The sequence below is a fragment of the Leptotrichia rugosa genome (assembly GCF_041200005.1).
Classification (GTDB): domain Bacteria; phylum Fusobacteriota; class Fusobacteriia; order Fusobacteriales; family Leptotrichiaceae; genus Leptotrichia; species Leptotrichia rugosa.
Genome location: NZ_CP165644.1, coordinates 519,042 through 575,084, shown reverse-complemented (window position 1 = coordinate 575,084; position 56,043 = coordinate 519,042). Strand labels below are relative to the sequence as shown.

General features: G+C 29.3%; 76 protein-coding genes and 1 pseudogene (2 of these 77 running past the window's edge). 56 read left to right on the top strand and 21 right to left on the bottom strand.

Annotated elements, in window-relative coordinates; all coding sequences use genetic code 11:
• From AB8B22_RS02975 to dinD, 44 genes are all read left to right on the top strand, one after another.
• Positions 1 to 225, top strand: partial view of a hypothetical protein gene (locus AB8B22_RS02975; RefSeq protein WP_369711605.1) — the 3' portion only. 18 nt of this gene lie to the left of the window's left edge; 225 of the gene's 243 nt are visible here — the last part of the coding sequence; the start codon falls outside the window, past its left edge; its stop codon occupies positions 223 to 225.
• Positions 222 to 584, top strand: a complete 363-nt coding sequence (locus AB8B22_RS02970; RefSeq protein WP_314081122.1) for a hypothetical protein — start codon at positions 222 to 224, stop codon at positions 582 to 584. The genes AB8B22_RS02975 and AB8B22_RS02970 overlap by 4 nt, the downstream gene beginning before the upstream one ends.
• Before the next feature lie 14 nt (positions 585 to 598).
• Complete coding sequence (locus AB8B22_RS02965) at positions 599 to 1,075, top strand: hypothetical protein (protein WP_369711604.1); 477 nt, start codon at positions 599 to 601, stop codon at positions 1,073 to 1,075.
• Positions 1,076 to 1,129: 54 nt separating this feature from the next.
• Positions 1,130 to 1,744 carry a Rha family transcriptional regulator gene (locus AB8B22_RS02960; RefSeq protein WP_369711603.1) on the top strand — a complete coding sequence of 205 codons (615 nt, stop codon included), beginning with the start codon at positions 1,130 to 1,132 and terminating at the stop codon, positions 1,742 to 1,744.
• Positions 1,745 to 1,913: 169 nt separating this feature from the next.
• A complete protein-coding gene (locus AB8B22_RS02955; RefSeq protein WP_094079841.1) occupies positions 1,914 to 2,405 on the top strand; it encodes a Panacea domain-containing protein in 492 nt (163 codons plus the stop codon).
• Positions 2,405 to 2,785, top strand: coding sequence for a hypothetical protein (locus AB8B22_RS02950; protein ID WP_369711602.1), 381 nt, complete (start codon positions 2,405 to 2,407; stop codon positions 2,783 to 2,785). Before AB8B22_RS02955 ends, AB8B22_RS02950 begins: the two co-directional genes overlap by 1 nt.
• 58 nt (positions 2,786 to 2,843) lie before the next feature.
• Positions 2,844 to 3,002: a hypothetical protein gene (locus AB8B22_RS02945; RefSeq protein ID WP_369711601.1), complete on the top strand. Its 159-nt coding sequence runs from the start codon at positions 2,844 to 2,846 to the stop codon at positions 3,000 to 3,002.
• Positions 2,987 to 3,769, top strand: coding sequence for a putative HNHc nuclease (locus AB8B22_RS02940; protein WP_369711600.1), 783 nt, complete (start codon positions 2,987 to 2,989; stop codon positions 3,767 to 3,769). Before AB8B22_RS02945 ends, AB8B22_RS02940 begins: the two co-directional genes overlap by 16 nt.
• On the top strand, positions 3,769 to 3,969 hold the full coding sequence (locus AB8B22_RS02935; protein WP_314394866.1) for a hypothetical protein: 201 nt from the start codon (positions 3,769 to 3,771) through the stop codon (positions 3,967 to 3,969). The genes AB8B22_RS02940 and AB8B22_RS02935 overlap by 1 nt, the downstream gene beginning before the upstream one ends.
• Before the next feature lie 3 nt (positions 3,970 to 3,972).
• Complete coding sequence (locus AB8B22_RS02930) at positions 3,973 to 4,221, top strand: DUF3850 domain-containing protein (protein ID WP_369711599.1); 249 nt, start codon at positions 3,973 to 3,975, stop codon at positions 4,219 to 4,221.
• Between the two features lie 286 nt (positions 4,222 to 4,507).
• On the top strand, positions 4,508 to 4,801 hold the full coding sequence (locus tag AB8B22_RS02925; protein WP_369711598.1) for a hypothetical protein: 294 nt from the start codon (positions 4,508 to 4,510) through the stop codon (positions 4,799 to 4,801).
• Positions 4,802 to 4,877: 76 nt separating this feature from the next.
• A complete protein-coding gene (locus AB8B22_RS02920; protein ID WP_369711597.1) occupies positions 4,878 to 5,765 on the top strand; it encodes a hypothetical protein in 888 nt (295 codons plus the stop codon).
• Positions 5,766 to 5,824: 59 nt separating this feature from the next.
• Complete coding sequence (locus AB8B22_RS02915; protein ID WP_369711596.1) at positions 5,825 to 6,352, top strand: hypothetical protein; 528 nt, start codon at positions 5,825 to 5,827, stop codon at positions 6,350 to 6,352.
• A gap of 213 nt (positions 6,353 to 6,565) precedes the next feature.
• The gene (locus AB8B22_RS02910; protein WP_021746832.1) at positions 6,566 to 7,006 is read left to right on the top strand and encodes a terminase small subunit; all 441 of its coding nucleotides are present in this window, start codon (positions 6,566 to 6,568) and stop codon (positions 7,004 to 7,006) included.
• Positions 6,996 to 8,267, top strand: a complete 1,272-nt coding sequence (locus tag AB8B22_RS02905) for a PBSX family phage terminase large subunit (RefSeq protein ID WP_369711595.1) — start codon at positions 6,996 to 6,998, stop codon at positions 8,265 to 8,267. The genes AB8B22_RS02910 and AB8B22_RS02905 overlap by 11 nt, the downstream gene beginning before the upstream one ends.
• The gene (locus AB8B22_RS02900; RefSeq protein ID WP_369711594.1) at positions 8,267 to 9,604 is read left to right on the top strand and encodes a phage portal protein; all 1,338 of its coding nucleotides are present in this window, start codon (positions 8,267 to 8,269) and stop codon (positions 9,602 to 9,604) included. Before AB8B22_RS02905 ends, AB8B22_RS02900 begins: the two co-directional genes overlap by 1 nt.
• Positions 9,591 to 11,105 carry a minor capsid protein gene (locus tag AB8B22_RS02895; protein WP_369711593.1) on the top strand — a complete coding sequence of 505 codons (1,515 nt, stop codon included), beginning with the start codon at positions 9,591 to 9,593 and terminating at the stop codon, positions 11,103 to 11,105. Before AB8B22_RS02900 ends, AB8B22_RS02895 begins: the two co-directional genes overlap by 14 nt.
• Entirely contained in the window at positions 11,086 to 11,325 is a 240-nt protein-coding gene (locus AB8B22_RS02890) for a hypothetical protein (RefSeq protein WP_369711592.1), read from the top strand. The genes AB8B22_RS02895 and AB8B22_RS02890 overlap by 20 nt, the downstream gene beginning before the upstream one ends.
• A 90-nt stretch (positions 11,326 to 11,415) precedes the next feature.
• The gene (locus AB8B22_RS02885; RefSeq protein WP_369711591.1) at positions 11,416 to 11,904 is read left to right on the top strand and encodes a capsid assembly scaffolding protein Gp46 family protein; all 489 of its coding nucleotides are present in this window, start codon (positions 11,416 to 11,418) and stop codon (positions 11,902 to 11,904) included.
• Between the two features lie 20 nt (positions 11,905 to 11,924).
• Positions 11,925 to 12,758: a hypothetical protein gene (locus tag AB8B22_RS02880; protein WP_369711590.1), complete on the top strand. Its 834-nt coding sequence runs from the start codon at positions 11,925 to 11,927 to the stop codon at positions 12,756 to 12,758.
• A 55-nt stretch (positions 12,759 to 12,813) separates the two neighbouring features.
• Positions 12,814 to 13,128: a hypothetical protein gene (locus tag AB8B22_RS02875; RefSeq protein WP_211616567.1), complete on the top strand. Its 315-nt coding sequence runs from the start codon at positions 12,814 to 12,816 to the stop codon at positions 13,126 to 13,128.
• A gap of 12 nt (positions 13,129 to 13,140) precedes the next feature.
• The gene (locus AB8B22_RS02870) at positions 13,141 to 13,491 is read left to right on the top strand and encodes a hypothetical protein (protein WP_369711589.1); all 351 of its coding nucleotides are present in this window, start codon (positions 13,141 to 13,143) and stop codon (positions 13,489 to 13,491) included.
• Positions 13,481 to 13,855, top strand: coding sequence for an HK97 gp10 family phage protein (locus AB8B22_RS02865; protein ID WP_369711588.1), 375 nt, complete (start codon positions 13,481 to 13,483; stop codon positions 13,853 to 13,855). The genes AB8B22_RS02870 and AB8B22_RS02865 overlap by 11 nt, the downstream gene beginning before the upstream one ends.
• Positions 13,855 to 14,283 carry a phage tail terminator family protein gene (locus AB8B22_RS02860; RefSeq protein ID WP_369711587.1) on the top strand — a complete coding sequence of 143 codons (429 nt, stop codon included), beginning with the start codon at positions 13,855 to 13,857 and terminating at the stop codon, positions 14,281 to 14,283. Before AB8B22_RS02865 ends, AB8B22_RS02860 begins: the two co-directional genes overlap by 1 nt.
• A 12-nt stretch (positions 14,284 to 14,295) precedes the next feature.
• A complete protein-coding gene (locus tag AB8B22_RS02855) occupies positions 14,296 to 15,372 on the top strand; it encodes a phage tail sheath protein (RefSeq protein ID WP_369711586.1) in 1,077 nt (358 codons plus the stop codon).
• Positions 15,373 to 15,390: 18 nt separating this feature from the next.
• Positions 15,391 to 15,828: a phage tail tube protein gene (locus AB8B22_RS02850; RefSeq protein ID WP_146964819.1), complete on the top strand. Its 438-nt coding sequence runs from the start codon at positions 15,391 to 15,393 to the stop codon at positions 15,826 to 15,828.
• Between the two features lie 17 nt (positions 15,829 to 15,845).
• On the top strand, positions 15,846 to 16,217 hold the full coding sequence (locus AB8B22_RS02845; protein WP_369711585.1) for a regulator: 372 nt from the start codon (positions 15,846 to 15,848) through the stop codon (positions 16,215 to 16,217).
• 129 nt (positions 16,218 to 16,346) lie between these two features.
• On the top strand, positions 16,347 to 18,479 hold the full coding sequence (locus AB8B22_RS02840) for a phage tail tape measure protein (protein WP_369711584.1): 2,133 nt from the start codon (positions 16,347 to 16,349) through the stop codon (positions 18,477 to 18,479).
• 22 nt (positions 18,480 to 18,501) lie between these two features.
• Complete coding sequence (locus tag AB8B22_RS02835; protein ID WP_369711582.1) at positions 18,502 to 19,059, top strand: phage baseplate protein; 558 nt, start codon at positions 18,502 to 18,504, stop codon at positions 19,057 to 19,059.
• Between the two features lie 17 nt (positions 19,060 to 19,076).
• The gene (locus tag AB8B22_RS02830) at positions 19,077 to 20,102 is read left to right on the top strand and encodes an XkdQ/YqbQ family protein (RefSeq protein WP_369711581.1); all 1,026 of its coding nucleotides are present in this window, start codon (positions 19,077 to 19,079) and stop codon (positions 20,100 to 20,102) included.
• Positions 20,102 to 20,539: a DUF2577 family protein gene (locus tag AB8B22_RS02825; protein WP_369711580.1), complete on the top strand. Its 438-nt coding sequence runs from the start codon at positions 20,102 to 20,104 to the stop codon at positions 20,537 to 20,539. Before AB8B22_RS02830 ends, AB8B22_RS02825 begins: the two co-directional genes overlap by 1 nt.
• A gap of 2 nt (positions 20,540 to 20,541) precedes the next feature.
• On the top strand, positions 20,542 to 20,973 hold the full coding sequence (locus AB8B22_RS02820) for a DUF2634 domain-containing protein (protein ID WP_369711579.1): 432 nt from the start codon (positions 20,542 to 20,544) through the stop codon (positions 20,971 to 20,973).
• On the top strand, positions 20,966 to 22,030 hold the full coding sequence (locus AB8B22_RS02815; protein WP_369711578.1) for a baseplate J/gp47 family protein: 1,065 nt from the start codon (positions 20,966 to 20,968) through the stop codon (positions 22,028 to 22,030). The genes AB8B22_RS02820 and AB8B22_RS02815 overlap by 8 nt, the downstream gene beginning before the upstream one ends.
• Positions 22,020 to 22,568 carry a putative phage tail protein gene (locus tag AB8B22_RS02810; RefSeq protein WP_369711577.1) on the top strand — a complete coding sequence of 183 codons (549 nt, stop codon included), beginning with the start codon at positions 22,020 to 22,022 and terminating at the stop codon, positions 22,566 to 22,568. The genes AB8B22_RS02815 and AB8B22_RS02810 overlap by 11 nt, the downstream gene beginning before the upstream one ends.
• Positions 22,569 to 22,584: 16 nt before the next feature.
• Positions 22,585 to 23,289 (top strand): hypothetical protein, encoded by a 705-nt coding sequence (locus AB8B22_RS02805; RefSeq protein ID WP_369711576.1) that lies wholly within the window; start codon positions 22,585 to 22,587, stop codon positions 23,287 to 23,289.
• 68 nt (positions 23,290 to 23,357) lie between these two features.
• Positions 23,358 to 24,086: a hypothetical protein gene (locus AB8B22_RS02800; RefSeq protein WP_369711575.1), complete on the top strand. Its 729-nt coding sequence runs from the start codon at positions 23,358 to 23,360 to the stop codon at positions 24,084 to 24,086.
• A gap of 16 nt (positions 24,087 to 24,102) precedes the next feature.
• Positions 24,103 to 24,228 carry a hypothetical protein gene (locus AB8B22_RS02795; RefSeq protein WP_369711573.1) on the top strand — a complete coding sequence of 42 codons (126 nt, stop codon included), beginning with the start codon at positions 24,103 to 24,105 and terminating at the stop codon, positions 24,226 to 24,228.
• Entirely contained in the window at positions 24,229 to 24,747 is a 519-nt protein-coding gene (locus AB8B22_RS02790; RefSeq protein ID WP_369711572.1) for a glycoside hydrolase family 108 protein, read from the top strand. It begins immediately after the preceding gene.
• Between the two features lie 132 nt (positions 24,748 to 24,879).
• The gene (locus AB8B22_RS02785) at positions 24,880 to 25,143 is read left to right on the top strand and encodes a DUF6275 family protein (RefSeq protein WP_369711571.1); all 264 of its coding nucleotides are present in this window, start codon (positions 24,880 to 24,882) and stop codon (positions 25,141 to 25,143) included.
• A 12-nt stretch (positions 25,144 to 25,155) separates the two neighbouring features.
• Entirely contained in the window at positions 25,156 to 25,473 is a 318-nt protein-coding gene (locus AB8B22_RS02780) for a hypothetical protein (RefSeq protein WP_369711570.1), read from the top strand.
• A gap of 12 nt (positions 25,474 to 25,485) precedes the next feature.
• On the top strand, positions 25,486 to 25,857 hold the full coding sequence (locus tag AB8B22_RS02775) for a hypothetical protein (protein WP_369711569.1): 372 nt from the start codon (positions 25,486 to 25,488) through the stop codon (positions 25,855 to 25,857).
• Positions 25,811 to 26,158: a hypothetical protein gene (locus AB8B22_RS02770; protein WP_369711568.1), complete on the top strand. Its 348-nt coding sequence runs from the start codon at positions 25,811 to 25,813 to the stop codon at positions 26,156 to 26,158. Before AB8B22_RS02775 ends, AB8B22_RS02770 begins: the two co-directional genes overlap by 47 nt.
• 116 nt (positions 26,159 to 26,274) lie before the next feature.
• Positions 26,275 to 26,703, top strand: a complete 429-nt coding sequence (locus AB8B22_RS02765) for a helix-turn-helix domain-containing protein (RefSeq protein WP_369711567.1) — start codon at positions 26,275 to 26,277, stop codon at positions 26,701 to 26,703.
• Positions 26,704 to 26,765: 62 nt separating this feature from the next.
• The gene (gene dinD / locus AB8B22_RS02760) at positions 26,766 to 27,599 is read left to right on the top strand and encodes a DNA damage-inducible protein D (protein ID WP_369711566.1); all 834 of its coding nucleotides are present in this window, start codon (positions 26,766 to 26,768) and stop codon (positions 27,597 to 27,599) included.
• A 40-nt stretch (positions 27,600 to 27,639) separates the two neighbouring features.
• Here the strand turns inward: dinD and AB8B22_RS02755 are convergent, their stop codons facing one another.
• The 11 genes and pseudogenes from AB8B22_RS02755 to AB8B22_RS02705 all read right to left on the bottom strand — a co-directional run bounded on the left by AB8B22_RS02755 (position 27,640) and on the right by AB8B22_RS02705 (position 40,333).
• On the bottom strand, positions 27,640 to 27,789 hold the full coding sequence (locus AB8B22_RS02755) for a hypothetical protein (RefSeq protein ID WP_369711565.1): 150 nt from the start codon (positions 27,787 to 27,789) through the stop codon (positions 27,640 to 27,642).
• A gap of 423 nt (positions 27,790 to 28,212) precedes the next feature.
• Entirely contained in the window at positions 28,213 to 29,574 is a 1,362-nt protein-coding gene (glmM, locus tag AB8B22_RS02750) for a phosphoglucosamine mutase (protein ID WP_094079070.1), read from the bottom strand.
• A gap of 53 nt (positions 29,575 to 29,627) precedes the next feature.
• A complete protein-coding gene (locus tag AB8B22_RS02745) occupies positions 29,628 to 31,217 on the bottom strand; it encodes a sensor histidine kinase (protein WP_369711563.1) in 1,590 nt (529 codons plus the stop codon).
• Between the two features lie 11 nt (positions 31,218 to 31,228).
• Entirely contained in the window at positions 31,229 to 31,909 is a 681-nt protein-coding gene (locus tag AB8B22_RS02740; protein ID WP_094079072.1) for a response regulator transcription factor, read from the bottom strand.
• Positions 31,910 to 32,137: 228 nt separating this feature from the next.
• Positions 32,138 to 33,401: pseudogene (locus AB8B22_RS02735) on the bottom strand (peptidase U32 family protein).
• Between the two features lie 44 nt (positions 33,402 to 33,445).
• Positions 33,446 to 34,888, bottom strand: coding sequence for a replicative DNA helicase (dnaB, locus tag AB8B22_RS02730; RefSeq protein WP_094079074.1), 1,443 nt, complete (start codon positions 34,886 to 34,888; stop codon positions 33,446 to 33,448).
• A 24-nt stretch (positions 34,889 to 34,912) separates the two neighbouring features.
• Positions 34,913 to 35,365 (bottom strand): 50S ribosomal protein L9, encoded by a 453-nt coding sequence (gene rplI / locus AB8B22_RS02725; RefSeq protein WP_314082661.1) that lies wholly within the window; start codon positions 35,363 to 35,365, stop codon positions 34,913 to 34,915.
• A 41-nt stretch (positions 35,366 to 35,406) separates the two neighbouring features.
• Positions 35,407 to 36,972, bottom strand: coding sequence for a DNA polymerase III subunit gamma/tau (dnaX, locus tag AB8B22_RS02720; RefSeq protein WP_369711917.1), 1,566 nt, complete (start codon positions 36,970 to 36,972; stop codon positions 35,407 to 35,409).
• Between the two features lie 163 nt (positions 36,973 to 37,135).
• On the bottom strand, positions 37,136 to 37,777 hold the full coding sequence (tpx, locus tag AB8B22_RS02715) for a thiol peroxidase (protein WP_369711561.1): 642 nt from the start codon (positions 37,775 to 37,777) through the stop codon (positions 37,136 to 37,138).
• Positions 37,778 to 38,359: 582 nt separating this feature from the next.
• A complete protein-coding gene (locus tag AB8B22_RS02710; RefSeq protein ID WP_369711560.1) occupies positions 38,360 to 39,043 on the bottom strand; it encodes a DUF6320 domain-containing protein in 684 nt (227 codons plus the stop codon).
• A 24-nt stretch (positions 39,044 to 39,067) separates the two neighbouring features.
• On the bottom strand, positions 39,068 to 40,333 hold the full coding sequence (locus tag AB8B22_RS02705; RefSeq protein ID WP_369711559.1) for an alcohol acetyltransferase: 1,266 nt from the start codon (positions 40,331 to 40,333) through the stop codon (positions 39,068 to 39,070).
• Between the two features lie 254 nt (positions 40,334 to 40,587).
• Here AB8B22_RS02705 and AB8B22_RS02700 point away from each other — a divergent pair, with 254 nt between their 5' ends.
• From AB8B22_RS02700 to AB8B22_RS02655, 10 genes are all read left to right on the top strand, one after another.
• On the top strand, positions 40,588 to 40,827 hold the full coding sequence (locus AB8B22_RS02700; protein ID WP_369711558.1) for a hypothetical protein: 240 nt from the start codon (positions 40,588 to 40,590) through the stop codon (positions 40,825 to 40,827).
• A 192-nt stretch (positions 40,828 to 41,019) separates the two neighbouring features.
• Positions 41,020 to 41,508, top strand: coding sequence for a hypothetical protein (locus AB8B22_RS02695; RefSeq protein WP_369711557.1), 489 nt, complete (start codon positions 41,020 to 41,022; stop codon positions 41,506 to 41,508).
• Positions 41,505 to 42,314 (top strand): hypothetical protein, encoded by an 810-nt coding sequence (locus AB8B22_RS02690; RefSeq protein ID WP_369711556.1) that lies wholly within the window; start codon positions 41,505 to 41,507, stop codon positions 42,312 to 42,314. The genes AB8B22_RS02695 and AB8B22_RS02690 overlap by 4 nt, the downstream gene beginning before the upstream one ends.
• Before the next feature lie 290 nt (positions 42,315 to 42,604).
• On the top strand, positions 42,605 to 42,937 hold the full coding sequence (locus AB8B22_RS02685; RefSeq protein WP_369711555.1) for a hypothetical protein: 333 nt from the start codon (positions 42,605 to 42,607) through the stop codon (positions 42,935 to 42,937).
• Between the two features lie 173 nt (positions 42,938 to 43,110).
• Positions 43,111 to 43,455 (top strand): hypothetical protein, encoded by a 345-nt coding sequence (locus AB8B22_RS02680; protein WP_369711554.1) that lies wholly within the window; start codon positions 43,111 to 43,113, stop codon positions 43,453 to 43,455.
• Between the two features lie 112 nt (positions 43,456 to 43,567).
• A complete protein-coding gene (locus AB8B22_RS02675; protein WP_369711553.1) occupies positions 43,568 to 43,891 on the top strand; it encodes a hypothetical protein in 324 nt (107 codons plus the stop codon).
• Between the two features lie 18 nt (positions 43,892 to 43,909).
• On the top strand, positions 43,910 to 44,314 hold the full coding sequence (locus tag AB8B22_RS02670; RefSeq protein WP_369711552.1) for a hypothetical protein: 405 nt from the start codon (positions 43,910 to 43,912) through the stop codon (positions 44,312 to 44,314).
• 366 nt (positions 44,315 to 44,680) lie between these two features.
• A complete protein-coding gene (locus AB8B22_RS02665; RefSeq protein WP_369711551.1) occupies positions 44,681 to 44,881 on the top strand; it encodes a hypothetical protein in 201 nt (66 codons plus the stop codon).
• Between the two features lie 24 nt (positions 44,882 to 44,905).
• Positions 44,906 to 45,310, top strand: a complete 405-nt coding sequence (locus AB8B22_RS02660; protein WP_369711550.1) for a hypothetical protein — start codon at positions 44,906 to 44,908, stop codon at positions 45,308 to 45,310.
• Positions 45,311 to 45,402: 92 nt separating this feature from the next.
• Entirely contained in the window at positions 45,403 to 45,789 is a 387-nt protein-coding gene (locus AB8B22_RS02655) for an Imm49 family immunity protein (protein ID WP_369711549.1), read from the top strand.
• Here AB8B22_RS02655 and AB8B22_RS02650 read toward each other — a convergent pair.
• Positions 45,784 to 45,924 carry a hypothetical protein gene (locus tag AB8B22_RS02650; protein WP_369711548.1) on the bottom strand — a complete coding sequence of 47 codons (141 nt, stop codon included), beginning with the start codon at positions 45,922 to 45,924 and terminating at the stop codon, positions 45,784 to 45,786. The genes AB8B22_RS02655 and AB8B22_RS02650 overlap by 6 nt on opposite strands.
• 246 nt (positions 45,925 to 46,170) lie before the next feature.
• On the opposite strand from AB8B22_RS02650, the gene rlmB reads away from it, so the two are divergent.
• Positions 46,171 to 46,869, top strand: a complete 699-nt coding sequence (gene rlmB / locus AB8B22_RS02645; RefSeq protein WP_369711547.1) for a 23S rRNA (guanosine(2251)-2'-O)-methyltransferase RlmB — start codon at positions 46,171 to 46,173, stop codon at positions 46,867 to 46,869.
• Between the two features lie 31 nt (positions 46,870 to 46,900).
• The gene (putP, locus tag AB8B22_RS02640) at positions 46,901 to 48,334 is read left to right on the top strand and encodes a sodium/proline symporter PutP (protein WP_094080730.1); all 1,434 of its coding nucleotides are present in this window, start codon (positions 46,901 to 46,903) and stop codon (positions 48,332 to 48,334) included.
• A 129-nt stretch (positions 48,335 to 48,463) separates the two neighbouring features.
• Here the strand turns inward: putP and AB8B22_RS02635 are convergent, their stop codons facing one another.
• The 9 genes from AB8B22_RS02635 to AB8B22_RS02595 form a co-directional block, all read right to left on the bottom strand.
• Positions 48,464 to 49,141 carry a dTMP kinase gene (locus AB8B22_RS02635; protein ID WP_094079087.1) on the bottom strand — a complete coding sequence of 226 codons (678 nt, stop codon included), beginning with the start codon at positions 49,139 to 49,141 and terminating at the stop codon, positions 48,464 to 48,466.
• Positions 49,142 to 49,285: 144 nt separating this feature from the next.
• Positions 49,286 to 50,257: a glycoside hydrolase family 10 protein gene (locus AB8B22_RS02630; RefSeq protein ID WP_369711546.1), complete on the bottom strand. Its 972-nt coding sequence runs from the start codon at positions 50,255 to 50,257 to the stop codon at positions 49,286 to 49,288.
• Positions 50,258 to 50,310: 53 nt separating this feature from the next.
• Positions 50,311 to 50,514 (bottom strand): hypothetical protein, encoded by a 204-nt coding sequence (locus tag AB8B22_RS02625; protein WP_369711545.1) that lies wholly within the window; start codon positions 50,512 to 50,514, stop codon positions 50,311 to 50,313.
• Positions 50,515 to 50,602: 88 nt separating this feature from the next.
• The gene (locus AB8B22_RS02620) at positions 50,603 to 51,334 is read right to left on the bottom strand and encodes an endonuclease/exonuclease/phosphatase family protein (RefSeq protein ID WP_094079089.1); all 732 of its coding nucleotides are present in this window, start codon (positions 51,332 to 51,334) and stop codon (positions 50,603 to 50,605) included.
• A 25-nt stretch (positions 51,335 to 51,359) separates the two neighbouring features.
• Positions 51,360 to 52,022, bottom strand: a complete 663-nt coding sequence (locus AB8B22_RS02615) for an O-methyltransferase (protein ID WP_094079090.1) — start codon at positions 52,020 to 52,022, stop codon at positions 51,360 to 51,362.
• A 19-nt stretch (positions 52,023 to 52,041) separates the two neighbouring features.
• Entirely contained in the window at positions 52,042 to 53,061 is a 1,020-nt protein-coding gene (locus AB8B22_RS02610) for a type II secretion system F family protein (RefSeq protein ID WP_369711544.1), read from the bottom strand.
• Between the two features lie 49 nt (positions 53,062 to 53,110).
• Positions 53,111 to 53,992, bottom strand: a complete 882-nt coding sequence (locus AB8B22_RS02605) for an ROK family protein (RefSeq protein WP_094079092.1) — start codon at positions 53,990 to 53,992, stop codon at positions 53,111 to 53,113.
• Positions 53,993 to 54,080: 88 nt separating this feature from the next.
• Positions 54,081 to 55,073 (bottom strand): D-glycero-beta-D-manno-heptose-7-phosphate kinase, encoded by a 993-nt coding sequence (gene rfaE1 / locus AB8B22_RS02600; RefSeq protein WP_094079093.1) that lies wholly within the window; start codon positions 55,071 to 55,073, stop codon positions 54,081 to 54,083.
• A gap of 128 nt (positions 55,074 to 55,201) precedes the next feature.
• Positions 55,202 to 56,043, bottom strand: the 3' portion of a protein-coding gene (locus AB8B22_RS02595) for a type II secretion system protein GspD (RefSeq protein WP_094079094.1). It continues 361 nt past the right edge of the window; 842 of the gene's 1,203 nt are visible here — the last part of the coding sequence; its start codon lies off the right edge, out of view; its stop codon occupies positions 55,202 to 55,204.

The following is a 56,043-nucleotide window of genomic DNA, read 5'->3' as shown; positions in this document are numbered from 1 at the left end:
TGTGGAAGCGGTTGCTTCTATCAGAACATAACAGGTGGAATTTCTGAGGTTTTAGAAATGGATAAAGATGGAGAAGTGCTTGATGAAATCAACGATGTGGAATATGGCGATTTTTCGTGTGCGAAATGTGACAATTCGAGTCCGGAAATACAAGAAATAGCTTATTGGGAGGAGACAGATGGAGAAGAAATAAGAGTAGAGAACAGGAGAGAAAAACAAGAATGAGAATTTTTATATCTGGAAATGTGCCGAGTTCCAAAAACAGCAAACGCTGGACAGGAAAAAGGCTGATAAATTCAGAAACCGTAATGAAATACAAGAAAAATACGGCTGATGAATGGTGGCAAAAAGGAATAAAATTCAGGGAAATGTTAAAAGGCAAAGAAAAGCCTTACAAAATCGGATTTTATTTTATAAGAAACAGTAAAAGGGCATTTGATTATGTGAATGTTGCACAGCTTCCGTTGGACTTAATGCAGGAAAATGAATGGATAGAGAACGACAACATGGAAAATATTGTTCCTGTATTTTTAGGTTATGAAGTTGACAAGGAAAATGCAGGGTTGAGAATAGAAATTTTATAGGAGGAAATAAAAAAATGACAAACGCAGAAATATTAGATTTAAGAAAAATGGATATAAGATATTTAGAAAAAATGAAAAAACTTGTTAAGGAGTTCTATGTGGCTTTTAGGCAGGAAAAGTACCTAAACAAGGAAGTATATAGAGCAACAAGCATTGAACGGATTAAACTAAGAAATAAATTATTTGATGAAGAACTAAAGGAATTTTTGGAGGCTGAAACAGATGTAGAGAAATTAGATGCTATTTGTGATATGTATTACATAGCGATAGGCACAACACTTGAGCTAGGGTCATACGGGAATCAATTTTATGTAATTGATTATTACAAACAAAGAACTTGGTTTAATGATGAACTAATTATGGAAGCGTTCGAGGAAGTTCACAAAAGCAATATGTCGAAACTTGAAAATGGAAAAGCAATTTTCAGGGAAGATGGAAAAATATTGAAAGGTAAAAATTATTTTAGACCAAATCTGGAAAATTTTTTTTAATAACTTATGTATACACAAGTTAAAGTGCATAAGAAAAAATTAGGAGGAATATTAATGAATGAATTAATGAACATAGAAAGCAGAAACACATTGACAAGTTTGGAAGTGGCACAAATAGTAGGAAAAGAACATAAAAATATTTTAGCTGATATTAGAGATGAAATCGGTAAATTAGGAGAGGAAAGAGGTCGGCTAATTTTTCAGCCAACCACCTATATAGATAATTTTAACAGAAGTCAACCAATGTTTCTTTTGAATTACAAAGGAGTGCTGCAACTTGGGGCAAGATATAATGCTGAAACAAGATTTAGACTTATTGAAAAGATTGAACAACTTCAAAAACCAATGACAATAGAAGATATGATCATATTGCAGGCAAATGAAATGAAGAGTGTTAAACATAGAATTGACGTTGTAGAAAACAAAGTTGACAATGAGATAAGAATAGACCATACGGAACAAAGAAAATTGCAGAAAACAATAGCAACAAGAGTTTATCAAAGACTAGATGTGATAGATGCTGACAGAAATTTAATGTTTCCAGCAATTTACAGAGATTTAAAGGACAGGTTTGGAGTTGCAAGTTATCGTGATATTAAGAGAAAGGACTTAACTGAAGCATTAGCATATGTGCAGAACTGGATAGAAAAAGCAGAATTGAGAAATTGAAATAGAATAAATTGATTGGATTAATAAAAGGACAATGACAACTGAATAATAACTGTGATTTGTAATATTTTACTTTACAATGTCAAAAAAACTCTAAATTTTTGTTGCACTTTCGCTACTTTTAAGATATAATTTAATTGTCAAATGATAACAAGAGGAGGGTGGCAATATGGAAAAAATAATAAATGTTGCTCAATATATTTTTAATGAATATAAAAGAGTGACAGGAGAAATTATTGATGAAATGAAATTGCAAAAATTATTGTATTTTTCACAAAGAGAAACATTTGCTATTTTAAATGAGCCTCTTTTTGATGAAGTGTTTGAAGGCTGGAAGTATGGACCTGTATCAAGAGAGGTACGGACTTCTTATACAACGGACGGAATAAATTATGAAACAGAAGACATAAAAAGTGAAAGTAAATACATAATAAATAATGTAATTCAGGAATACGGAGCATTAGCATCGTGGAAATTAAGTGCATTAACACACAAAGAAACTTCTTGGATGAATTCTCGAAAGGGACTTAAAAAGGAAGAAAACGGAAGGATTAAAATCCAAACCGAAGATATAAGAGAAGATGCAAAGAAAGTAAGACCTTATGACTATATGTGGGATATGTACTATGATGAATTTGATGACTATGAAGCGGTGGTTTGATGGTAGGAAAAATAGTCAGATGTTTAACTCAATACTACGATACAAGATTACATAGAAATTCAATCAAATCAAGACCTGCTTTAGTATTAAGAAGTCCTGAAAATGATGATTATGTAGTTCTTCCTATTTCAACTATTCCAAACAGAATAAATGTAAATCCAGTATATGATATAGAAATAGATCCGTCAAAATTTCCCAAAATAAACTTGACTAGATTATCGTATATTAGGACACATAGAATGGTTTCAATACCAATGCAACAGATAGATACAAGTGTTATAATAGGAGATTTGAAATCAGATTACGAAGAACTATTTTTAGAAATAGCGGAAAAAGTAGAGCAGTTTCATAATGAAATTATGGAAGGATTATTAGAATAGCAATTAAAAACAGGAATCACAGTTATTAATTTAGCTGTGATTTTTTTATGGAGGGAAAATGGATGAGAATATATACAAAAAAGTAAAAGACAAACTTTTGAACGGAATTGAGATAAGCGAAAATGATTTAAGATATATAAAACTGAATGCCAATCGGTTCAAGAATATTAAATTTATTAAGAAAAGGAAGGCTAAGAGAAAATGTCTAAGAGAATGAGCAGGGAAAACCAAAAACTAATTTACTGGTTTATAGACTGCTACGCCTATCATTTGAAAGGAGTAGATATAAATTGGCAGACTAGCAAGCAAAAGCCTGCCATTTCTGATTATTTTTTATACAAGGCAAAGGAGGACTTAAAGAAACTTTACATCAGGCACAGTGGCAAGAATATAAAGGGATATGAGCCTTTCAGAAATATGGAGAGTAAGCTGAAAGACAGAATCGGAGATATAATTGACAAGAATTACACGAAAGAAAGTAAAATCAATATAATCACGAACGATTTAATGGATTTTGTAACTGACGAGATTCAAATGTTGTTTATCAAATTGAATGATACTTTTAGCTTGGCACTTAAATTAATGAGTAATACCGAAGCTGTGACATTTACCAATTTCCTGTTTGACTATTTTTTGCAGAATGATATAGCAATGTGGGAAGAAATGCAAACACTATATAAACAGCAGAATGAAGAAAAATATATTTATGCAAAATTAAAATATAAACGTTGTGCAGTATGCAATAGAACTCCAGTTGACTTTGAACATTGGCAGTCGGCTGGAAGCTTGGGAGGTTATGCGAATGATAGAGGACAGGGAAGATATATTTCGCTTTGTAGACAACACCATACCGAAAAGCACGATATTGGAGTGGAAGCATTTGAAAGAAAGTATGATGCGAGAGGTATTTGTTTGGGCGATGAACAGATAAAGGAATTGAAAAAGATTTACAAAAATCATTTTAAGGCATTTAAGGAGGAATAATGAGCAAATATAAATTAGGTTTTTCAATCGGCGATAGTTATTGCGGAGAAAATGCCGAGATTGATTTAATAGACGACTACGGCTATACAGAGGAAGAAGCGAAAGAAATAATAAATGATGATGACAAACAGTATGAATTATTTAGAGAATGGAGAAATGAGAATATAAATCAATCTTACTGGGTAGTGAAGGAGGAGTAGAATATGAAAACACATGATTTAAAAATAGAAAGAAAATATTTTGACGATGTTATAACAGAGAGAAAAAGATTTGAAGTGAGGAAAAACGACAGGGATTATCAAGTAAATGACATTTTATCTTTAAATGAGTATGATAAAGATAAACAAATATATACTGGTAGACATATCTCTGCTAAAGTATTATACATTTTGGATGACAATACTTTTTTGAAAGAAGGGTATGTTGTTCTTTCTATATCTGTTATAAAATAATAAAGTTCAGTCGTAAAAAGTCGATTGGATTAGAAAATTGCTGATGTCAGCAAAATGGTATTAAGAACGTTTGGACGGTGTAGGGAAAACAATAGAAATTAGGAGGATTTGAAAATGTCAAAAAAAATTAATAAGGATAGTGTTTTGCTTTATAATTACATTTATAGGTGTTGCACAAATTGAACGAACTAAAGATCTTTTAGAACTAGCTAAATTAGTTGTGAGTTTTGCATTCGGTATGTGGGTATCGAAACGGATTTAAAATAATTTAAGAAAGGAAATTGTAATGAAGAAATTATTATTAGGAATTGCAATTTTAGGATTATTAGGAAGTTGTAATAATAAAAAATTGATTTCAGATTGTAAAAATTATAAAGTTGCAGATAAATACGAAAGAAAAGAAACTTTTATAATAAATCAATATGCTGGGGAAATAAATGGTAGTCCCTTGTATATTCCAGTACCACAAACATCTGTATATTATTATATAACTTTTGAAAATAGCAACACTTATTCAATCGGACAATCAAAATATAGATTAGTGAATGTTGGAGAAAAAATTAAAGAATGTAAATTTTAGAAAAAATTGGACAATGGCAGTTGAATATTTTTGGTTTTGTGGTATAATATACGTTATATTATACTAGGAGAAATTTATGGAAAAACGTTTTAAATTTGAATATAATAAAGAAAAATATATTTATGATTGCTATTATTTTGAATGGATAAAAAAACTTTTTGCATACATATCAGTTATAAATGATGCAATTGAAACTGAAGAAGATGAAGATTTTAAAAATTTTTTAAAAAATATTCGGAGTACATTCGCGAAATTTTTATATTATATGACAAAAGAAGAGATGGCACAATCAAACGAGAACAAATTATTAATACCTTTGAGTATAGCAGTGTTTCAAAAAGAGAATTACAGCGAAATAAAAAGTGCTTGTTTAAGTAGGTACATAGGTAGTTTGAGCTCTAATCATTTTAACGAATTGTTTACAAGTTTTTTATATGATTTTTTTATTAATTTTTGGTCAGACTTTGAAAATACGATAACTTTGTTGTGCACCGCAATTGATGAAAAAATAAGAAACGAACTAAAAGAAAGTAATTGGAAAAAAATAGAAAAAATATTAAAAGAAAGTTTGAATGATTTTGAAAATTCTGAACAAATTTTATTAGAAATATCAAAAAATAAGGAAAAGTTTACGAAAAAACAATTTGTATCGTTTTCTGATAAAATAAATTATATTTTCAAAACAATAAAATTAGATTATGACAAAAATAGAAATATAAAAAATGATAAAAAAGTTTTAGATTTTGGAAGTAAAATGCGGAATACAATACATAATAACGGTAAAAACAAGGGAAAAAATATTGAATTAAAGATAAAAGCTAAAAAAATAATTCTTGAACAAAACAAAGAACCTTACTACGAAAACTTTAAAGATATTTTTTATCTTATAGACGAAATAATAGACATATGCGCAACAATTATAAAAACGTTCAAAAAACAAAGAAAATCAACAAAGACCAAATAAAACTGGTCTTTTTTTGTGCAAATGTTAAAATTTAGATTTAGAAAGGAAAACAAAAATAAATGAACGAAAAAGACATAGACAGAATAGCAGATAAAATAATAGAAAAAATGAAAACTGACAGAGAAATAAAAACAGAGAAACAATTAACACCATTTCAAAAGACAGAAAAACTGTTATCAGAATTATCTTTATTGAAAGGTGCTATTGATTCTAAAAATATGCTTATAGAGGATTTGAAGAAAGAGGGAATATCAATTCATAAAAAGGAAACAGGTGTTAATGTACAGACTAGTAAGGTGTATCTATCTGAACTAGAAAAGGTTGAAAATAGGATTGAAAAATTACAGGAAGAAATTGCAAGAATAGAAAATGTGATTAGTATGGTTGAAAGAGCATTAGGTACAATTAGGAATAATAAATATTACGATATAATAGAAATGAAATATTTTGATGATTTAACATTTGAGCATATATCTGAAAAATTAAATATAAGCGTTATAACTGCAAAGAGATATAAAAATAAAATGATTAGACAGTTGCAACTAGTTATATTTTCAGATGATGTAATAAAAAATATATTAAATTGAAAAATGATACTTTTTTGATATTGTATATAATTTTTAATATGTTATAATATGTCAAGATGTAAGAGTATGAGTTAAGTACTTGTAATTGAATCCTTGATTTTATATAAGGACAAGACAGTTTAAAAGCTGTCTTTTTTAATAAATACTTTTTTGTATATCGCCTTGTGATTCGGCAGCCGCTTAGGATTGCAAGGTATTTTTATTTTTGAGGAGGTGGTAGCATTGAAATTAAATGCAAGGCAGAAGTCTTTTTGTGAGTTTTATGTAGCTAGTGGAAATGCTACTGAATCTGCAATAAAGGCTGGGTATAAAGAAAAGTATGCGGGTGTAAATGCTGATAAATTACTAAAAAATACTAATGTCTCTAAATATATAAAAAAGATAATGGAAGAACATGCAAATAATAGAATAGCTAAAGCTGAAGAGATACTGGAGTTCTTAACTGCAACTCTAAGAGGAGAAGTAACTGAAGAAGTAGTAGTGGGAGGATTTGGGAAATCAGCAACAGAAAAAATAATTAAAAATGTAGATTTAAGAGATAGGTTAAAAGCAGCGGAACTACTTGGTAAACGATATAGATTGTTTACTGATAAAGTTGAAGTTGAAGGAGTTGTGCCTGTTATGATTGTAGGTGAGAGCGAACTTGAAGAGTAGAAAAGTGAATCTGCCAGAACTGGTTGGAAAAGGATATAGAGATTTTTGGAACTTCAAGGGAAGGTACAAGGTCGTAAAAGGATCAAGGGCAAGTAAGAAAAGTAAGACAACGGCATTATGGATAGTCTACAATATGATGAAATATAGAAATGCAAATACTCTTGTTGTACGTAAGGTATACAGGACTTTGAAAGACAGTTGCTATTCAGATTTAAAATGGGCAATACATAGATTACAGGTTCAAGACTATTGGGAGTTAAAAGAAAGTCCACTTGAAATAACATATAAACCTACTGGACAAAAGATTTTATTTAGAGGTTTCGATGATCCGTTGAAAATTACATCTATTTCAGTTTCAGTTGGACAATTATGTTTTTGTTGGGTAGAGGAAGCATATGAGTTGACAGATGAAGTAGCGTTTAATATGCTAGATGAAAGTATAAGAGGTATAGTTGAAGAACCATTATTTAAACAAATAATCATTAGCTTCAATCCTTGGAATGAAAGGCACTGGCTTAAAGCTAGATTTTTTGATAGAAAAGATAAAAATATTTTAGCTCTTACAACTAATTACCTGTGCAATGAGTGGCTTGACGAATCTGATAAAAAGCTATTTGAAGATATGAAAAAAAATAACCCTCGTAGATATCAAGTTGCCGGCTTAGGCGAGTGGGGAGTAACTGATGGACTTGTCTATGAAAATTGGAGAGAGTTAGAATTTGATTGGAGAGAAATTTTAAATAAAAGGCAAAAAGCAAAAGCAGTATTTGGATTAGATTTTGGGTACACGAATGATCCTGCTGCTTTTTTTTGTGGAATATTGGACCGAGAACAAAAAGAAATTTATGTTTTTGATGAAATATATCAAAAGGGAATGCAAAATAGAGCTATTTACAACAATATAGAAAAACTCGGATTTAGGAAAGAAATAATAGTTGCAGATAGTGCGGAACCAAAAAGTATAGAGCATTTAAGAAGTTTAGGGCTTATGAGAATTAAAGCCTCAAGAAAAGGTAAAGATAGTATAAATGCTGGCATACAATTTATTCAGGATTTTAAAATATTTATTCATCCGAGATGTAATAATTTTCTTACGGAAATAAGTAATTATAGCTGGGATAAAGATAAATTTGACAAAACAATTAATAAACCGATAGATGATTTTAATCATTTAATGGATGCCATGAGATATGCACTTGAGGATTATATGAGAAATAATCGGATGAAGACAATTAATAAAAATATATTGGGGGTGAGATAATGGAGATAAAAATCTTGGAAAAAGCATTGTGGGATTTTTTAGTGAATGATTTAGCGCGGCTACAAAAACTGGAAGATTATTATGTTGGTAGGCATAAAATATTGGAAAAACCTAATAGGTTGAAGGAGAAACCAGATAGTAAACTTATTCACAATTTTCCAGGATATATAACTACGATAGCAACAGCTTACTTCATTGGTAAAAATATTACTTATAAGTTGTTGGAAGACAATTTGGCTAATGAGTACGAGATTGTTGGAAAATATTTAGCTACGGAGGAAGAACAGCAGTGTAATTATGAACATGTTGAAAACTGTTCAATTTTTGGGCGGTCGTATGAGTTATGGTATAAAAATATAGATAATACGATAAATTTTAAAACACTAGATCCTCGAGATGTTTTTGTTATTAGAGATAATACGATAGATAAAAATATTAAATATGCAGTTCGGTGGAATAAAGAAAAAAATGAAAACAATGAGTATGATTATATTTTGGAGATTTATGATGATAAAACTGTAACTGTTAATACATTTACTTCTGTTATGGATTACAAAGGAATAATACTAACTCCACAGGGGCAAGGCGAAATTAGATTACACGGATTTAACAAAGTACCAATTATTGAATTTGCGAACAATAAAAGGAAACTTGGGGATTTTGAAAAAGTAATAACATTGATTGACGGATATAATGAAGCAGTGTCAACTTCATTAGACGATATGAAAGATTTTACAGACGCAATCCTAGTATTGACAAATATGCAAGGAACTGATGAAGAAGATATAGAGAGCTTGAAGAAAAACAAAGTGATGTTATTGGGAGAAAATGGAGAAGCTAACTGGCTAGTAAAAAATGTAAACGATACATATTCTCAAAATAATAAAAATAGGCTAAACCAGGATATTCATAAATTTTCCTTTATTCCTGATATGCAAGACGAAAATTTTGCTGGAAATAGTTCAGGTGTAGCATTAGGCTACAAACTGCTAGCACTAGAACAACTGGCTGCACAAAAAGAAATGTACTTTAAAAAAGCATTAAACGAAAGATTAGAGTTAGTTATTGATTATTTTGGATTATCATTGAAACCATTAGATATTCAAAAAATTTTCACGAGAAATACTCCTGAAAATTTGCTTGAACTTTCAACTGCAATAACAAATTTACAAAATATCGTATCACATGAAAGTTTAATTTCCCTACTACCTTTTGTTGAAGATACTGAAGCAGAATTGAAAAAGATTGAAAAAGAAAATCAAATTGAGCAACCATTGGAATATAAGGGATTAATAGATGAACAGATGGACAGGAAAAAAATAGATGAAAAAGAATAATAAAGAATATTGGGAAAAAAGGCAACTTGCACGAGAAGAGTTATCGTTTAATAAAGGTACAAAAGCATACGAAGAATATGTAAAAATACTTAGTAAGAGCAAAAAAGAGATAGAGAATAAAATAGCCCAATTATACGCTAAATATCAGCAAGAAGTAACAAAACTAGGTATTGATAAGATTCAGGCTAATAAACTGCTTCGTGGTACTGAGTATAAAGAATGGCGATACGATATAGGAAAATATGTAGAGGAAATTGAGAAGTTGAAAAAAAGTAATCCTGTTGAGTTCAGGAAAATGTCAGTTGAACTTGAAACATTGGCATATAGAAGCCGTATCAGTCGACTGGACAGTTTAAAAGCAGGTGTTGACTATGAACTTATACAGGCAGGGGAGAAAATAAAAGGTAAAGTGACAGATACATTGGCTGATGTTTACGAAAATACTTATACATCATTCGTTGAGGATTTGAATTTTAAAAAAGGTGTAATTAGTAGTAGTACAATAAAAATGGCATTGGAGCAAGAATGGAGTGGGGCTAATTATTCAAGTAGAATATGGAGTAACATTGATAATTTAGCGAAAGCGATAAAGAATGAAGTGATTGTTGGGCTGAATAAAGGTATTAACTATAGAACTATGTCGCAAAATATAGCTAAGAAGTTTGATACAAGTTATAAAAATGCTGAAAGGCTAGTAAGAACTGAAACTGCCCATATACAAAACCAAGCAACGCTTATGGGGTATAAAGATTCTGGAGTTGTTAAGTATGAGTTTTTAGCAGTACTTGATAGTAGAACAAGCCATATTTGTGCTAGTCTTAATGGTGAGATATTTAAAACAGAAAATGCTATGGAAGGAGAAAATTATCCGCCAATGCACCCTCGGTGTAGAAGTACAACTGTTCCTTATGAGTATTCCGATGTTTTTTCTGATGAACCTGAAAAAGAAGAGTTGAAAAATGATGATAATGAGGGTACAATTAATAATAATGGTACTGTTTTTGTTGAAGGTGGTAGATACAGAAATATAGGAAATATTAATGCAACGGAGTATAAAGATGAACCGCTAGAATTGTTGCGAAAGTATGAACAAAAAATCGTTAAGAAGAGCAAAGAAAATGCGTTAGTAATAGCTAAAAATGGAGATATTTATATTTTGAAAGGAGATGAAAATTCGATACCAAGTCATAAGATGACTAAAATTAATTTTGAAGACGCTTTATATACTCACAACCATCCTAAAAATAGTAATCATGAGTGGGGATTCAGCAATGATGATTTTAGTTCATTTACTAATTTAAAATTAAAATATTTAGCAGCAATTGACGAAAAGTACATTCATGAGTTATCAAAAGATATGTTTGAAATGAAAAATATACTGTCAGAACTAAATAAGTCACCAGATAAAATGACTTATGAAAGATGGATAGTAATAAATCAGTATAAAAAAGCAAAAGAAAAAGGATTAAGGTATAAGAGAAATGAAATTAACAAAAGATAATGAAGTGTATAAAAGTTTTAAGAAGTTAAAGGAAATAGAAGAAAAAGCTGATAATGCTGAAAATAGCAAAGAAAAAATATATTGGCGTGGGGAATATTTGAAAAAGGACAGAGAATTTTTTGAACAATTAAAACGCTCTGAGTTTAAAAAAGAGAAAGCTTTGACTATTTTGGAAAAATTGGATGAATTATATTTGAGCGAAAAAAAATCAAAAGAGTAGTTTAACGACTGCTCTTTTTATTTGTCGTACTGATGGACGTTAAACATCTGGATAGAAAATAGTCGACAGACTTTAAATGGGAGGATAATTATGTCAGAAAATACATTTACACAGGAACAAGTAGATGAAATGATTAAAGAAAGGATTGCAAGAGAGAGAAAAAAGTTTGAAAGTGAGAAAAAAGAATTGGAGAGAAAGCACGGAGAGACGATTGAAGAGTATGAAACAAGAATCAATAATGCTAATCTTACTGCAGAAGAGAAGTATAATAAAAGTATTGCTGAACTTCAAAAACAACTCGATACTTCAAATACGGAACTTGCAACATTGAAAACTAATGAGATGAAAAAGGCTATATTAGGGAAATACAAAATCCCTGATAGTTTTTTAGGTAGCATTACTGGAAATACTCAAGAAGAGATTGAAGATAGTGTGAAATCTTTTTCTGAGAATTTATCTAGTTATCTTAAAACACAAAGCGGAGGAACACCAAACTCTTTAAATGGTGGAAGTGAAGGAGAAAAAGATAAAAAAGACATAGGACTTGAAGCATTTGATAAGGCTTTTAGTTCTTTTTAATTTAAAGGAGATGATAGAATATGGCAATGATTTACACTGAATTATTTGCAGATAAAATTGATGAAAGATTTACAAGTGAAGCGGTATCACAGAAAATAGTAAATAATGATTACAGCTTTGTAGGAGCTAAAACTGTAAAAGTGACTTCGATTAATACAGTTGATAATAGGGACTATAACAGAAATACAGGTTATGGAAATGCGGACATTTTACAAAATTCAATCCAAGAATTGACATTAACAAAAGATAGAGCTTTTAAAATGCTTTTGGATAAAATGGACGAAGATGAGACAAAAATTAAAGCTGGAGAAGTGTTGGCGAGACAATTGAGAGAAAGAGTAATTCCTGAGATTGAGAAATACAGATTTGAAACAATTCTTAAATCTTGTGATACAAATTCACAGACAGTGACAGGGCTTACAGCTAGCAATGCTTATGCTAAATTCTTGGAAGCACAAGAAAAATTAAATGATGAGGATGTGCCGCAAAACAGAATTGCTTATGTTATACCTGAGTTTTTGACCAAACTAAAAAAGGATGATAACTTCATTAAAGCTTCAGATATTGGACAAAATATAGCAATAAATGGATTGGTAGGAATGGTTGACGGAGTACCAATCGTAAGAGTTACTAAAAAATGGATGGAAGCTAAAACTGGAACACCAGCAACTACTAAAAAATATGCTTGTTTAGTTGGACATAATTCAGCAACAGTAGCCCCAGTGAAATTGGCTGAATACAGAGTGGTTACAGATTCTGAAAATTATTCAGGAACTTTATTTTTAGGTAGATTTTACTACGATTGTTTTGTGTTGAATAATAAGGCAAAAGGTTTGGTTGCAATTGAAGCTTAGAGGAGAAAGTGTGGTTAAATACCATACTTTTTTTTATTTTTAAGAGGTAGTAGAAATGGTTGAATTAATTAATGAAATTTATGAAAAAATAAAAATTATTTCTGATGTAACACCAAATGAAGCAAAGACTAAATTTGCTATTGAGAGCATTGTTCAAGACAGTATTAACTATATGAACCGAGAAGACTTCCCAAGAGAATTGATAACTCCTATAACAAAATATATTTTTAAATATAATTTTGATAAAAATAGAAATATAAAATCTATGAAAAGTGGAGATAGGCAAGTTGAATTTGTAACTGAGTTAAATGATGATGTGGAATTTAGAAAAAGTTTGAATCGTTTTAGGAAACTTGGGGTTATAAAATAAAGGTGGTATGCGATGTTTGAAGATTTTTTTGATACCGATGTGATAGAAGAAGTTAGAAGAAATACAAAAACAAAGACTGAATTTGGTTTGACAGTTCAGGGTTGGGAAGTCGTTTATACAAATGTTAAGTGCCAGTTGAGTGCTGGAATTTTAAGAGCTACTGAGACTGGAGTTATAAACAGTTCTAAAAATTCATATAAGATATTTGTTAGTAATGATGTACAAATAAAGCAGAATGATATTTTGATAGTAAATAAAGGTGGAATAAAATATAAATTTAAAGCTAATAAACCTATAAAGTACACTGATTTTTTGGAACATCAGGAAATATCGGTAGAGGAAGTGGAAAAAAATGAAACTTAGCGGTGACTGGGAAAAACTGGCAAAGAAATTAGAAAATTTAGCCACTGATACTCCACAAAAAGTTGGAATAACACTTAAACAAGTTGCTGAGGAAACAATAAAAGAAGTAAAAGAAGAAACACCTGTGGATACTGGTCAATTAAGAATGGGTTGGCATAGGGAAAATGGTGGAAGTTTCAAACAGATGGTTTATAACAATGTGGAGTATGTAAACCACGTTGAATATGGACATAGAGCAGTGTATTTTGGTAAAGATACAGGTGAAGTAGTACCTGGTGTGTTTATGTTAAAGAAAACAATAGAAAAATTAGAACCTATATTTAAAGATGAAATAGGGTCAACAATAAAAGCGGAGTTTGAATAATGGAATTTATGGATTTTATAAAAGCCCTGAGCAAAAAAATATACGATTTTACAGATAAAGAAGTTGGAATTGATAATATAAATGCTTTGACTAGACCGTGCTATTATATTCAAGTGATTGATTACAAAAATGAGTTTTTTGCAAATTATAAAAAGCGGATATTTATTAGCGTAGATATTATGTATATTCCTGAAAATGATGAAAATAATACAACTGAAGTTTATAAGGCACTTGATGAATTGGATAATATGTTTGAAACTAAAGGCAATAAGATTTTAAAAGTTAAAGATAGAAATCTAACTTTGAAAAATGAGCGTACAAAAGTAGTCGATGGATTAGGTCACTATATGTTTGATTTAGACTTATTTGATATGTATGGAGTTCCTTTTAACTATAAAACAATGAAAAATTTAAAAGTAAAAAATTAGGAGAGTGATAAAATGGCGATAGTCGGACAAATTAATGCGAGTCCAAGCATTAGTATTGCATTTAAAACGTTGGCAACGACAGCTATTCAAAGAAGTGAAAGAGGTACTGTTTGTTTGATTTTACAAGATACGAAAGCTACCCAAAAATGGTACACTTTTAAAACTATAGCCGATGTTGAAACTGAAAAATGGGATAAAGATAGTATTAAATATATTAATTTAGCTATGCATTATGGAGCATTTAAGATATTAGTCAGAGTTATACAAAGTGGAGAAGATACAAGCAAAGTATTAAAGGATTTAGAAATGCGAAAGTTCAACTGGTTAGCTTATCCGAAAGCATCAGAAACAGAAGACCAGACGGTTGTAAATTGGGTAAAACAGCAATTCGGAAATACTGGTGCAATTGGTAAAACTGTAAAATATGTGTCAAGTTTTGCGGATAAGACAGACCACGTGGCTATTGTGGAACTTGCGAACGGTGGAACATACAAGTCTATTTATGGGGATTTTGCAGCTCAAGAGTATACCGTGGCAATAGCTGGGCTTATTGCGGGAATGCCGTTAAATCGTAGTGCGGATAATTACACTATGAGTGATTTAAAATCTGTTGAAGACTATGAACCTAAACTTGGTAAATTTAGTTTATACAACGATGAAGAAGTGGTTAAAGTGAATTATGGAGTTAATTCTAAAACCACATTTGACAGTACTTGGAAAAAAGATACAAGAAAAATTAAAGTTGTTGAAGGTATGTGCTTTATTGTCGATGATATAAGAGATACTTTTAAAAATTATTGGCTTGGAAAATACATAAATGATTATGACAATAAAATGAATTTCTGCTCAAATATAACTAAAGTGTATTTCAAAGAGATGTCACCAAATGTATTAAATGGGGATTATGACAACAAAGTAGAAATTGATATTGAAGCACATAAAAAAGTAATAATTGCAGATGGGCTGGAAGTAAACAGTATGATGGATTTGGAAATTTTACAATATCCAACTGGTGAGGATGTTTATTTAACTGGTGACGTAAGGTTTGTAGACACTATGGCTTCACTTAGCTTAACAATGGCAATGTAATGAAAAGGAGTTGATAAAATGTCGGAAAATATAAGAGGAAATAGAACAATAACAGGGGCTTATGGAGAGTTATGGCTTGATAATGAAAAAGTAGCGGAATTAAAATCTGTAGAAGCTAAAATTACAGCGGAAAGAAAAGATGTACAGCTGGGAATTTCTGTTGACAGTAAAATAACAGGATTGAAAGGTGAAGGAACTATCAAAGTTTTTAAAGTTTATACTCGTGGGAAAAAAATACTTGAAAATTGGGTAAAAGGAAAAGATGTGAGAAGCAGAATAGTCACATCTATAAAAGATCCTGATAGTTTACGTGGACAAGAAGAACGAGTGTCGATTGATAATGTTTGGTTAAATTCGATTGAACTTGCAAAATTTGAAAGAGGAGAAATTGTGGAAGAAGAAATTCCTTTTGGATTTACTCCTAGCGATGTTAGATATGAAAATGCGATAAGATAAGAAAAGGTAGGTACGAAATGAAAAATATAACAGTGGAAATGTTGTTGGAAAACAGTAAAAAAATAGGAAAAAGAGACATAGTAAAGGTTAAAGTTGAAGAATTGAATGGAGCTATTTTAGAATTAGAAGTATTGAACAGAATGGAAATACTGGATATTTTATCCAGTAATACTCAAGACAAAGATAGTGAATTGATTTATACTGCAGGGAAAATATTCAAAGATGAAAAATTGATTACTAAATTGGGTTGCCAAATGAATCCGATAGAAGTTGTGCCGAAAGTGCTAAGTCAATCTACCATAGTAAATATTTCGGAATTACTTATGAAAAAGGCTGGCTGGAATGAAAAATTTACTGTTGAAGAGGTAGTTGATGAGATAAAAAACTAATCAAGGGCGACTGGAAAGCAAAAACGGTCGCTCACTATTTAAATTGTGGACATAGTTTGCAAAGTCTAAGGGAATTAAGTAATTCGGAGTTGTTATTTATGTTTTTTATGATTGGAGGTGGATTAGAAAATGAGTGAATATAAATTAAGTGCATTGCTTGAATTGAAAGATAAGTTTACTGATGTAGCAAAAAAGGCTGGAAGTTCATTAGGAACATTAAAAGATAAAGTTGGTGGAGCATCTAATGGAATAAAGGGCGGATTTACAGGAATGTTGGAAAACGTAGGAAATGGAATAATATCACTACAAAAAAAGAGTAAAAGTGTATCTGATAAATTAAAAAACGAATTTAACGGAGTAAAAGGGGCAATGGCAGCTGTCGGAGTAGGTATTGGAGCAGGTGCAGCAGTCAGCGCATTAAAATCTTCTGTTGAAGCCTATGCAAATTTGGAAGACCAAGTCAGAAGAAATAAGGCTATAATGGGGGCTACAGTACAACAAGAAAAGCAACTTATGCAACAAACAAGAGATTTGGGTAGATCAACTAAATTTACAGCCCAAGAAGTAGCTGAAGCACAAATGTATCAAGCTATGGCTGGTATGAAAACAAATGAAGTATTGGAAATGACACCTAAACTTTTAAAAATGTCAATTGCGGCTGGAAGTGATTTCGCTCAAACTTCTGATATAGTCACAGATAACCTGACAGCTTTTGGTATGTCGTTAAAAGATTCTGACAGACTTATGGATGTAATGGTTGCGACAAGTAATAATGCAAATACCAATGTACAAATGTTAGGAGAGGCTTATAAATATGTTGCAGCAACTTCAAGAAATTTTGAGAGTTTTGAAGATGTAAATATCTTATTAGGAGTACTTGCGGATAACGGAATTAAGTCTGGTCAAGCTGGGCGTAATTTAGCAGGGATTTACAGAAGATTGGCTAATCCATCGAAACAAGTGGGAAATGCTTTAGAAGACTTAAATATTCAACTTTATGACCAACAAGGACATTTTAGAGGGTTAAAAGCGTTATCTGATGATTTAAAAATTGCGACAGCTGGTCTTACACAGGAAGAAAGAAATAGATATTTGACAATGATTGCTGGTGGAGAAGGTATGAAAATACTGGCTTCTATTATGGGAACAACAGAAGAAAACTATAACAAAGTCGCCAATGCTGTAAGAAATTCTAGTGGAGCAACGGATAAATTTGCTAATGATATGAGTAATACAACAGCTAACAAAATAGCACAATTTAAATCAGCGATAGATGATTTGAAAATATCGTTAGGAGAAGCATTCGCTCCAATAGCGACTAAGTGGATGGAAGACTTTATGAAAAGAGTTGAAGAATGGCAAAAAAGCGGGGCATTAGATCCTGAAAAATTAAAAGGGCAAGCTGAACAATTAACAAAAGGTGCAGAAATAGGAATGCGAGGAATTATAGGAGCCAAAGGTGCAATTTGGGGAGCTCAATTAGGAACAGCAATTGGGGGACCAGTAGGAACAGCGGTAGGTGCTGCAATTGGTGGAGCTATTGGGTATTTTTCGCCAGACATAGTAAAAAAACTCATAGAACCGAAAGACCCAAAAAAAGAAAAAGAAAAACAAGAAGCTATAGCTAGAGCTTTTACTCCTGGAGCAAGTCAATCTGGTTATAATTCTGGCGATGGAAAGTTCCATTATATGGGGTATTCTGGTGTTAAAGTGCTTTCGATGGCAGAAGCACAAAAAGAAGAAGCATCGAGAATTGCAAGACAAAAAGAATATGATAGACGTTCCGCAGAAGCTTTGCAGAAAGTCGTGTTTGATATGAAATCCTTTGCAACGAAATTTGCACCAAAATATGGAATGCAACAACAAAATCAACCTGTTATTCAACAGGATAAAACATCACAACTGGCTGGTTTGATTTCACAACTTGTGGCAAAACAACAAAATACGAATCCAATGCAACCATTTGACACAAGTGCTATAACAAATGCTATTAGTACTGGATTAAGTCCTTTGAATAGTTTGCCTAGTCAGTTGAATTCCAGTTTGGCTACAATGCAACCACCAGTTCCACAACCAGTGTCAATAGAACAGGTTATAAATCATCAAGCTAATGCACAGATAGCAGCACAATTGTCAAATATAACAATAAATGATACAGCAAAAATTGAAAGTATCGCTAGGCAAATAGCTCAAAGTGTTAGCCAAAATACATATAATACTATGATGTCGAACTTACAGGCACAAATTCAAGCGTCAAAATAGGTTGAGAAAAGGGGGCTTAGTTATGAGAACAATATTTATGTTGCTACACGATACAGACCCATTTGTTTTTGTGATACCACCATCAGATTTTAAAATTACGAGTAGCCAAAATAATGATGTGGTAAAAATATTAGATATTGGGGAAGTAGCATTGATGGGAGAGAAAAACATAAAAAAAGTAAATTTTTCTACGTTTTTACCATCCAAAAAATCTAAATTTTTTAATTATTTACTCAATTCTCACTCTCCAATGGCTGGAATAAAAAAGCTGGAAAAATATAAAGATGATAAAGAAATTTTAACTTTGACAAGTGCTAATTATAATATTTATTTAAAGTGCTATATTAAACAACTAGAATATGAAATAGTTGAAAAAACTGGAGACATTGATATTACAATTGATTTGATAGAAGCTAGGGAACAGACAACAATGATTGACGATGTTAATGCACTTTATGAGAGGTATACTGGAAAAACTTCACCGATAAAAGAGTATCAATTGGTAGAGAGATTTGAGGATTTGAAGAGTGAAATAAAAGGTAAAGTACAAGATAAAATTAAAAGTTTGATAAAATCTTAGAAAAGGAAATTAAAAAAATGCTAAAGATTGTTATAAACGATAAAGAACATATAAAAAAATTTGAAAGAATTGTTTGGAAGGGTGGAATACACGGAACTTCACGAACATTGGAAGTAACATATTTAGATGATACTCAAATTGCTAAATTAGGAGACAAAGTTGAATTTTATGTCGATGATGACAAATTATTTATTGGTAAAGTTTTTTCTGTGGAAGTTGTCGGAGAAAGTAAAGTTAAAACTTTTAGATGTTTTGATAACTCCATATATCTTAATAAAAACTTTTTTGTGAAAAATTTTAATAAGAAAAAGCCATCGCAAATATTAAAAGAAATTTGCGGAGAGTTAAAGCTGGAAGTTGGGAACATACCTGAAGACAAAGTGGATTGCACTTATCCAGCAGTTAATAAGAGTGGGTATCAAATAATTTTGAATGCTTATACGATTCAGCATAGAAAAGATAAAAAAATATATTCTATTGTTAGTAACGATGGAAAAATAGAAGTTGTAGAGCAAGGGAGTTTGGCAGATGTCATGCTAAACTCTGGGCAAGATATAAAAAGTTCTAAGTATGGTGAAGATCTTGAACAAATGGTGAATCAAATTGTTATTTATAAAACTGAAAAAGAAAAACAACAAATAGTAGATAAAGTAGAAAATAAAGAAGACAAGGAAAAATACGGATTATTTCAAAAAGTAATGCAGTATGATAAGGATAGGGATAATATCAGCAATGCTAAAGAGATGTTGAAAAGTGTTGAAAAAACAGGAAATATCACTTGTCTTGGTAATGTTTTGATACAAAGCGGTTATTCAATAGGGATACACGAACCACATACAAACCTTGTTGGCAGTTTTTTAGTAAAAAATGATACGCATACTTGGGAAAATGATATGTATTATTGTGATATAGAATTAACTTTTGAAAATATAATGGACAAATCCGAATTTGAAGAAAAACCAAAATCGAAAAAATCAAAAAGTAAAAAGAGTAAGAAAAATAAGAAGAGTGAGAAAAGTAAGAAAAAGGCAGGTGCTAAATAATGAGTATGTTTGAAATACTTAACGATATGATTGACAATGGAGTGCAACAGCAATCAAACAATTTTATAAGAGCTAGTGTAACTAGTCCACCGCCTGAATTAAAAATAAAATTTGATAATGTGGAAATACCTTCAGAACAGATTTACTGCTCTAATTTTTTATTACCGCATTATCGCAGAACTTATAAAATAGATGGTGTTATTGATGAAATAACTATTGATACCACAACTCAAACGGCAATAGGAAACGGACCCGCTTCACACGCCCACGACCATTCAACAATTAAAGGTTCCGGAACTTACAAAAGTAGCAAGGATATATGGTTTGAAGACACTTTAAAAGTTGGAGATGAAGTGCTAGTTTTGGTGCTGGGGATAAATTATGTGGTGGTTAGTAAAATAGTGAAAATGCCAAGTGGTGCAATAGAAGGGGTGTAGATATGGATTTTGAAGAATTGTTTTTGAATCAAAGCACAGAAAAAGAAAAAAAAGAATTACCCCTTTTTAAAGAATATGCAATTGATTTTAATACATTAGAACCATTGAAAAACGGCGATAGACTTGTTGAATTGACTGGAAATGAGGCACTCAAGGTATGGATATTTAAAGCACTTAAAACTAAAAGAAATTTTTACGAAATACATTCGGATAGTTATGGAAATGATTTAGATGTACATATTGGTACGGTTTATCAGGAAAGTATAAAAAACGCTTTGATTATTTCAGAAATTAAAGATTGTTTGCTTGTTAATCCGTATATTTTGGACTGCTACAATTTTAAATTAGATTATAATAGTGGCGACAATCATTTGAAAGTATCTTTTAATATATTAACCGTTTATGGAGAAAGTGAGGTGCTGCATAGTGAATAAAATAGAAGCAAGGAATAAGTTTTTATCTAATTTGGAAAATAAATTTTCTAAAATAGAAGGAACATTTAATTTTGACATTGCGAGTGCTTACGGAATAGAAGCTGAAGCAATATATAGATTGCTAGAATTTTGGGTTAAGCAAACTTTTATTGATACCGCAACAGAAGATGAATTTATAGATTATCATGCGATGCTTTTCGGAGTGACGAGAAAGCAGGGAACCAAGGCAAGAGGAGAAATATTAATAACCGGGAAAGCTGACACTACAATATCTGCAGGGTCAATAGTATTGAAAACGGACAGCACAAAATACAAGCTGCTTTATGATACGACTGTAGCTTTTAATGGAAAAGCAGTTGCGGAAGTGGAGTGTTTGCAAACAGGAGAGGTTGGAAACTGTGCTATAGGTGAGATAGTAAATTTTGAAATAGCTAACGCCGACATCTTTACAGTGACTAATGAAAAAGCTTTTACAAATGGTTATGAAAAGGAGCCTAATGACAGTTTAATATCCAGGGCGAAGGAAAGAATATTAAAACCGGCGCATAGCGGTAATATATATGATTATGAAAAATGGGCAAAAGAAATAGACGGAGTAGGTAGAGTGTTAGTTGAACCACTATGGAACGGAAACGGAACAGTAAGAGTCAGAATTTCTAACTACAATAATAACTTAGCTGATAATGATCTGATACAGAAGGTAAAAAGAAAGATAGAACAGATTGACGGCAGACCAATTGGAGCCAATGTTACAGTAACAAGTTTCGATGGTAAGAATATTGCTATATCTGTAAGCGTTATTTTAAGTCCAGGAATAAAGTTAAATACCGTATCGGATCTAATCAGTTCAAAAATAAAGCAGATGATAAAAGATAATTCGGCACTATACGCTTTAAACAGCAAGGAAATTTTGTCAATTAACAGAATTGAAAAAATAGTTTTATCTATTAACGGAGTTGAAGACTGCAAAGTCCTGATAAACAATGACAGCAGAAACATAACTGTAGATAGCAATGAAATATTAATAGTGACTGGGGTTGTTATCAATGAACAGTAAAATAAAAGTAATCTCCAAAGTTGCAAGAAATAGCTTACAGGTTGATTTAATAAAAAGTTTAACAATAGAGGCTCAAAAAATAAAAAATGATATTGAGAAATACAAGGAGTTTATTTTTTTAAACTTTTTTAATGAAGATCAGATTTTGAAATATGAAAAGTTTATGAATTTGCAAATAGACTTAAATTTAAGTTTGCAAGACAGACGAGATAGAATTTTGTTTCGTTTGCTATCAAAACAAATATTTTCTCCTGAAAATCTAAAAGAACAAGCTAAAGTATTTACAAACGGAGAAATTGAAATAACAGAAGTGTTTAACGAGTATTATTTTGTTATTAGATTTACAAGCATTTATGGAGTACCACCAAATTTAGATAATTTTATCAATTTTATTGAATTAAATAAACCAGCTCACTTAGGTTATAAAATTGTTTACAGTTATATGACTTGGAATGAGTTCGACAGGTATAATAAAACTTGGAACGCTTGGGATTTACTAAACCATAATTGGGAAGATAGAGAAAAATATAAAGAATAAAAGGAAGTGATTTAATGTGCCAGCAATAAATAAAACAAGTTTAGGACTTAATCAATGGCTTGGGAATGAATATCCGAAGAGAATTGATTTTGTTGAAGACAATAAAATAATAGATGATGAATTAATTAAGAGGGTAAAATATACAGATGTAGCAACAGACACAACAGCAGGAATTGTTAAATTCGGCACAGAAGCAGGAAATGCAATAAATTCAGAAACTTGGAAACAAGCAATAGGGCAATCTTTAGGTGGATATGTAAGTAAAGTCGAAAACAAAGAAGCTGGGAAATGGTACATAAATGATTTAACGGATGGGAAAATATATAAATGTATACAGAATCATAAGAGTACGAGTTTTGACATTACTAAATTTGTGGATATTACGAATGTTGGACTTTCGGACAAATTGGAAAAATTATTCAATGTTGAAACTTACGTAATAGACCCGAGGCTCACAGTCGGCATAATTCACAAAATCGGGAACATTTGTATCTTAATTTTAGATACAAACGAAGTGTATAACGGTCGGACTTATGGGGATGTCCTTTTTAACATCCCTGAAAAATTTCGTCCAATTTTTAGAACACCAGTTCCGGTCGGATTAATCAATTCCACAAGTGGCGGGGCGGCTCACATAGAAACAGATGGTAATGTTATATGGCGGGGCGGTTCAAAAACAATTTCTGCGTTGTATATTAATGCTGTTTATTTAGCTAAGTAGTTAATCTATAAATTCGTGCAAATTCATAAGTTAGCACAGGATAAAATTAAAGAAATGGAGTGATAAGAATGGAAGGATTTAGAATATATTTATACGATAAAAATGGGAATATAATAGGAATATTTCTAGCACCATCACAGAAAAAATTTGAGGCTGATAAATTGAAATATTGTAGCGAATATAGAGAAGGGGAAAATTTTATATCCTACACGGAAATTAAAAATCCAATTATTGAAAATGGAAAAATTAGAGAAATGAATATTTCAGAACAAGTTCAAGCGGGAATATTAATTTTATCAGACGGACAATATTTAGAGAGCGAAGAAATAAAAACTGTTACAAAGCCGAACGAGTGGAGTGTATGGGATAAAGACTCTCACACTTGGAAAGTTGACAATGATTTGTTAAATAAAAAATTAAAAGAGTTAAGAGAAAAAGCGTTAAAAGACTTAGCAGAAGCTAAATCAAACTTTTTGAATCAGACACTTGGAATCGAAAAAAGTAGTAAAAAATATACTTTCGAGAACAACGAAAGAAACAGAAACAGTTTGTCTCTTAAAATGTCGCTAATGTGGACTTTAGAGCAAGAAAACATTGAAAAAGTAAAAGTCTTAAATGACCAAAAAATGGTTGAATTTATTGAGTTGAATAGAACGGAATTAAAAGATTTAGCCACAAAGATTCAAGATATAATTGAAATTGCAGATGTAGCAGAACAAATGGCAGTAGTGGGAATCAATAGATATAATATTGAGCAAATGTTAGAGTTAAATGTAAAAGATTTTTTTCAAAATTAGAAAAGGAGTGATTTGAATGAATATAGAAAAATTGATATGCACAGAGATTGAATTAGACGGTAAAAAATATAAAGTTGTTGGGATAAAATTTGAAAAAGATAACATAATATTAAATGTCGAAGAAGTAAAGGAAGTGATGTAGATGGACAGATTTGAGAAAATTTTTGATTATTTGCTGAAAGTCGAAGGTGGATACTCAAATGACAAAAATGATAGAGGAGGGAAAACAAAATATGGAATTATAGAATCAGAAGCTAGAAAATATGGATACAAAGGTGAAATGAGAGACATGCCGCTTGATATAGCAAGAGATATTTATAACAAAAAATATTATCACAAAAATGGGCTTGATACTTTAAAATCGGACAAGATAGCTTTATCAATTTGCGACTTTGTAGTAAACGCTGGAAACTGGGGAGCTAAAAAAGCACAGGTTGCACTGAATGAACTGGGATTTGATTTGAGAGTGGACGGAATTTTAGGAGAAAAAAGTTTAGCTGCGTTAAATGAAGTTGATGAAAATAAATTTTTGGAAAAATATCACGATTTGCAGAGACGATATTATAAAGTGATAGTAGCAAATAGACCATCGCAAAAAGTTTTTTTAAAAGGATGGCTCAACAGAGTGGACAGAAAAGAAAATTATTTAAAATCGCTCTAAAAACGGCTTTGATACAGGCTGAATAAGAGCATAAAAATACTCTTGATTGTTGATTACCTAATGAGTTGATTTGTCTTAAAACGCTTGTTAGGTGGCTTAGAATTAATTTTATAAATTTTAGGAGGAAAAGCAATGGATTTTAATAAATTTCAGGATATTTGCAGAGAAGAAGTGACAAAATATTTTAATAGCAGAAGTGACAAGACAGATAAATTTGAATTAAAAAAGGAAGATGTATTTGTGGTATGGCACTGTAAAACATTGCAGAATGCAAAAGCATTATTGAGTACAACTATTTCAGATGGAATGTATTATGAACTTACATACAATGGAGACAAAGATGAGATGTACTTAGATGCATACAAGAAATGGGAAAACAAGAAAATAATTTTTTAGGAGATGATAAAAATGGATAAACAGTTACAAGTAATTTTAATAGGAATGCTGGTAGATTTTACCAGAAAAGAAGTGCTGGAAAAGGAAATAGTTTTTGGAGCTAAAAAAGGAATAGAAAAACTGGAAGCTGTTAAGAATAACTTTTTTGGGAAGTTTAAGGATTTTATAAAAAAAGTGCAAGAGATAAACAACCCATATATTCCTGATGACATTGAGAAATTTACTGAAGATTTATTACTAAAGGGTGCTGAAACACTTGAAAAAACTGTAAATGTGGATGAAATAATACACAAAATACTTGGAGAAGAAAAAAGAGCAATAGGAATATAAGGAGCATAATCAATGATAGAGGATTTAAAGGTAATAATAGACAATCACGGACTTTTCCTTATACTCTTTTTTTCAGGAGTGCTGTTTGGCGTAGTTGCACAGAAAATGATAGACAATCAGCCAGTAAAACCGTACATAAAAAGAATAGCCGTTGCTGGAATGACAATGGCTATTGCTCTATCTCTTAACAAAGTGGTGGGGCATTTTAAGGCAGGATTTCTATATCCTTGGAGTCCTGTTTTAGGATTTTTTGGAGAAGCTTTGCTGGAAACAGTAAATCAGAAAAGGTATGGCATAAGCACAGGATTTTTGGAGCTTCTGCTGGAAAAGCTCGGATTTGTCAAGAAGAGGGATGATAAAAATGAAAATATATCACAGAAGTAGGAAGTTTGCAATCGTAATGTTTGCACTGGTATTTTTAAATTCAGCAATCACGCTGAAATTAAGAGGCTATCAAAGAAGGCAGAATCTAAATTTATTACGGAGCGAGCTAAAGAGCGAAAGCAAAAAAGAAATATTTGATTCCATAGAAGAAAAGTCGAAGACAGAAGATTTAATACTTCTGATAGGTACAAACTTTGTCGCTTTAATGATAACTGTTGGATTCGATAGATTCGGAGTATTTGAAGAAAGTGATGAAACTGTAAAGAAAAACAAGAAAAAACTTGTGAAAATATTTTTGTAAGATATTGGGGTAGCCAGAAATGGCTATCTTTTTTTGTGGAATGAAAAAGTCACAATATTTTAAAAATAGAGTGAAAAGTATATTTTACAAATTTGTAAAATTTATTTTCAAAATTGTTGACAAAAATAAAAATACTTGATATGATGTATTCAAAAGAAGGAAAGCAGGGAGTAGATATGAAAACTAAAGGAGTTACAAATTTAGGAAAAAAACTTAGAAAAATCAGAATTGACAATGACGAAATTTCTTCTGATATGGCTTGTAAACTTGAAATCTCTGTTTCGTATTTATCAGCAATTGAAAACGGAAAAAGAAATATTCCAAAGGATCTTGCGGAAAAACTTTTCAAAATTTATCAGCTAAGTGATAATGATAAAGAAAAAATTTTACAGGCTATAAGTATTTATTCAGGTGAAATGAGAATAAGATTAGATTCATTAAACGAAAAACAGCAGAAATTAAGTTTATTGTATGCTAGAGAAATTAGTAAGCTGAGCGACAGGCAAATAGAAAAGATAACGGGGTATTTGAATGGAAAGGAATAGCATAACAGAATCAGAAAGAATACACATTGTTAATAATAAAATATAGAGGAGAAATTATAATTATGGGTGATTTAAGAGAATACAACGTTAGTATGTTTGAAGATATTAAACACTTGGATGAAAATGGAATTGAATTTTGGTATGCAAGAGAACTGATGACAATATTGGAATATACAAATTGGAGAAATTTTGAAAAATTAATTAATAAATCTATAACTTCATTAGAAAATAGTAATATTAAGGTTTCCGACCATTTTGATGTTGACATCAAAATCGTAGAAGCGGGAATTTCAAAAAAAACTATAGAAGATTATAAACTGACAAGATATGCTTGCTATATACTTGTACAAAATGGTAATCCAAGAAAAAAAGCCATTGCATTAGGACAACAATACTTTGCCATTCAAACAAGAAAACAAGAAATTGTTGAATCTGAATTTGAAGAACTTTCCGAAGATGAACGTAGATTGAAATTGAGAAGCGATGTTAAAGGATTTAATAAATTGCTTGCTAAAGAAGCTCAAAATGTAGGAGTTCAAAACTTTGGAAAATTTCAAAATTTTGGCTATAAAGGTTTGTATAACGGAGAAACTGCAATAGATATAAAGAAAAGGAAAAATCTTGGAAAGAATGAGCAAATACTTGATCATATGGGGTCTACGGAATTAGCAGCCAATTATTTTAGAATAACTCAAACTGAAGAGCGATTAAAAAAAGGTGATGTAAATGGAGAAGAACAGGCAAACAATACACATTTTAAAATAGGTGAAAAAGTAAGAGAAACAATGATTGAAATTAGTGGGGTAGCTCCTGAAGAACTTCCGACACCTAAAAAAGGAATAAAACAAATCCAAAAAGAGAAAAACAACTTGCAAAGAAAAGTACTAAAACAATAAATACAAAAAAGAAAAGCAAATAAAGAGCCTAATATGGCTCTTATTTTTCTATATTCTTAATAGCTATTTCAATCTTAACTTTCAGAATTTTCAAATCCTGAAGTTTCATTTCTTCCAGCTCTATAGTTTTAATTTCTTTTAAATTCCGAATATCTTTTTCATCTAAGTTTTTGATTTTTAAATTTTTCATTTTAACTCCATTGTATTTTCAAGTTATCTGTGATAAAATGAAAATGTAATAAGATTTATAATGACTCTGTCAATATCATAAATATTGATAGAGTTTTTTAGTATAAAATTACAATATACAAACAATATACAAATAAAATTGAAAATGTAGAATTTATAGGTGTTTAAATACTCTTTAAAATTCTCAAAAAGATAATTTTATTATTTTATATGCCCTTGGAAACACTGGTTTTCAGGGGTTTTTATTTTGAAAAAAGTATGGAAAAGTATAGAAGTGTATGCCTACAATATACACACAATATACAAGCAATATACAAAATACAAAGAGTGGACATAATTTTTGTAAACTTAACTTAATTTCCTATTTCATTAAAAAGAAAAAGACTAGAATTTTATCTAGCCTTATTTTTATAATTCAATCAACTTATCCCAAAACCTCTTCAACTTTTTTTGCCAATTCTTTGATATATTTATCCACAATTTCTTGTTTTTCCGCTTCAACCATCACTCTAATAAGTGATTCAGTTCCAGACGCTCTCACTAAGATTCTACCTTTTCCAGCAATCTCTTTTTGTTTTTCTCTTATAAAATCCATCAATTCTTTATTTGTTTCCCAAGTTGCTTTTTTCTCCTTAGAAACCATTATATTTTTAGAATCTTGTGGCCACAGTTTTATATCTTTTACTAATTCATTCAATGTTTTTCCACTTTCTAAAATTGCTGAAACTAACTGAATTGAGGATAAAACTCCATCTCCAGTCGTGTTGTAATCCAACATCAAAATATGTCCAGATTGCTCTCCACCAATATTTAGACCATATTCTTTCATTTTTTCAAGAACATATCTATCTCCAACATTTGCTCTAATTAATCCAATTCCCTGCTCGTCCAGATATTTTTCAAATCCCATGTTGCTTAGAACTGTTGTAACTACTTTGTTGTCATTCAAAAGTCCTCTTTTTTTAAAATATCTAGCGATTATAGCAATTACTAAATCTCCATTAATTACATTTCCTTCGTGGTCAACTGCAATAAGTCTGTCCGCGTCTCCGTCAAATGCAAGTCCCAAGTCAGCTTTATATACTTTTACAACTTCCTGCAAAAGCTCCGGATGAGTTGAACCACAGTTTACATTTATATTTTTTCCATTTGGAATGTTGTTTATTACAATAATGTCCGCTCCAAGTTTTTGATAAATTTTTGAAGCTACTCTATATGCTGCACCATTCGCTGCATCAATTACAATTTTCAAGCCTTTAAAACTTGTTTTCACAGTTGAAGCCAAAAAGTCCAAATAAATTCTCATATCGTCTTCAACATACTTGAATCTTCCTAAATCATCTCCAGCAATTTGATGTTTCAATAATTTTTCCCTGTCTTCCATAAGCGCTTCTATTTCTTCTTCAACATTATCTGGAAGTTTATAGCCGTTTGAGCTAAAAATTTTAATTCCATTATCTTTTACTGGATTGTGTGAAGCAGAGATCATAATTCCCGCATCAGCTTTTAATTTTCTTGTCAAATAACAAACACCAGGTGTTGGAAGCACTCCGACAAAATCAATATGCACTCCCATTGAATTTAATCCAGCAGATAATGCTGATCTTATCATATATCCTGAAATCCTTGTATCAGTTCCCAAGATAATTCTTGGTTTTCCCGCTTTTTTTCTATGTTTTTTTAAATAATATCCAAGAGCAAGTCCCAAATTTCCAACTAAATCAATAGTTAAATCCTTGTTGGCTTCTCCACGCATTCCGTCTGTTCCAAAATATTTTCTAGCCATTTTTATTATTTTTATTCCTTTCTTTTTTCATTTTTTTCACTTTTTTTGTTGCTTTATTTTATTTTTTCTTTTTTATTTTTTATCTTTCTTTTTTTCAAAAACTTAAAAAAAGAACTTGACTTTTCTTTTGTTCTATCTTTTTTATTAGATTTTTCATTTTTAGCCATAATTTCTTTTTCATTTATTGGCAAAACTATAGAAATTTTAGTTCCTTTTCCCATTTCAGAATCAATTTCTATTTTTCCATTATGAATTTCAATTATTCTTTTCACAATTGCAAGTCCAAGTCCAGTTCCTCCAGTCGCTTTAGTTCTCGATAAGTCAACTCTGTAAAATCTGTCAAAGATTCGCTTCGTATCTTCTTTTGAAATTCCGACACCTTCATCACGAATAGAAATTACACCATTTCCATTTCTTATTTCTGACTCAATATAAATATTTGTATTTTCTTCCGAATATTTTGTCGCATTTTCAATTATCGCCCTAATCGCCTGTTGAAGCAAAGTTTCATCTCCGTTTATTTTAAAATTTTCTCCCTCTTTTAAGTGGATTTCGTGAGTTTTTGTTGAAACTTTTGTATCCAAATAAATTTGCCTAACCATTTCATTGGCATCAATTTCAACAAATTTTGTATTAATTTTTGTAATCTCACCTTTTGCCAAAAACAGCAATTTTTGAATTAAATTTCGCATATTATCAGTTTCGTTTATAATTGAATCGATTGATTCCTCAAAAATTTCTTCATTTGTAAGTCTACGCTTTTTAATTATTTCCGCATAACCCTTTATTATTGCAAGTGGCGTTCTAAGCTCATGCGATGCATCTGACACAAATTTTTTCTGATTTCCAAAAGAAATCTCAATTCTATCTAGCATCTCATTTATAATTAGAGTCAATGTCTGAAGTTCATCTTCACTTTTTGGAACTTCTATTCTTTGGCTCAAATCTTCACTTGTAATACTTTTTGCCGTTTTTATTACACTTTTAATAGGTTTTAAGATTCTTCTGCTGACTATTTTTGACACGATTATCGTAAGAACTGCTCCTATTATCGTAAATAAAATTACGAGATATTCCAGTCTTTTATAAATTTTATTTTCCTGTGAAATATTTTTTAATACATAGATATTGAAATCATAATGCTTTATATTTCTTGCAACTTTAAAAGCAAAATATTTATTTTCACTACCCAAGTCAATAGTTTTTCCATTTGCCTCATTTTCTCTTAAATTAAATTTTTCCAGCATTTTTACGATTTCTTCGTTTGTTGCACTAGCTTCTTCTGTATCAGTTCCACCAATTGTATTTATTGGAATTGCACTACTGTTATTTCTTTTCATTTCAAGAACGTACAGATAACCTTCTTCCCCAGGATTAAAAGGCTTTAAGTAAATAATTTTTCCTCCTTCCATAACTTGTGGGTTAAAATCAAATGTAAGTTCATTTGTTTTTCTTGAAAATACAGTAACTTTATCCAAAAAACTGTTTATATCTTCTATTTTATTTTGTGCCAAAGACACTAAATTTTTTTTTGACTGTCTTTGCAGTGAATATACTAAAATAACATTTGAAAATAATATCAATACCAAAAATAGAAGAACATAGTTCAAAGAAATACGGTCTTCTAATTTTAAATTTCTCATAATTTAACCCCTTATTTAAAGATAAATCCAATTCCTCTCACGGTTTGAATAAATCTTCTTTCGTAAGGTCTGTCAATTTTATCTCTCAAATATTTGATATATAAATCCAAAATGTTATCATTTCCAATATAATCAAATCCCCAAACTTCTTCCAATATTTTATCTCTCGATAAAACAATCCCTTTATTCAGAACTAAAAAGTCAAGTAATTCAAATTCTCTTTTAGACAGCTGAATCAAATCTTTTCCATAACCTCTAAAAATCTCATAAGTCGAATAATTTATGGTCAGGTCTTCAAATTCAAAAAGTCCTTTGTGATCGACCGCTTTTTTAGTTCTTCTTAATAAAGCTTTTATTCTTGCAAGTAATTCTTCATTTGAAAACGGTTTAGTCATATAGTCGTCAGCTCCATAATCAAATCCAACCACTTTATCACTTATTTCATCTTTAGCGGTAAGCATAATTATAGGCACTTGCGAAGTTTCTCTTACCCTTTTACAAACTTCCATTCCGCTCATTTTTGGAAGCATTACATCTAGTAAAATTAAGTCATATGAACCATATTTAGCCATATTTAAACCTTCTTTACCGTCATATGCAAAAAAAACATCAAAACCTTCAAATTTTAATTCAATTTCAAGAAGTCTTGAAATTTTTGGGTCGTCTTCCACAACCAATATTTTTTCTTTCATCATTTATCACCACTTTTATTTTAATTTGTCAGAAATTTCATAAAAAAAATTTCAATTCGTTCTAATTATTATACCTTATTTTTTAAAATTTGTATACACTTTTATCTTTTTTTTATAATAATTTTTAGATAAAAAGTAATTATAAATAGATTAAGATAGATAATTTTTCTGAATTTTGCTTTTATTCTGTTAAACTTTTAATTAAATAAAAATTATAAAAATTTAAAATTAGAAATTTTCTTTATCTATATCGCTATCTGACTTTCCTTCTGGAAGTTTTATTCTTAATAAATCCATCGATCCCATTTCAACTTCAGTTTCTATAATTGCAATCGTATTAGGATTCACATGATCTTCGTACTTTTCTTTTTTTGTATTGAAAAAGTTTTTTACTTTAAATTTTACAACTTCTGACTCTGGTCTCACAAGTTCCAATTCCTGCGTTGCAAAGACTTGATTTCTAATTTGAATTTTATATCTATTCGTATCAACTTTTTCTAACACATTTGCAATCAATCTGTATGTTTGACTATATGAAAGTCCAGTCTTGTAATTTTGATCTTTTTCAGTTGTACAAGAAAAACCCATTTGAATACTGTCTGTGACTAATTGTTTTAAGCTCTTTTAGCCAGTCTTCATCAAATTTATAACTTCCTGAATAATAAGAATCTAATGCTCTTTTATACTGTTTTACAACTGTTGAATTGTAATAAATACTTTTCATTCTTCCTTCAATTTTTAGCGAATCCACTCCTGCTTCAATAATTTTATCAATAAATTCAATCGTACACAAATCTTTTGCATTAAACATAAATGTTCCATCTTCATTTTCTATAATATCATGCGCCCCAGTTTCTTCATGCCCTTCAGCAATAACTTTATAGTTCCAACGACAATCCTGTGCACAAATTCCACGGTTGGAATCTCTTCCGGTAAAATAGTTACTAAGTAAACATCTTCCCGAATAAGTCATGCACATCGCCCCATGAATAAACACTTCTATTTCAACATCTGGCACTTTTTCACGAATTTTTTTAATTTCGTTTAGTGACATTTCTCTTGCCAAAATAACTCTTTTAGCTCCCATCTCTTTCCAAGTTTTGACACTCATCCAGTTCGTATTATTGGCTTGTGTGCTGACATGTATTCTCAAGTTTGGCGCATATTCTCTAACTAGCTGAAAAACTCCAAGATCGGCTACGATTGCCGCATCTGCCCCATATTCCTCCAGTTTTTTTATAAATCTTGGCATATATTCAATTTCTGCATTGTGAGCAAAAATATTCAGTGTCACATACACTTTTTTCCCCAAGCTGTGAGCATAATCAATAGCTTGTTTTAATTCCTTGTTGTTAAAATTAGAGGACATCCCTCTTAAATTAAAGGCATTTCCTCCAATAAAACAAGCATCCGCTCCAAAATGAAAAGCACTTTTCAACTTTTCCATATTTCCAGCAGGTGCTAGTAATTCTACTCTTTTTCTCTTTTTCATCTCTTCTCCTTATTTTTTTAATTGTTTGTCGTATCCAAATTTTTTTATTCAGACGGCGGTAAATATTTGTCACTCTTTATATTCAAAAATCTTTGATACGAAGCTTCAAATGATAATTTTACTGTTCCAATTGGTCCGCTTCTATGTTTTCCAATGATTAATTCCACCTCTTCGCCTTTTTCATTCTCTTCGCTATTGTTATTATTATCACTGTTAGAAGATTCACTTTCTTCTTCATCATCAAAATTATTTTTTTTGTAATAACTGTCACGATATAAAAACATTACCATATCCGCATCTTGTTCTATTGCTCCAGATTCTCTCAAGTCAGATAACATCGGTCTTTTATCATTTCTCTGCTCCACTCCCCTAGAAAGCTGTGACAAAGTCAAAATTGGTATATTTAGTTCTTTTGCAAGAAGTTTTAGTGAACGGGAAATTTCTGATATTTCCTGTTCTCTGCTTTTTCTATAGCCTTCCTGCGGGCTTATAAGCTGCAAATAATCAATTAAAAGAAAATCAAGTTTTCCTTCCGATTTTAATCTACGTGCCGTTGACTTTAATTCCATCATATTTACACTTGCGGAATCTGAGATATAAAATGGCATTTCAGTAATCTCACCAAAAACTTCTCCCATTCTATACATTTCTTCACTCTTGAGCATATTATCTTTTAATGATTTCAACCTTATCCCCGCAGTAATTGATAAAATTCTGTCAAACAGCTGCTCATTTCCCATCTCCAAACTATAGACTAAAACATGCTTATTTTGTTTTGCGACACTTATCGCAAGATTTAGTGCGAACGCTGTTTTCCCCATAGCTGGTCTAGCCGCAAGAATCATTAAGTCAGATCCATGAAGACCACCCGTCATCTGGTCAAAAGCAGAATATCCTGTAGGTATTCCACTTAATTCACTCGTCGAATTTTGATATTCATCCAATAACTTTAATTTTTTATCCGCTAATTCCCCAACTTTTATGATTTCCTGATGCTGCTTTTTTTTAGAAATTTCAAAGATTTTCTTTTCGGCATCATCTATGATCTTTTCTATACTATTATAACTATTTTGCGACAATTTTATAATTTCTTCTCCAACATCAATAAGCTGTCTTTGAATTGATTTTTCTTTTATTATTCTGGCATAAGTTGTCGCATTTGCCGCTGTTGAAACAACTTCTGTAAAATCATAAATGGTGTCTTCTCCACCGACTTCTTCCAAAAGATTATTTTTTTTCAAAAGTTCGATAATTACGAGAACTTCTATAATTTTCCCACTCTCGTGAGCCTTTTTCATCTCATTAAATAATATTTTGTGACTTCCCTTATAAAAATCTTCTTCATTTACGATTTCCAAGATTTCAGACATAATTTTTGGTTTTAAAAATATTGATCCAATCAATCCTTCTTCAGCTTTTATACTATATGTTTTTTCGGGTAAGCCATTTACTTTCTCATCAGTCAAATTCAAATCATCTATATCCATTCTTCCCCTTTGCCCCTAAAAAATTTATTTTGCTTCAACTTTTACTTTTATGCTTCCTTTCACTTCCGAATGAAGTTTTAATTCAACTATGTGAAGTCCCAAATCTTTCACTCTTGTATTACTTGAAATTTTCTTTTTGTCAATTTCAATATTTAATTGCTCTTTTATCGCTTCCGCAATTTCTTTTGCTCCAATTGAACCAAAAACTTTTCCATTTTCTCCAGCTTTAACTTTTAGCACAACTTCTTTTTTTGCAAGTATATTTTTTAATTCATTTGCTTCTTTTACATCTCTCGCGCGATTTTTTTCTATTTTTTCATTTTTTTTCTGCAATTTATTAATATTTTCTGGCGTTGCCAAAACCGCTTTATTTTTATTTAACAAAAAGTTATTGGCATATCCATCTTTTACTTCAATAATTTCGTCTTTTTTTCCTATTCCTTTAATTGTTTCTGTCAAAATTACTTTAATTTTCATATTAAAAATCTCCTTTTTATTTATTTTTGTTTTTAATTTTTTTATTCTTTATTTTTTCGCTTCAAAATTTCTCCTTCAAAAAAATTCGTCATCTTATCCAAAAATTTTTGGCTCTCACTTTTAACTTTATTTTTTAAAACTACGGCTTTCACTTCAATATTAGTTTTGCAAATTTTGTTTATTGCTTCTTCTATTTCCTTCTTATCTTCCCCCATAATTTTATTTTTAATAAAGTCATTTTCAACTTCCACATAGAGCATATTTTTTTCCACTTTCAAAAAATTTGCATTTTGAAAATAAATTGAGAAAGCTGTATTTAAATTTTTCAATTCAGACATTATTCTTCTAATTTTTTTTCTAAAAATAGAAATATTAATATTTTCCTCAGACTCCAATTCTTCTTCTACAATCTCTTCTTTTTCTTTAGAAATGTCATCAACTTTTTCTTTTTTCTCAAAACTTTTTTTAGTTTCATTTGCTTCCTCTGAGTCAAAAATTTTTGAGTTTCCATATGAGTTTTTTTCATCATCAACATCAAGATTTTCAAAATTTTCTAGTTTTTTTTCTAAAACTTTAACTCTATTATTTTTATATAACTCATGAATCAAAACATATCCAAGCAGTCTTTTGTCCTCTTCATACTTAAATTCATTTAATGTAAAATAAATTGAACTTATTGTATCGAGTAAAAAATTTACTTTAATATCTTTACTTTTTCTAAACTGCTCCTTCAAATAATAAGCAAAATCTTTTAAAAAATTTTCAATTACAACTCCGTCTTCCCATATTTTATCAATAAAATCGACAAGTTTTTCTTTATTTGCGAGAAAGATTAAATCTAAAAACTCTCTCAAAATAATTTCAGGTACGACTCCCAATGCCTTTTGCGTCTTTAAAATATCAATTGCTTCTCCAGAATAGTTTGACACAACTTGCTCAAAAATCGAAAAGCTGTCTCTTGCACTTCCTTCAGACTTTTGATATATCAGATCCAGACTTTCTTCATCAATTTCAATATCTTCTTTAAAAGCAACTTTTTTTAACAATTTTATTATATCTTTTTTATCAATTGGTAAAAAATCATATCTTTGACATCGTGAAATAACCGTATCTGGAATTTTATCAATTTCAGTTGTAGCCAAAATAAATATTATATGTGACGGCGGTTCTTCCAATGTCTTTAAAAGTGCATTGAATGCTTCTTTTGTGAGCATATGAACCTCATCAATTATATAAATTTTTTTTCTTCCTTTTACGGGTCTATAATTTATCTTTTCTTTTAACTCCCTAATTTCGTCAATTCCACGATTGGATGCCGCGTCAATTTCCACCATGTCCATAGAAATCCCTTTACTAATTTCAACACAGTTCTCGCAAACTCCGCAAGGAGAATCTGTCACATCTTCACTGTTTAAACAATTTACCCCTTTTGCAATAAGTCTTGCAATCGTAGTTTTCCCAACTCCACGAGGTCCGTTAAATAAATAAGCGTGTGATAATTTATTTTCTCTCAAAGAATTTTTTATGGCACGAGTCACAAATTCCTGTCCCGCTATTTCATCGAAATTCTGAGGACGATATTTTCTATATAATGTAATATTCAATATTCTCACTTCTCATTTCTCATTTCTTTTTATGACTATTTTTATTATATCATTTTTAATAAAATTTGTGAACCACAAAAAAATTTTAAATAAATAATAATATATAATACAAAAAAAATTGGCAATACAAACTACCAATTTTAAATTTATATTTTCACTTTATATTTTATTTTTTCATTTTTTGTAAAAAAGCTAATGCTTTGTCTATATCAGCCTCATTTTTTTCATCTTTTACATATTCTATATATTTAACAGTATTATCTTTATCCAAAATGATTAACGCACGAGTAAGAAGACCTTTTTCTTTAATAAATAAACCGTTTTGCAGACCGAATTGATGATATTTAAAGTCTGAGATAGCTTTTATCCCGTTTATATCATTTTCAGTACAAAATCTAGCTTGTGCAAATGGTGTGTCTTCTGTAACTGAATAAAATTTTATATCTGGATTCTTCTGAGCCTCGTCATTTAAAATTTTGGTTTGAATTGAGCAAACTTTTGTATCTAAAGAAGGTGCTGTATACAAAACTTTTATATTTTTATCATCAAAAATATTTTTTTCCTCCAATTTTGTATTTACAGCTAATGGAACTTGAGTTATTTTGTCGCCAACTTTCAACTTTTTCCCAACGATTATAATTGGCTCTTCATCCATTCTGATTTTTAAATCATTTTCTGATTTTAAACTGTCAACATATTCCAAATATTTTTTATCTATACCTTTTACTTCTTCAGTTTTACTTTTAGTCTTATTCCCACAAGAAATTATTGCAAGTAAAATTAAAGAATTTAAAATTATTTTTTTCATTTGATTTCTCCCTATTTCAAATTTTAATTTTTTTTATTATATCACTAAAAATTCTTTCTTGCAAATACAAATGTTTTTAAAACAAAGAAAAATATTTAAAGCTAGATTTTTAATTTCAAATTTTTTAAAGTTATCCTTAATTACAAGATGTTATTTTGTTTAGTATAGTTTTTTCTTTTTTTACATAAGGGGAAAGGACCGCCATTTCCCCTTATAATCCCCACGCTCGTCTAAGAATTTTTTTGAAGTAAAGCCGAAACTCACTTCGTTCAAACAGTCGTCTTTACTCCCAAAAAATCACGACACTTTTATATAGTAGTAAAATTTAAACCGTCGGAGCATTTTTATGTGCTGACAAAACTGTTTGAGCACGATTAGTGCGAGTTTTTTGTCAGTGCATAAAAATGTCGAAGACTAGCCGGGGTGCAGGGGTGCGGCGATGAGCACTTCTGCTTAAAAAAGGATATTGAAAAATTTTTATTTTAATAATTTCATAGATTACATAAGAAACCTAAATTAGAAATTCTTTTATTTACCTCTAAATATTTTATTTCATTATATTTTTTAATAAATATATTTTAACTACAAATGTAATCTTCTTTTAAATTCTTCCCTATACGATTTATATGAATATCTTAAAAGTATATTTAAGATAAAAAGCGGAATTGATGAAAATATTGACCAGGTCATTTTCCGGCTTATTATAAATTCCAACACCAATAAAAATATTCCGACAAAAAAAATAAAAAAATTTAATATTTTTAATTTATCTGACTTATGCTTGTCCCAAACAAATGAAAAAATTAATCCAATTACTGTAAATGCCACAACAATCGGAATTCCTAATTTTAAGCTCCAAGTCAAAACTTTATTTCCATAATCCAATATCAAAAAATAACTGCTAAGTCCAAAAAAACTAATAAATAAATTTGTTCTCATTCTATAAGAATCAAGTAAAATAAATAAAAATAAATCAAAAATTAAAATTGACGGAATTGTGTAATATGCCCATTTCATTTTATGGTACATTATCATATTCTGAAAAAATACTTCTAAAATTGGAATTATTGAAATTGAAAAAAAAGACAAAAATATCGTTTTTTTTATTTTTTTCATTCTCAATTCATAAAAATTTATGTTTATTTTTGGATACTCACTTTCATAACTGATTTTTTCTAAATCGTCCAACTGTGGTACAGGAGTTTCACACAGAGGACATTTTTTTACGCCATCTTCAAGTTCTACGCCACATTTTACACAATACATCTCATTTTCCTTTCTTTATTTTTTTTAATGATTTGTTATAATTTTTGACCTTATTCCCCGCTTTCGCAAATAAATAAAAAAATCTCGTTCTATTTCGTAATTTGTAGTCAGATTCCCAAAGTTTATATATATTTTTTTTGTATCGCTAATTACTCCGACTTTTACTTTACATCTCTTGCTAGGCGGTGGCAAAAATCTAAATCCCAAAATATATTTTTCGTATTTCGGCTCAGTTCTAAAAATTCCCAAATTTGAAAATCCCGTCGTATATCCCCGCTCGCCGTAATAATCAAAAATGAATGGAAAAAACATTCGCTTTATAAAATACGGGACTATTTGTATTAAAATATTCTCAACTGGATTCATCGCTTTATAAATACTTTTGTAAAACTCCTTTTCATTTATTTTAAGAGCAAAATAATTATCCAAATATGTGATGATTTCCGAGAGCGAATAAGTCCCAAGACTTGCATCAATGCTTGGTGTTATGTTCATAAAAAAATTTCTGTAAGTATTTTCACAAAAAATTTTTCTTAAATCCACAGGAACACCAATAACAATCGGATTTTTCGCACTTGAATATCTATCAAGCAAAATTTTAAAATAAACAGCGAGTAAATATTTTCCAATTGTTGTGTTATGTTTTTTACTTTCTTTTTTTATTTCACTCAGAAGAATTTCTCCTGTCGTTATATGATACTGACCTTTTTTTAATATCTTTAGCGGTAAATGAAATGCTGATTTTATTGTCACTTCTTTACTCACTTTTCGCAAATACTTTTCATATGAATTTACATATCCATCTTTTTCAACATTTTTGACTTCTTCAAAATTTTTCTTTTCTTCCACAAAAATTTTCATTTTGTTTTTTACAAAAAAATATTTTTCTTCTAGATATTTTTCTATTAAATCTCTAAAAAATATCATAGCTCCCCCGCCATCAGTCAAAAAATGAGCGATTTCCACCGAAAGTTTATTATTATAATAAATTATTCTCAAAGGATTATTTTTTTGAATATTTGTACATGGATAAGTTTTTTCTTTTTCAAGCATAAATCCAGTATTTTTTTCTTGAAGATAGTTCCAGAAAATTCCTTTTTTAAGCTCTGAATTAAAAAATGGATATTTTTTTTCCAAAAAAGGTAATATTTTCTGTAAAACTTCCAAGTCAACATTTTCCAAAAATTTAACGGAAAGTCTAAAGCAAGTTGTTCTACCTTCACTTATGATAGAAGAATAAGTTTTTGCAAAAGCGTCTAATTTATACCAAACTTTTTCATTCTTTCTCATTCTTTTCCAGCCTTTCTAATTTATAATTTCCAATTTTTGATTTATAATTTAATAATTTATAACTTTTAATTTTTAAAAAAAATTTTTTAGTTTTATATTATTATACAACGATTAATTTTATTTTTCCACACTTATATTTTTTATAACAAAATGGAACTATAAACTATAATTATAATATTTGTTTTGAATTAATTAGTTTTACCTCATAATCGTACTTTTTCTATTTTTTTCATAATAAGTATGTTGGACATAATATGCAAAACTATGATACAATGACAACAACAGGAGCTTCATCAGGAACGTCATCAGGAAAATCTCCTAGAGTTACAAACATTGGATTTAATCAAGATGATAGAAATAAACAAGAAGTAACTAGAAATACAGTAGTTGGAAATGCTGAAATAGGTAAAACTCCTGAAAGTCCAATAAATAGGGATGTTATGAAAACTAATGAAGTTACAAAAGATTGCAGTGTTCGAGAGATAGTCTATTGAATATGCTACTAATCCTGGTAAGTTGAAAGAAGCTTTGAGTAAGATTAAAGATGAAATAAAGGATGTTACAAAGTCATTGGATAATTTATTTCATGTTTCAGAAAAAGAACTGGATATGCAGAGTTAAAATTTAAACCTGATGCATTCACTCGTCAAAAATATAATCTGCAAAAAATATATTAGAGAGGTAAAATGATGAAAAAATTTATAGTTTTTATAATTTCATTAAATTTACTGGGTAGTGAGTTTAAAAAAATGGATGACAATTTTACTAGGAAAATGGATTTAAAATATGAAAAATTTATTTTAAAAAACGTTAATCATAAAGACTTTATTACTATTTCAGAAACATTGGGAAATATTATTATCTTTTTTAATCAGGAGAAAGAAATTAACAAAATCGTTTATTTTAATAAAAATAATAAAATAAAAAGAGAAGAAATTTATAAAAACGCAAATATTTATAAATTGAATATAGCAAGATATTTATATGGAGAAAATCTGAATGAACAATCAAATATAAAAACTGGTATTGAAAAGGTTATAGAATATTATAATTATGAAAAAAATAAAATAAGAAAAATTATAATATTTTCTGGATTAGAAAAAGAATTTGAAATAGAATTTGATGAAATTGGCAATGTAAAGAATATTCTAAAAGAAACGGAGCTAAAAAAATGAAAAGGGTTATTTTATTAATAATATTCTCAATAAATGTTATGTATTGTAAAGAAAAAAAAGTATTTGGTATAAAACCTGATTATCCTTATGAGGGAATAATAATCAATCAGATTTTTCATAGTTCAGATAATGAAGATTATTTAAAAAACCTAACAACAGGTAGTACACCATTATATTATGATGGAAAAACAAATACTTTTATTCTTAATGTATATAATCATTATACTATGTATTATTCACATGATTTCGTTTTAAAATCTAAAAATTATGTTGAAAAAAAAGCTCGGATATATTTTAGGAAAAACAATTATCCAGAAATTCATTGTTTAAATAATTTAGATGAAGAGTCAAAATCAAAAGTATTAAATTTTTTTTCATTTGACATTGAAAAATATTATATGAATTTATATCCAACTTGCATAATAAAGAAAGATAAAGAAAGTAATATTTTGTTTGGAAAATGGGAAATTGAAAATAATAAAGTCTCCCTTGAACTACATTATAATAATTTTGAAATAAGAAAAATATCTAAAAAAAATAATGAAATATTTAAAATTATAGAAAAAATTGATTCAATGAAACAAGAAGAAGGTTATTATTGGGTTCCAGATTATAATTTTGAATATACAATATTTACTCCTAATAAAATATTGCATAAAAAAGATATCAGTCTTTCTGAAGATGAAGAAAAATTGATTAACACTTTAAAAATATTATTTAAAAATGAATTTCTAAAAGAATATTGGTGTAAATCAAGAATTTTTAATAGTTGTATTGACGAAAAAAATGAGCAGTCAAAAGATTAAATAATAAATAAAAAATTACATTAAAAAAAAGAAAAAAGATGTCAGAGAATTATTTTACATTGCACCTAAATTTGAGACACAAAATAGGAGATACAGTTTTTTTTACATTTTTTCTGTATTCCAAATATTGATTTTTTTGAGCTGTATAGATGTTATACGAGCTTTTTAAATGATATTTTTTATGGTTAGATAGAATATTTCTAAAATTCATAGTAAAAGAACAGTAAAACTAAAATTTTTAATTTTTTTCTTTAAAATAGATGAAATTTTTGTTGTGAGATAATACATATGTGACAAGAGTATATAAAAAAAGAAAGGTTTCTGATGTTAGGAAATATAATCAAGATGGAGTTTCTTATATAAAGGCTGCTGGGAATAAACATACATATTTTGATTTAGGAGATAAAGGCTGGAATGAAGCATTAAATAAAGTCGGGGAATCGAATATGTGGGAAATAAACAAGAAATTTTTAGAACAGCAATTACAGCAGGGGAAAATTTTTTATCTCTCACATGATCCTATGAAAGCAAGTGGATATTTTCAAAAAGAAGTAAATTTTTTAAAAGATAATGGTTTTAAATTTATAAAAGATGGAGAATTCTGGAAAGCGGTGAAACAATAATGATTATAAAAGACTATAATGAAGCAAAAAATATTTTTACATTATAATGGGAGTTATTTTCATATGCAAAGAGAAGGATATCTTGAACAATATATGAAATTTAATATTTCAAAAAAGAAGAAAGAAAATGGTTAAAAGAAAAAGTAGAGAAAATATTATCAAAAATAAGTGAAATGAAGAATATAAACTTAAAATATGATAAATACTGGGATATTCTATATATATTAACTAAAATTTTAGAAGATAATTATCTTTTAGATAAAACAATAAGTATGTTTGAAAAAGATTTAAAATATCTAGATATATTTTCAATTAACATGATATTGGAAATGATTCGTGATAATAAAAAAATATGGAAACATTTTAAAAAGAAATTAAAAGAAATAATACAAAATAATGATATAAGTAAAAATGAAATTATATCAAAAGAACATAATAAATTAAATGGAACTCAGTTTTTGACAGAAGATGAAGTAATAACAAGATATAGAGAAATTTCATCTAAATTACAAAGTTAAATATTAAAATTTTTTTTAACACATAATAAAAAATAACATAATCGTCGCTACAAAAAAAGGAGCGACAGTTCTTGAATAGGGATCTGATGGAGTATTCCGAGTTCCTAAAAATGTGACAAAACCTTCAAAAAGTGTATCTAGGAGACTACCGTATAATACAACTTCCAGCACAACAGAAGTTACAAGCCATACAAGAAATGTTGAAAAAATTTCACAGACAGCAGGGAATGCGGCTAAAAATTTAAATACAGGAGAACAGACTGCTAAATCTATGATAGAACAGGTATATGCAGTTAGAATACCTGCAGGAACAGTTATATATGAAGGTCCAGTTGCACCACAAGGTGGGATGTATTTGGGAGGAATGGAAACCAATCAAATATTTTTACCTGATACTAGAATACCTGGAATTGAATTTTTTAAATATAGTAAATAAAATGGAGGTGTTTAGGAAGTGGAGAAATTAGAAAAATACATAGAATTAAAAGAGGCAGTAGAAACTTTCTTAAAAAAAAGAAATGAGTTGAAAAAAAGAAAAGATTTATATGAACCGATCAAAATTTCATTGCTAGATTATTTATGCATATTAAATATTGTAATTTATGGGGAAAGAGAAATATTTCCAGAAGAATTGAAAAAAGAAATAAAAGATGAAATAAGAAAATGGAGCAAATGGGGAAGTCCAGAACCAAAAGATCAAGGTTTTTCTTCTTATTACTTCTATTTAATTGAATCAGAAGAAAATGACAAAAAAAAAGTTGAAGAAGTTTATCAAATTAATAATCAACTTGATGAATTAAAAAACAAAATATATAAAATCAGTTCAGAAATATTTGAATACGACATTTATCCATTTTAATTTTTAGAATTTAATGAAATTTAAATCATATTCTGAATTGACTAAAGAATTCTAGTTATGCTTATAAAACAAATTCTATTACTCGAAATTTTGATTTTAATCATATACTACATGGAGAAACTAATATTTAGGAACTAGAGAAGCAGCTATAGTAGAGGAAGATAAAATAAAAAAAATATGTTTTAAACAAGATATAAGGAATCAATGGAATAAATAAGATTTTATTAAAAAAATCATTCAAAGGAAAATACGAGTTGTTAAATTTATTACTTTTTAGATGTATACACTTTTGTCAAAATATTTAAAAAAACTGGAGAAGTTTGGGTACTTGATAGTAAACAGATTGCAAAATCAGGAAATATGAGTGTGTCAAATAAAGGTGCAGGTGGAGCAAGACAGATGTCTCCAAACTGGGTAAATAATGTATTAAACAAATTAGAAAACAATAATCCTGTTAAACATACAATTGAAAATGCTAAGAATAGTGGAAAATTGAATACAGGATTAGTTGGAGTAGATAAAAAAACAGGGGAATTAATTTTTGTACCTGTAAGGATTACAAAATAAATAATTAATGAGAAAGGATTTAAAATGAGTGTAGTAGCAAGTAAAAATAAATATGAAAAAGGAATTAATTTAATTTCAAGTTTTTTAAGAAAGGAAGAAGATTTTGATAAAGATGAATTGAAATATATAGAAAATAAGAAAGGGGATCAATTTGCTTGTATGTGGACTTTATCTAATGATTATAATAAATTTTCTTCAATAGATTTAGTAATTGAAAAAAATATAAAAAAACACAGATTAAATTGCCATATAGGTGGAAAATTATTAATATTGGGTTGTAGTAGAAGTAATAAGCTGTTTACTCAAGCTTCTCAAATGTTTGAAATGTTTATGTCTAATAATCCAGATTTTATAACATTTTTCAAAAATAATATTGATATGATAATGCCTGATGATTATGATAGTAAAAAAATAAATATGGCTATTTAAAAAATGATTATGGAACATTTTTCTTAATTCGTGTAATTCTTCATACAATAAGAGGAGATTTTGAAGAAGTCAAAAAAAGATGTACTGCATATTTGGAAAAGCCACTGAAAGATAGTTATTATAAATATGGGGAACTGCACTATGAATTTTTAAGTGCTTTGGCAGATAAAGATATTGATGGAATGAAAAAAGCGATAGACGGGATGATGGAACAGAAAGTAGCAAAAAAATTTTCAAATGATAATAATCCAAACTATGAATTTTACTTGCATGTATATGTCATAATATACGCCAAAATAGCATTATATCACGGAATAGACTTGGAAATTGACAATGAAGTAGCACCAAAAGAATTAATAGACATAACTCCGCTTGAAAAATATGAAGATCCGTATGATTTTATGAAAGATTTTGATTTGGCAACAGTAACACCGAAGGAATGGAAAGAATGGAAAAACAGCTGGAATTTAAATTTATAAAATTTTCAAATAATCGTTGTTGTAAAAGACAACGGTTATTTTTCTCAAATTCTTCATATATTCAAAATAATTAATACAAAATATTTTGATTATATCAAATTCACTCATATAACTCTTGTAAGTCAAAATTTTCATTCAAGACATAGGGTTTTGGTTTTATACTAAAAATGAATTTTTTGAGCTGTATAGATGTTATACGAGCTTTTTAAATGATATTTTTTATGGTTAGATAGAATATTTCTAAAATTCATAGTAAAAGAACAGTAAAACTAAAATTTTTAATTTTTTTCTTTAAAATAGATAAAATTTAAACAAGACAAAATCATTTTTTTTTGTTATAATTAATATAAATCACAAAAAGAAAGCGAGAACGAGAAAAATATGAAAAAAATCATAGGAATTAATCCTGTAACAGAAGTTTTAAAATCCGATAAAAACATTGAAAAACTTGAAATTTATAAAAAAATTAAAAAAGAAACTATAAAAAATATTTTAAATTTAGCAAGTAAAAAAAATATAAAAGTTTTTTATAACGACAAAAGAAGTGAAAATTCACAAGGTGTCGTCGCAATTATCTCAGATTTTGACTACTATGTTGACCTAAACGCATTTTTGGAAAAAGTTTTGAGAAAAGAAAAATCAAAAATAGTAATTTTAGATCAAGTTCAAGATCCAAGAAATTTTGGTGCAATAATCAGAAGTGCTGAATGTTTTGGAGTTGATGGAATAATCATTCAAGACAGAAATAGTGTAAAAGTGACAGAAACAGTCGTAAAATCATCGACAGGAGCGATAGAACACATGGATATTGTAAAAGTTACAAATATCTCAGATACAATTGATAAATTAAAAAAATATGGATATATGGTTTATGGTGCTGAGGCGAATGGGGAGTGCTACTACTACGAAGAAAAATATCCAAATAAAGTTTGTCTCGTACTTGGAAGCGAAGGAAATGGAATGAGAAAAAAAGTTAGAGAGCACTGTGATAAAATTGTAAAAATTCACTTAAATGGAAAAATCAATTCTTTGAATGTATCTGTCGCAGGTGGAATTTTACTTGCTGAGATGTCTAAATAAAAAATTATATATAGAAAAAGAAGGAGAAAAAATGTCAGTTGGAATTGAAACATTTATAACATTTGGAATATATTTATTATTTTTAATAGGAATAGGAGTGTATTTTTACACAAAAACAGATACACACGAAGATTATGTGCTAGGCGGAAGAGGTGTTGGTTACTGGGTTACAGCAATGTCAGCTCAAGCCAGTGATATGAGCGGATGGCTGCTTTTAGGACTGCCTGGAGCTGTTTATTTATCTGGATTAAAGCAAATATGGGTCATTGTAGGTCTTACCATCGGAACATATTTAAACTGGAAATTCGTTGCGCCAAAACTTAGAACTCAAACGGAAGAACACGATGCACTGACAATTCCTACATTTTTATCAAGAAAATCAGATGACAAAAAAGGATATGTAAAAACTTTTTCTGCAATTGTAATATTATTTTTCTTTACAATTTATTCTGCTTCGGGTTTGGTTTCAAATGGAAAATTATTTGAATCACTGCTTGGAATTGACTATAAATTAGGAGTTTTACTAGGTGGCGGAACTATTATTATTTACACTTTTTTAGGTGGCTACTTAGCTGGAGTTTGGACTGATTTCTTTCAGGGAATACTTATGTTTTTTGCAATAATTGTCGTACCTGTCGTTGCATATTTCGTGGTTGGCGGGAACAAAGGAATTGAAACTGCTATGGTTCAAAAACATATTTCTTTAAATCTTTTAAAATATCCTGAAGCGCTTAGTTTACCTGTCATTATTTCAGGACTTGGATGGGGACTTGGATATTTTGGACAGCCGCACATAATTGTAAAATTTATGAGTATTAAAGATGTAAACGAACTTTGGAAAGCACGGCTTATTGCAATGGTGTGGGTCATTATTTCCCTTGTCGGCTCAATTGCAGTTGGACTTACAGGAATGGCACTTTATCCTGATATAAAAACAATTTCAGGTGATGCTGAAAAAATCTTCATTTACATGATTGGCGGACTTTTCAATCCTTGGGTTGCAGGAATTTTGTATGCTGCGATTTTATCAGCCATAATGTCAACAATTTCCGCACAATTATTGGTTGCTTCAAATACTTTGACGGAAGATTTTTATAAATACATTGTAAAGAGAGAAAAAAGCCACAAAGAGCTTATTTGGGTTGGAAGAATATGTATAATTTTAATTTTTATCGTTGCAACAATTTTGGCAATGAATCCAAATTCACAAGTTTTATCACTAGTTTCATACGCTTGGGCAGGTTTTGGAGCTGTATTTTCTCCTGTTATTTTATTCATTTTATACAAGAAAAATTTACATTGGAAAAATATATTAATTTCAATGCTTATCGCAACTGTCACAGTTATTTTCTGGAATCAAAGCGGACTTGGAAAAACAGTCTACGAAATCGTTCCTGGATTTATAATAAATTCTTTAACTTTGTATATTTTGGAAAAATTCAGTGAAAAAAATTCTTCAAATTAACTATAAAAATTTTAAATTTGTTAAATAATATTTTATTTAATAAATTTAAAACTAAAACAATAAAAGAAACAAAAAATTATCTTGAAATGACAGGAATAAAAATATTTCTGAAATTTTAAGATAATTTTTTTATAATTTTTTATTTATAATTTTCATTATTTCATCATTAATTTCTTCAATAGATTTTAACTTTCCATTATTTACGCAAGAAATTATTTCCCAGCTATATTTTAGTGCAAGGCTTTTTGCCGTTTCATATGATTTTCTCAAATACTCTTTATCTTTTTCATGAATATCCTTTTTAATTTCTCCAGTTATTTTATTTTCCCGATTTTTCATAAGTTCATCACTAATTTCAAAAGGAATATCCAAAAAAAACACAATATCAGGTTTAGGCAAACCAATTTTATTCCACTCTAAATCGACTAACCATTTCAAATATTTTTCTTTTTCAATTTCGTTATCTATTTTTGGAACTTGATGAATCATATTTGAAATTGTATATCTGTCACTTACAACTATTCCTCCACCGTTATAAAAATTTTCCCACTCCATTTTATAAGAAGCAAATCTATCGACTGAATAAAGAACTGAAGCCGCATAAGCATTCACACTTTGAGCTTTTTTTCCAAATTCACCTGCAAGATACATTTTTACTGGTTCCGAAGCTTTACTGTCATAATTTGGAAAAGATATTTTTTTTATTTTTTCTTTTCCTTTTAATTTACACAATTTTTTATATAACAATTCTGTCTGTGTCTGCTTTCCACTTCCATCCGTTCCTTCAATAATTATTAATTTTCCCATCTTTCTTTAATTCCTTTTTCTATAATTTTTTTTATATTATATTTTTTTATATTATAACATATTTAAAAAATTTTTTCTAAAGTTTAAAAATAAAAAAAAGAGACTGTTCTAAAATTCAACTTTTAGAACAAAGTCTCTAATTTATTAATTATTCAAACTATATGGTCCTTGTTTCAAGCTATTTGTCGCATTTTTTGGATTTGTCAATAAAGATTTATAGCTAAAAAATATACTTCCTTTGACTTCTGGATAATTTCTGTTAAAATTAATTTGATTTACCAATTCTTTTGCATTTTTCCATTCATTTACTTTATAGGCAGCTTGTCCTATGTATAAATCAGTATTTGTTTCAGCTGCATATTTACTCCACCATTTTACTAAAGTGTTGTATTCAGCAACTTTAAATCCTTGATTCCAGTAAATTTGCGGTGCAACATAGTCAATCCAGTGGTTATTCATCCAAAGTAAAATATCTGCATACAAATCATCATAATTTTGAACTCCAGCTTTCGTTGCAGAACCTCTTGCGGGATCTGTTGAATCATTTCTCCAAACACCAAAAGGACTTATTCCAAATTCCACATTAGGATTTTCTTTTTTTATTTCTTTGTGCAATTTTTCAATCAGTATATTTATATTATTTCTTCTCCAATCTCCAACATTCGAGAATTTTTTCCCATATTTTTGATATTGTGCAGAATCTGGATATTCTTCATTTTTCACTTTATATGGATAAAAATAATCATCCATATGAACTCCATCAACATCATAATTTTTTACAACTTCAACAATACTATTTACAACATAATTATTAACTTCTGGAATTCCAGGGTTTAAGTAAACTTTTCCACCATATGTCACGGTCCATTCAGGTTTTTTCTTACCAATACTTTCGCTTGACAGCTTTTCTCTTCCACCAGTCGCAGTAAGTCTGTAAGGATTAAACCAAGCGTGAAACTCTATTCCTCTTTTATGAGCTTCTTCCACCATAAATTTTAATGGATCATATCCAGGATTTACTCCTTGAGTTCCAGTTAAATAACGAGACCAAGGTGCGTATTTCGATGGATAAAAGGCATCAGATTCTGGTTTAATTTGCACAAATACGGCATTCATATTCCAACTTTTTACATTGTTAAGAATTGAAATAAACTCCGCTTTTTGTTTTTCTACACTAAGACCTTTTTGACTAAATCTATATTACTTACACTTGCAACCCACACACCTCTCAACTCTTTAGGTTTTGCTATTTTTGCATTATCTATTTTTGTTGCATTCTTATTTCCACTAACTACTAAATTAGCGGCATTTAGCGACGTTACTGTCAAAATTGAAATTACTAATAATGATAATTTTTTTACTATTGATTTCACTAAAAAACTCCTTTCTGAATATATTCTTCACTATAATTTTAATACATTTATTGAATTTTTGCAACTTTTTTTCAGATTTTTTACAAGATTATAATATATTAAAATCAATTAATACTGGCAAGTGATCAGAAAGTTTTGTTTGAATAACTTTAAAATTATTTATTTTTATTTCTTGTGAACAAAGTATAAAATCAAGTTCTTTTTTAGGTTTCCAACTTGGAAAAGTTGGCTGTGAATTAACATTTGAATTTTTTAATCCTGACGCTTTTAAAAACATCGCAAGTTCATCATATCCCCAAAAAGCATTAAAATCTCCAGCAACAATCACAGGCTTTTTCGCACTCTTTACCAAATCATAGAGCTGAACTATTTGTTTTTGGCGAGTTTTTCCTCCCAATGCCAAATGTACTAAAAATACTATCACTTTTTCAGTTTCAACTTCGATTATCAATTTTTTCATTCCACTGTCTAAATAATGAAATTTTTTCTTCACTATTTCACTTTTTGAAAGCAAAGCATTCCCCTGTTTACGAACCATCGGAAATTTCATATATTTTGAATTTTCTTCGTATTTATACTGAAAAACATTGTTATTTCTCGTAATTCTCGCAAGGACGGCAGCCTGATTTTTACTTTTCATTCTAAAAGAACCTAAATCAACTTCTACAAGTCCCACTATATCAGGTTTATATTTATTTATGAGACTTCCAATTTTGTGAATATGCCAGTTTGAGCGGCCTAAGTATCCTCTGATATGCTTAAATGGCTGATTTAGATATTTTCCTGTCCCATAGCGTATATTATACAAGAGAAATTTCATTTTTATCACTTCTTTCCGCTAACCTTTATTTTTTGACTATTCCTACTCCATCGCCAAACGGCAGCAAAACAAAATTATACTCGTCATTTAATTTTTTAATAAATTCATTCAATCTTTTTACAATCGTTTTATATCTTTTTGGAACTTCTTCCTTAGATTTTGCCACAAATCCACGAAATACAATGTTGTCAATAAAAATTATTCCATTTTCACAAAGCAGCTCATAACACATTTCAAAAAATTTTGAATACTGACCCTTTGCCGCATCTATGAATATAAAATCATACTTTACATTTTTATCTAATTTGGGTATTTCTTCCAGCGCATCTCCCATAATTAAATTATTTTTTTCAAATATCCCCATTTTTTTGAAATTTTCAATCGCTTTTTTATAACGAATTTCATCAATTTCTATTGTGGTCAAAAATCCACCATTTTCATTTGCAATTTGTGCCAAGAAAATCCCTGAATATCCAGTCGCAGTTCCAATTTCTAAAATTTTTTTTGACTTTTTATTTTTTGCAGCAAATATCATAAAATTAAGTACATCATCTGTAATTATAGGTACTTTTTTCTCCAAACTTTCTTCTTTTATTTCTTTTATAATCTCATATTTTTTTGATTTTTTATTTTTATAGTAAAACAAATCTTGCGCATATTTTGATAATTCATTAAAATTTTCTATCATATTTTTCCTTTTTTATTTTTTATAGCATTTCTCCCATTTTAAAAATTGGAAGCATAACCGAAAATATTATTCCACCGATTAATATTCCGATAAAAATTATCGAAAATGGCTCAAACATTTTTAAAAACCATTTAATTTTTTCATTTACTCTTTCATAATATATTTCGTTCAAATTAAAAAATGAAATTTCCATTTTTCCAGTTCTCTCGCCTATCGTTAAAAAACTTCTGTATTCCGCATCAAAAAAAGTTGTATTTTTAAATGATTTTTGTATACTTTCCCCCTTTTCAATTTTTGAAATAATTTTTTTCAATTCTTTATTTAAAACATTACTTTTAGAATTTGAACACATTTCTAAAGATTTCACAAACGATATATTTGTATTAGTTAAAGAATACATATTTCTTGTGAAATTTAACACACAAATATCTTTATACATCTTCCCAATTATTCTTAATTTTAAAAAAAATTTTTCAAAATCTTCTTCATTTTTCTTTTTAAAATAAAAAAACAAAAAATATATAAAAACCATCGCACCAAAAAAAGCAATCCAATATTTATCAAAAATTTTACTCATATTTATAACAGTTTTTGTAATTTTGGGCAAATCTTGTCCAATGTCCGAATAAATTGAAACAAATTTTGGAACAACAAATTTTAATAAGATTGCAACTATTATAATTGCTGTAACAATAACCGTAACTGGATAAATACTAAGTCCTATAATATCTTTTTTTATTTTTTGGTTAAACTCATATTTTTGATACAAATTTTTAAAAACTAATTCCAAATTTCCAGTCTGCTCTCCAATTTTTATCATTTCCAAAAATTCTCTTTCTTGAACCATTTTATAAAATGCTTTAGTTAAAGGGACTCCCTGTTCTATTTGTGCTTTAGTTTTTAAAATTTTATTTTTCATTTCGCTTTTATAATTTTGAGAAACAATCGTAAGTGTATCAATCAAACTAATCTTCCCATTTAACAAATAATATACACTTTTTGTAAATGTCAAAAGTTCCTTTTCAGTTATTTTCCCCACAATAACTCCCCCCTTTTAAAAAACTTTTTTATTTTTTATTTGTATTTTTTTATTTTTGTTCTAAAGCAATTTTTCCTAATGCAATTGATCCGACAAACCCAGCTTCATCACCTAATCCAGGATAGACAATATAATTATCAATATCTTCCAAAATTTCTTTCTTTTGTACATATCCGTTTAAAGATTCCTGAACATATTTTCTGATTTTTGGAAACAGTTGTTTCTGTTTCATAACTCCACCGCCCATAATAATTTTTTGTGGCGATAAAATCAAAATATAATTTACTAACGCTTGTGCCAAATAATACGCTTCCATATCCCAAACTTCGTCAACTTCAGCCAATTCAAATCCTTTTTTCCCCCATCTAGCTTCAATTGCTGGTCCTGCTGCAATTCCTTCCAAACAGTCTTTATGAAATGGACATCTTCCTTCAAATTTATCATCTTTATGTCTTTTTAGCAAAATATGTCCCATTTCAGGATGAGTCAACCCTTGAACCATTTTACCATCAACAACGGCTCCTGCTCCAATTCCTGTTCCAACTGTTATATACAGCACGTTTTTTAGTCCTTCTCCTGCTCCCCACCAAGATTCAGCGAGCGCCGCTCCATTTACATCTGTATCAAATTCCATTGGCACATCAAAATGTTTTTTTAGTTCTCCAATCATATTAAAATCACTCCAATAAGGTTTTGGAGTTTTTGTTATATACCCGTAAGTTTCAGAACCTTTTACAGGATCAATTGGACCAAAACTTCCAACTCCCATCACATCAAATTCTTTATCTGAAAAATATTCTATAACTTTTCCCATTGTTTCTTCAGGCGTTGTTGTAGGAATACTAACTCTTTCAATCACTTTCCCATCTTCTGTTCCAATTCCACAGATAAATTTTGTTCCTCCAGCTTCTATTGCTGCAATAATTGCCATAACTTTCACTTCCTTTTCTTTTCTTTATAAATTAAATTTTTAATTTTAATCTCACTTAAATTTCCCACAATAAAACTCCCTTTTTATTTTACAAATGTTCTTGTACGGTTTCATAGAAATCTAAAATTTCTTCTTTTGTTGCAGTTGCCGTTCCAATTTTAGCCACAACTATTCCTGAAGCCATATTCGCAATTTCTCCAGCTTCATATAAATCAGCTCCTGCACATCTTGCCAAAAGAAAAGTTGAAATAAATGTATCTCCTGCGCCCGTCACATCGTAAACTTCTCTTGCCACCGTCGGTATTCTTTTATGTTCCGTTTCAAAAAGTGAAACTCCCTCTTCACTTCTCGTAAGCACAACATTTTCAAGCTCCAATTCTTTTTTTAACTGCTCTAATTTTTCTACAATTTCTTCTTCACTAGAAAATTTTTTCATTCCAAAATAGTCCAAAATCTCTTTTTTATTAGGTGTTATAGAAGTTGCTCCAACATAATTTTTAAAATTTTGAGGTTTTGGATCTACTACTACAACTTTTCCATTTTCTTTAGAAAGTTTTATAATTTTTTTGGAAAGTCTTTCTGTTAAAAGTCCTTTATTATAATCGGATAACAAAATCGCATCTATATTTTTCAAATCTTCTTTTAATAATTCTAAAATTTTATCTTGGTTTTCAGATGAAATATCAATATCTTTTTCCCAATCTAGCCGAAGTAATTGTTGTCCTTGTGCTAAAACTCTACTTTTAATTATAGTTGGACGGGAACTGTCTTTCACAATTCCAGCTGAGTTAATTTTTTTAACTTCCAATTCCTTTATAAACTTTTCACCATTTGCATCGTTTCCCACGACTCCATACACCGATACATTAGCTGATAATGAAATTAAGTTATTTGCCACATTTGAAGCTCCACCCAATACAAATCGTTCTTTCTCAATATTCACTACAGGAACTGGTGCTTCAGGAGAAATTCTGCCAACTTTTCCAATAAGATATTCATCTAGCATCATATCCCCAATAACAGCAATTCTCACACTTTTAAACCGCTCAAGTATCTCTTTAAGCCTTCGAATTGAAATCATTTTTTTCCTTTCTTTTATTTTTTGTTTTTTTATTTTTTATTTTTAAATTTATTTTTTTTGAATATATTTTTATTATACAACATATTTTAATATTTTTCATCAAAAATTTAGAAAAAAATTTTTTATTTCTAATTTACTAAAAGCGATTTATCATTTTGTATAACAGCTTCAATTTCAATATAAATATCTCTCATTTCTTTATTTGTCCTTCTATATTTAAATAGCGGTCCAATTATTGGAATTTTTGAGAGTATTGGCACCCTTCTTTGTGTTTCTTTACTCACATTTTGTTTTAATCCTCCTATAAATGTCGAGCCACCATCATTCAATGTTATCGTAGTTCGTGTCTGATTTTTTTGTTTTGCACCAGAAGATGCACTATAAGTTGATGTCAATTTAAAATTACTTATTTCCGTATCAAGTTTTAACAATATTTTTTTTATTCCATTTATCTTTTTTATTTCTGGAGTTATTTTAAAAACAATTCCCGCTTCTGAAAATATTGGCTCAATATAATCTTCATTATTTTTAGTTACTTTTTTTTCACCTATAATCACTTCTTCCGTAACTTTTAATTCCCCTTCTTCCTTTTCCATAATCATAAGTGTTGGCATAGCTTCTATTTTTATATCTCCATTTTCTTTTAGCATATTAAAGTCAACTCCCAAAAATTTTCCTCCAGCAGAAAATATCGAACTAATCGAAATTTCTCCATTTAAAAATTTTGCAACCAAATTATTTTTTCCAGTATTTCCAGAATCTGAATTTATCGACCAGTCAATTCCAAGCCGCTCAAATAAATTTGAACTTGTATCAATTATCGTTCCCTTTATTATAACCTGCTCTTTTGGACTGTCAAAAGACTTTATTATTTTTTTCATCTCTTCAAATTTCTTTTCATCTCCACTAAAAATAATTTTATTCCCCACGCCAATAACTTCAAATTTTTCAAATCCATTTAATGCTTCAG

Bases quoted from the DNA above. Each gene is read 5' to 3' on its own strand.
- AB8B22_RS02945 (WP_369711601.1), top strand. From the start codon at position 2,844: ATGGATGAGAATATATACAAAAAAGTAAAAGACAAACTTTTGAACGGA.
- AB8B22_RS02950 (WP_369711602.1), top strand. From the start codon at position 2,405: ATGGTAGGAAAAATAGTCAGATGTTTAACTCAATACTACGATACAAGA.
- AB8B22_RS02915 (WP_369711596.1), top strand. From the start codon at position 5,825: ATGAACGAAAAAGACATAGACAGAATAGCAGATAAAATAATAGAAAAA.
- putP (WP_094080730.1), top strand. From the start codon at position 46,901: ATGTCAGTTGGAATTGAAACATTTATAACATTTGGAATATATTTATTA.
- dinD (WP_369711566.1), top strand. From the start codon at position 26,766: ATGGGTGATTTAAGAGAATACAACGTTAGTATGTTTGAAGATATTAAA.
- AB8B22_RS02825 (WP_369711580.1), top strand. From the start codon at position 20,102: ATGAGTATGTTTGAAATACTTAACGATATGATTGACAATGGAGTGCAA.
- AB8B22_RS02850 (WP_146964819.1), top strand. From the start codon at position 15,391: ATGTCGGAAAATATAAGAGGAAATAGAACAATAACAGGGGCTTATGGA.
- AB8B22_RS02845 (WP_369711585.1), top strand. From the start codon at position 15,846: ATGAAAAATATAACAGTGGAAATGTTGTTGGAAAACAGTAAAAAAATA.
- AB8B22_RS02740 (WP_094079072.1), bottom strand. From the start codon at position 31,909: ATGAAAGAAAAAATATTGGTTGTGGAAGACGACCCAAAAATTTCAAGA.
- AB8B22_RS02895 (WP_369711593.1), top strand. From the start codon at position 9,591: ATGAAAAAGAATAATAAAGAATATTGGGAAAAAAGGCAACTTGCACGA.
- AB8B22_RS02970 (WP_314081122.1), top strand. From the start codon at position 222: ATGAGAATTTTTATATCTGGAAATGTGCCGAGTTCCAAAAACAGCAAA.
- AB8B22_RS02840 (WP_369711584.1), top strand. From the start codon at position 16,347: ATGAGTGAATATAAATTAAGTGCATTGCTTGAATTGAAAGATAAGTTT.
- AB8B22_RS02890 (WP_369711592.1), top strand. From the start codon at position 11,086: ATGAAATTAACAAAAGATAATGAAGTGTATAAAAGTTTTAAGAAGTTA.
- AB8B22_RS02925 (WP_369711598.1), top strand. From the start codon at position 4,508: ATGAAGAAATTATTATTAGGAATTGCAATTTTAGGATTATTAGGAAGT.
- AB8B22_RS02935 (WP_314394866.1), top strand. From the start codon at position 3,769: ATGAGCAAATATAAATTAGGTTTTTCAATCGGCGATAGTTATTGCGGA.
- AB8B22_RS02700 (WP_369711558.1), top strand. From the start codon at position 40,588: ATGCAAAACTATGATACAATGACAACAACAGGAGCTTCATCAGGAACG.
- AB8B22_RS02615 (WP_094079090.1), bottom strand. From the start codon at position 52,022: ATGATAGAAAATTTTAATGAATTATCAAAATATGCGCAAGATTTGTTT.
- AB8B22_RS02830 (WP_369711581.1), top strand. From the start codon at position 19,077: ATGCTAAAGATTGTTATAAACGATAAAGAACATATAAAAAAATTTGAA.
- AB8B22_RS02745 (WP_369711563.1), bottom strand. From the start codon at position 31,217: ATGAGAAATTTAAAATTAGAAGACCGTATTTCTTTGAACTATGTTCTT.
- rfaE1 (WP_094079093.1), bottom strand. From the start codon at position 55,073: ATGATTTCAATTCGAAGGCTTAAAGAGATACTTGAGCGGTTTAAAAGT.
- AB8B22_RS02680 (WP_369711554.1), top strand. From the start codon at position 43,111: ATGAAGAATATAAACTTAAAATATGATAAATACTGGGATATTCTATAT.
- AB8B22_RS02660 (WP_369711550.1), top strand. From the start codon at position 44,906: ATGAGTGTAGTAGCAAGTAAAAATAAATATGAAAAAGGAATTAATTTA.
- AB8B22_RS02650 (WP_369711548.1), bottom strand. From the start codon at position 45,924: ATGAAAATTTTGACTTACAAGAGTTATATGAGTGAATTTGATATAATC.
- AB8B22_RS02900 (WP_369711594.1), top strand. From the start codon at position 8,267: ATGGAGATAAAAATCTTGGAAAAAGCATTGTGGGATTTTTTAGTGAAT.
- AB8B22_RS02620 (WP_094079089.1), bottom strand. From the start codon at position 51,334: ATGAAATTTCTCTTGTATAATATACGCTATGGGACAGGAAAATATCTA.
- AB8B22_RS02710 (WP_369711560.1), bottom strand. From the start codon at position 39,043: ATGTATTGTGTAAAATGTGGCGTAGAACTTGAAGATGGCGTAAAAAAA.
- AB8B22_RS02605 (WP_094079092.1), bottom strand. From the start codon at position 53,992: ATGGCAATTATTGCAGCAATAGAAGCTGGAGGAACAAAATTTATCTGT.
- AB8B22_RS02775 (WP_369711569.1), top strand. From the start codon at position 25,486: ATGATAGAGGATTTAAAGGTAATAATAGACAATCACGGACTTTTCCTT.
- AB8B22_RS02855 (WP_369711586.1), top strand. From the start codon at position 14,296: ATGGCGATAGTCGGACAAATTAATGCGAGTCCAAGCATTAGTATTGCA.
- AB8B22_RS02705 (WP_369711559.1), bottom strand. From the start codon at position 40,333: ATGAGAAAGAATGAAAAAGTTTGGTATAAATTAGACGCTTTTGCAAAA.
- AB8B22_RS02780 (WP_369711570.1), top strand. From the start codon at position 25,156: ATGGATAAACAGTTACAAGTAATTTTAATAGGAATGCTGGTAGATTTT.
- AB8B22_RS02955 (WP_094079841.1), top strand. From the start codon at position 1,914: ATGGAAAAAATAATAAATGTTGCTCAATATATTTTTAATGAATATAAA.
- glmM (WP_094079070.1), bottom strand. From the start codon at position 29,574: ATGGCTAGAAAATATTTTGGAACAGACGGAATGCGTGGAGAAGCCAAC.
- rplI (WP_314082661.1), bottom strand. From the start codon at position 35,365: ATGAAAATTAAAGTAATTTTGACAGAAACAATTAAAGGAATAGGAAAA.
- AB8B22_RS02635 (WP_094079087.1), bottom strand. From the start codon at position 49,141: ATGGGAAAATTAATAATTATTGAAGGAACGGATGGAAGTGGAAAGCAG.
- AB8B22_RS02940 (WP_369711600.1), top strand. From the start codon at position 2,987: ATGTCTAAGAGAATGAGCAGGGAAAACCAAAAACTAATTTACTGGTTT.
- AB8B22_RS02860 (WP_369711587.1), top strand. From the start codon at position 13,855: ATGGAATTTATGGATTTTATAAAAGCCCTGAGCAAAAAAATATACGAT.
- AB8B22_RS02630 (WP_369711546.1), bottom strand. From the start codon at position 50,257: ATGAATGCCGTATTTGTGCAAATTAAACCAGAATCTGATGCCTTTTAT.
- AB8B22_RS02960 (WP_369711603.1), top strand. From the start codon at position 1,130: ATGAATGAATTAATGAACATAGAAAGCAGAAACACATTGACAAGTTTG.
- AB8B22_RS02965 (WP_369711604.1), top strand. From the start codon at position 599: ATGACAAACGCAGAAATATTAGATTTAAGAAAAATGGATATAAGATAT.
- AB8B22_RS02800 (WP_369711575.1), top strand. From the start codon at position 23,358: ATGGAAGGATTTAGAATATATTTATACGATAAAAATGGGAATATAATA.
- AB8B22_RS02885 (WP_369711591.1), top strand. From the start codon at position 11,416: ATGTCAGAAAATACATTTACACAGGAACAAGTAGATGAAATGATTAAA.
- AB8B22_RS02835 (WP_369711582.1), top strand. From the start codon at position 18,502: ATGAGAACAATATTTATGTTGCTACACGATACAGACCCATTTGTTTTT.
- AB8B22_RS02930 (WP_369711599.1), top strand. From the start codon at position 3,973: ATGAAAACACATGATTTAAAAATAGAAAGAAAATATTTTGACGATGTT.
- AB8B22_RS02920 (WP_369711597.1), top strand. From the start codon at position 4,878: ATGGAAAAACGTTTTAAATTTGAATATAATAAAGAAAAATATATTTAT.
- AB8B22_RS02790 (WP_369711572.1), top strand. From the start codon at position 24,229: ATGGACAGATTTGAGAAAATTTTTGATTATTTGCTGAAAGTCGAAGGT.
- AB8B22_RS02795 (WP_369711573.1), top strand. From the start codon at position 24,103: ATGAATATAGAAAAATTGATATGCACAGAGATTGAATTAGACGGTAAA.
- AB8B22_RS02870 (WP_369711589.1), top strand. From the start codon at position 13,141: ATGTTTGAAGATTTTTTTGATACCGATGTGATAGAAGAAGTTAGAAGA.
- AB8B22_RS02695 (WP_369711557.1), top strand. From the start codon at position 41,020: ATGATGAAAAAATTTATAGTTTTTATAATTTCATTAAATTTACTGGGT.
- dnaB (WP_094079074.1), bottom strand. From the start codon at position 34,888: ATGGATATAGATGATTTGAATTTGACTGATGAGAAAGTAAATGGCTTA.
- AB8B22_RS02865 (WP_369711588.1), top strand. From the start codon at position 13,481: ATGAAACTTAGCGGTGACTGGGAAAAACTGGCAAAGAAATTAGAAAAT.
- tpx (WP_369711561.1), bottom strand. From the start codon at position 37,777: ATGAAAAAAATAATTTTAAATTCTTTAATTTTACTTGCAATAATTTCT.
- AB8B22_RS02810 (WP_369711577.1), top strand. From the start codon at position 22,020: ATGAACAGTAAAATAAAAGTAATCTCCAAAGTTGCAAGAAATAGCTTA.
- AB8B22_RS02690 (WP_369711556.1), top strand. From the start codon at position 41,505: ATGAAAAGGGTTATTTTATTAATAATATTCTCAATAAATGTTATGTAT.
- rlmB (WP_369711547.1), top strand. From the start codon at position 46,171: ATGAAAAAAATCATAGGAATTAATCCTGTAACAGAAGTTTTAAAATCC.
- AB8B22_RS02880 (WP_369711590.1), top strand. From the start codon at position 11,925: ATGGCAATGATTTACACTGAATTATTTGCAGATAAAATTGATGAAAGA.
- AB8B22_RS02755 (WP_369711565.1), bottom strand. From the start codon at position 27,789: ATGAAAAATTTAAAAATCAAAAACTTAGATGAAAAAGATATTCGGAAT.
- AB8B22_RS02785 (WP_369711571.1), top strand. From the start codon at position 24,880: ATGGATTTTAATAAATTTCAGGATATTTGCAGAGAAGAAGTGACAAAA.
- AB8B22_RS02875 (WP_211616567.1), top strand. From the start codon at position 12,814: ATGGTTGAATTAATTAATGAAATTTATGAAAAAATAAAAATTATTTCT.
- AB8B22_RS02820 (WP_369711579.1), top strand. From the start codon at position 20,542: ATGGATTTTGAAGAATTGTTTTTGAATCAAAGCACAGAAAAAGAAAAA.